52 protein-coding genes, 2 tRNA genes and 2 pseudogenes (2 of these 56 only partly in view) are annotated in these 57,671 nt (G+C 44.1%); 14 read left to right on the top strand and 42 right to left on the bottom strand.

Going from position 1 to position 57,671, the window contains the following annotated elements; genetic code table 11:
• From GKZ87_07025 to GKZ87_06980, 10 genes are all read right to left on the bottom strand, one after another.
• On the bottom strand, window positions 1-30 hold the start of the coding sequence (locus GKZ87_07025; GenBank protein QSI25256.1) for a V-type ATP synthase subunit B. 1,413 nt of this gene lie to the left of the window's left edge; the window shows 30 of its 1,443 coding nt (coding positions 1-30); its start codon is at window positions 28-30; its stop codon lies off the left edge, out of view.
• Window positions 31-42: 12 nt separating this feature from the next.
• On the bottom strand, window positions 43-1,794 hold the full coding sequence (locus tag GKZ87_07020; GenBank protein QSI25255.1) for a V-type ATP synthase subunit A: 1,752 nt from the start codon (window positions 1,792-1,794) through the stop codon (window positions 43-45).
• A gap of 36 nt (window positions 1,795-1,830) precedes the next feature.
• The gene (locus GKZ87_07015; GenBank protein ID QSI25254.1) at window positions 1,831-2,427 is read right to left on the bottom strand and encodes a hypothetical protein; all 597 of its coding nucleotides are present in this window, start codon (window positions 2,425-2,427) and stop codon (window positions 1,831-1,833) included.
• A gap of 10 nt (window positions 2,428-2,437) precedes the next feature.
• On the bottom strand, window positions 2,438-2,746 hold the full coding sequence (locus GKZ87_07010; GenBank protein QSI25253.1) for an ATP synthase subunit F: 309 nt from the start codon (window positions 2,744-2,746) through the stop codon (window positions 2,438-2,440).
• Between the two features lie 18 nt (window positions 2,747-2,764).
• Window positions 2,765-3,208 carry an ATPase gene (locus GKZ87_07005; GenBank protein QSI25252.1) on the bottom strand — a complete coding sequence of 148 codons (444 nt, stop codon included), beginning with the start codon at window positions 3,206-3,208 and terminating at the stop codon, window positions 2,765-2,767.
• 13 nt (window positions 3,209-3,221) lie between these two features.
• A complete protein-coding gene (locus GKZ87_07000) occupies window positions 3,222-5,144 on the bottom strand; it encodes a V-type ATP synthase subunit I (protein ID QSI25251.1) in 1,923 nt (640 codons plus the stop codon).
• A 14-nt stretch (window positions 5,145-5,158) separates the two neighbouring features.
• On the bottom strand, window positions 5,159-6,205 hold the full coding sequence (locus GKZ87_06995; protein ID QSI25250.1) for an aspartyl beta-hydroxylase: 1,047 nt from the start codon (window positions 6,203-6,205) through the stop codon (window positions 5,159-5,161).
• A gap of 39 nt (window positions 6,206-6,244) precedes the next feature.
• Entirely contained in the window at window positions 6,245-6,556 is a 312-nt protein-coding gene (locus GKZ87_06990) for a stress protein (GenBank protein QSI25249.1), read from the bottom strand.
• Between the two features lie 989 nt (window positions 6,557-7,545).
• On the bottom strand, window positions 7,546-8,802 hold the full coding sequence (locus tag GKZ87_06985) for a cation:proton antiporter (protein ID QSI25248.1): 1,257 nt from the start codon (window positions 8,800-8,802) through the stop codon (window positions 7,546-7,548).
• A 140-nt stretch (window positions 8,803-8,942) separates the two neighbouring features.
• Window positions 8,943-9,914: an RluA family pseudouridine synthase gene (locus tag GKZ87_06980; GenBank protein ID QSI25247.1), complete on the bottom strand. Its 972-nt coding sequence runs from the start codon at window positions 9,912-9,914 to the stop codon at window positions 8,943-8,945.
• A 106-nt stretch (window positions 9,915-10,020) separates the two neighbouring features.
• Here GKZ87_06980 and GKZ87_06975 point away from each other — a divergent pair, with 106 nt between their 5' ends.
• A complete protein-coding gene (locus GKZ87_06975) occupies window positions 10,021-12,360 on the top strand; it encodes an ATP-dependent DNA helicase (protein QSI25246.1) in 2,340 nt (779 codons plus the stop codon).
• Window positions 12,361-12,385: 25 nt separating this feature from the next.
• Here GKZ87_06975 and GKZ87_06970 read toward each other — a convergent pair whose 3' ends face one another.
• From GKZ87_06970 to deoD, 3 genes are all read right to left on the bottom strand, one after another.
• Window positions 12,386-12,925: a hypothetical protein gene (locus GKZ87_06970; GenBank protein ID QSI25245.1), complete on the bottom strand. Its 540-nt coding sequence runs from the start codon at window positions 12,923-12,925 to the stop codon at window positions 12,386-12,388.
• Between the two features lie 121 nt (window positions 12,926-13,046).
• Window positions 13,047-14,237 (bottom strand): phosphopentomutase, encoded by a 1,191-nt coding sequence (locus GKZ87_06965; protein ID QSI25244.1) that lies wholly within the window; start codon window positions 14,235-14,237, stop codon window positions 13,047-13,049.
• Between the two features lie 51 nt (window positions 14,238-14,288).
• On the bottom strand, window positions 14,289-15,005 hold the full coding sequence (gene deoD / locus GKZ87_06960; protein QSI25243.1) for a purine-nucleoside phosphorylase: 717 nt from the start codon (window positions 15,003-15,005) through the stop codon (window positions 14,289-14,291).
• Window positions 15,006-15,147: 142 nt separating this feature from the next.
• Between deoD and GKZ87_06955 the strand changes: the two genes are divergently transcribed.
• A complete protein-coding gene (locus GKZ87_06955) occupies window positions 15,148-15,849 on the top strand; it encodes a Crp/Fnr family transcriptional regulator (protein ID QSI25242.1) in 702 nt (233 codons plus the stop codon).
• Here GKZ87_06955 and GKZ87_06950 read toward each other — a convergent pair whose 3' ends face one another.
• The 5 genes from GKZ87_06950 to GKZ87_06930 all read right to left on the bottom strand — a co-directional run bounded on the left by GKZ87_06950 (window position 15,850) and on the right by GKZ87_06930 (window position 19,929).
• Window positions 15,850-16,494 (bottom strand): HAD hydrolase-like protein, encoded by a 645-nt coding sequence (locus tag GKZ87_06950; protein QSI25241.1) that lies wholly within the window; start codon window positions 16,492-16,494, stop codon window positions 15,850-15,852.
• Between the two features lie 346 nt (window positions 16,495-16,840).
• Complete coding sequence (locus GKZ87_06945) at window positions 16,841-17,008, bottom strand: hypothetical protein (protein ID QSI25240.1); 168 nt, start codon at window positions 17,006-17,008, stop codon at window positions 16,841-16,843.
• A gap of 131 nt (window positions 17,009-17,139) precedes the next feature.
• Window positions 17,140-17,643, bottom strand: coding sequence for a hypothetical protein (locus GKZ87_06940; protein QSI25239.1), 504 nt, complete (start codon window positions 17,641-17,643; stop codon window positions 17,140-17,142).
• A 113-nt stretch (window positions 17,644-17,756) separates the two neighbouring features.
• A complete protein-coding gene (locus GKZ87_06935) occupies window positions 17,757-18,551 on the bottom strand; it encodes a polysaccharide deacetylase family protein (GenBank protein ID QSI25238.1) in 795 nt (264 codons plus the stop codon).
• 7 nt (window positions 18,552-18,558) lie between these two features.
• Window positions 18,559-19,929, bottom strand: coding sequence for an aldehyde dehydrogenase family protein (locus GKZ87_06930; protein QSI25237.1), 1,371 nt, complete (start codon window positions 19,927-19,929; stop codon window positions 18,559-18,561).
• A 601-nt stretch (window positions 19,930-20,530) separates the two neighbouring features.
• On the opposite strand from GKZ87_06930, the gene GKZ87_06925 reads away from it, so the two are divergent.
• Window positions 20,531-22,045, top strand: coding sequence for a 4Fe-4S dicluster domain-containing protein (locus GKZ87_06925; protein QSI25236.1), 1,515 nt, complete (start codon window positions 20,531-20,533; stop codon window positions 22,043-22,045).
• Between the two features lie 541 nt (window positions 22,046-22,586).
• Here the strand turns inward: GKZ87_06925 and GKZ87_06920 are convergent.
• Window positions 22,587-23,513: pseudogene (locus GKZ87_06920) on the bottom strand (cation transporter).
• A gap of 248 nt (window positions 23,514-23,761) precedes the next feature.
• On the opposite strand from GKZ87_06920, the gene GKZ87_06915 reads away from it, so the two are divergent.
• The gene (locus GKZ87_06915) at window positions 23,762-25,693 is read left to right on the top strand and encodes an NAD(+) synthase (protein ID QSI25235.1); all 1,932 of its coding nucleotides are present in this window, start codon (window positions 23,762-23,764) and stop codon (window positions 25,691-25,693) included.
• 242 nt (window positions 25,694-25,935) lie between these two features.
• On the opposite strand, the gene GKZ87_06910 is transcribed toward GKZ87_06915, so the two are convergent.
• The 4 genes from GKZ87_06910 to GKZ87_06895 all read right to left on the bottom strand — a co-directional run bounded on the left by GKZ87_06910 (window position 25,936) and on the right by GKZ87_06895 (window position 31,702).
• Window positions 25,936-28,158, bottom strand: a complete 2,223-nt coding sequence (locus GKZ87_06910; protein ID QSI25234.1) for an EAL domain-containing protein — start codon at window positions 28,156-28,158, stop codon at window positions 25,936-25,938.
• A gap of 460 nt (window positions 28,159-28,618) precedes the next feature.
• The gene (locus GKZ87_06905; protein QSI25233.1) at window positions 28,619-30,355 is read right to left on the bottom strand and encodes a carbohydrate-binding domain-containing protein; all 1,737 of its coding nucleotides are present in this window, start codon (window positions 30,353-30,355) and stop codon (window positions 28,619-28,621) included.
• On the bottom strand, window positions 30,345-31,016 hold the full coding sequence (locus tag GKZ87_06900; protein ID QSI25232.1) for a DUF4956 domain-containing protein: 672 nt from the start codon (window positions 31,014-31,016) through the stop codon (window positions 30,345-30,347). The genes GKZ87_06905 and GKZ87_06900 overlap by 11 nt, the downstream gene beginning before the upstream one ends.
• The gene (locus tag GKZ87_06895) at window positions 30,998-31,702 is read right to left on the bottom strand and encodes a VTC domain-containing protein (GenBank protein ID QSI25231.1); all 705 of its coding nucleotides are present in this window, start codon (window positions 31,700-31,702) and stop codon (window positions 30,998-31,000) included. The genes GKZ87_06900 and GKZ87_06895 overlap by 19 nt, the downstream gene beginning before the upstream one ends.
• 137 nt (window positions 31,703-31,839) lie before the next feature.
• On the opposite strand from GKZ87_06895, the gene GKZ87_06890 reads away from it, so the two are divergent.
• Together GKZ87_06890 and GKZ87_06885 are read left to right on the top strand one after the other, a co-directional pair.
• Complete coding sequence (locus GKZ87_06890) at window positions 31,840-32,952, top strand: iron-containing alcohol dehydrogenase (protein QSI25230.1); 1,113 nt, start codon at window positions 31,840-31,842, stop codon at window positions 32,950-32,952.
• 542 nt (window positions 32,953-33,494) lie between these two features.
• A complete protein-coding gene (locus GKZ87_06885) occupies window positions 33,495-34,211 on the top strand; it encodes a DUF134 domain-containing protein (protein ID QSI25229.1) in 717 nt (238 codons plus the stop codon).
• A 185-nt stretch (window positions 34,212-34,396) separates the two neighbouring features.
• Here the strand turns inward: GKZ87_06885 and GKZ87_06880 are convergent, their stop codons facing one another.
• The 3 genes from GKZ87_06880 to GKZ87_06870 all read right to left on the bottom strand — a co-directional run bounded on the left by GKZ87_06880 (window position 34,397) and on the right by GKZ87_06870 (window position 36,695).
• Window positions 34,397-35,041 (bottom strand): DJ-1/PfpI family protein, encoded by a 645-nt coding sequence (locus tag GKZ87_06880; protein ID QSI27908.1) that lies wholly within the window; start codon window positions 35,039-35,041, stop codon window positions 34,397-34,399.
• Between the two features lie 274 nt (window positions 35,042-35,315).
• The gene (locus tag GKZ87_06875; GenBank protein QSI25228.1) at window positions 35,316-35,528 is read right to left on the bottom strand and encodes a copper ion binding protein; all 213 of its coding nucleotides are present in this window, start codon (window positions 35,526-35,528) and stop codon (window positions 35,316-35,318) included.
• Between the two features lie 399 nt (window positions 35,529-35,927).
• A complete protein-coding gene (locus GKZ87_06870) occupies window positions 35,928-36,695 on the bottom strand; it encodes a 4Fe-4S dicluster domain-containing protein (GenBank protein QSI25227.1) in 768 nt (255 codons plus the stop codon).
• A gap of 527 nt (window positions 36,696-37,222) precedes the next feature.
• On the opposite strand from GKZ87_06870, the gene trxA reads away from it, so the two are divergent.
• Together trxA and GKZ87_06860 are read left to right on the top strand one after the other, a co-directional pair.
• Window positions 37,223-37,531 carry a thioredoxin gene (gene trxA / locus GKZ87_06865; protein QSI25226.1) on the top strand — a complete coding sequence of 103 codons (309 nt, stop codon included), beginning with the start codon at window positions 37,223-37,225 and terminating at the stop codon, window positions 37,529-37,531.
• A gap of 4 nt (window positions 37,532-37,535) precedes the next feature.
• Entirely contained in the window at window positions 37,536-37,868 is a 333-nt protein-coding gene (locus GKZ87_06860; protein ID QSI25225.1) for a rhodanese-like domain-containing protein, read from the top strand.
• A 237-nt stretch (window positions 37,869-38,105) separates the two neighbouring features.
• On the opposite strand, the gene GKZ87_06855 is transcribed toward GKZ87_06860, so the two are convergent.
• The 11 genes and pseudogenes from GKZ87_06855 to GKZ87_06805 all read right to left on the bottom strand — a co-directional run bounded on the left by GKZ87_06855 (window position 38,106) and on the right by GKZ87_06805 (window position 45,820).
• Complete coding sequence (locus GKZ87_06855) at window positions 38,106-38,357, bottom strand: hypothetical protein (protein QSI25224.1); 252 nt, start codon at window positions 38,355-38,357, stop codon at window positions 38,106-38,108.
• A 1-nt stretch (window position 38,358) separates the two neighbouring features.
• The gene (locus GKZ87_06850; protein ID QSI25223.1) at window positions 38,359-39,150 is read right to left on the bottom strand and encodes a histidinol phosphate phosphatase; all 792 of its coding nucleotides are present in this window, start codon (window positions 39,148-39,150) and stop codon (window positions 38,359-38,361) included.
• A gap of 333 nt (window positions 39,151-39,483) precedes the next feature.
• Window positions 39,484-39,780, bottom strand: coding sequence for a hypothetical protein (locus GKZ87_06845; GenBank protein ID QSI25222.1), 297 nt, complete (start codon window positions 39,778-39,780; stop codon window positions 39,484-39,486).
• A 73-nt stretch (window positions 39,781-39,853) separates the two neighbouring features.
• A complete protein-coding gene (locus GKZ87_06840) occupies window positions 39,854-40,027 on the bottom strand; it encodes a hypothetical protein (GenBank protein ID QSI25221.1) in 174 nt (57 codons plus the stop codon).
• Between the two features lie 11 nt (window positions 40,028-40,038).
• A pseudogene (locus GKZ87_06835) lies at window positions 40,039-40,674 on the bottom strand (AAA family ATPase).
• A complete protein-coding gene (locus GKZ87_06830; protein QSI25220.1) occupies window positions 40,671-41,042 on the bottom strand; it encodes an AAA family ATPase in 372 nt (123 codons plus the stop codon). The pseudogene GKZ87_06835 and the gene GKZ87_06830 overlap by 4 nt, the downstream one beginning before the upstream one ends.
• 46 nt (window positions 41,043-41,088) lie before the next feature.
• Entirely contained in the window at window positions 41,089-41,280 is a 192-nt protein-coding gene (locus GKZ87_06825) for an AAA family ATPase (GenBank protein ID QSI27907.1), read from the bottom strand.
• Between the two features lie 242 nt (window positions 41,281-41,522).
• Window positions 41,523-42,431: an NTP transferase domain-containing protein gene (locus GKZ87_06820; GenBank protein ID QSI25219.1), complete on the bottom strand. Its 909-nt coding sequence runs from the start codon at window positions 42,429-42,431 to the stop codon at window positions 41,523-41,525.
• A 62-nt stretch (window positions 42,432-42,493) separates the two neighbouring features.
• Entirely contained in the window at window positions 42,494-44,080 is a 1,587-nt protein-coding gene (locus GKZ87_06815; GenBank protein QSI25218.1) for an ABC transporter permease subunit, read from the bottom strand.
• Window positions 44,070-44,855 carry an ATP-binding cassette domain-containing protein gene (locus GKZ87_06810; GenBank protein QSI25217.1) on the bottom strand — a complete coding sequence of 262 codons (786 nt, stop codon included), beginning with the start codon at window positions 44,853-44,855 and terminating at the stop codon, window positions 44,070-44,072. The genes GKZ87_06815 and GKZ87_06810 overlap by 11 nt, the downstream gene beginning before the upstream one ends.
• A complete protein-coding gene (locus tag GKZ87_06805) occupies window positions 44,843-45,820 on the bottom strand; it encodes an extracellular solute-binding protein (GenBank protein ID QSI25216.1) in 978 nt (325 codons plus the stop codon). The genes GKZ87_06810 and GKZ87_06805 overlap by 13 nt, the downstream gene beginning before the upstream one ends.
• A 186-nt stretch (window positions 45,821-46,006) precedes the next feature.
• Here GKZ87_06805 and GKZ87_06800 point away from each other — a divergent pair, with 186 nt between their 5' ends.
• Window positions 46,007-46,606, top strand: a complete 600-nt coding sequence (locus GKZ87_06800) for a hypothetical protein (GenBank protein ID QSI25215.1) — start codon at window positions 46,007-46,009, stop codon at window positions 46,604-46,606.
• A 192-nt stretch (window positions 46,607-46,798) separates the two neighbouring features.
• Here GKZ87_06800 and GKZ87_06795 read toward each other — a convergent pair whose 3' ends face one another.
• Together GKZ87_06795 and GKZ87_06790 are read right to left on the bottom strand one after the other, a co-directional pair.
• Window positions 46,799-47,590 (bottom strand): NTP transferase domain-containing protein, encoded by a 792-nt coding sequence (locus GKZ87_06795; protein QSI25214.1) that lies wholly within the window; start codon window positions 47,588-47,590, stop codon window positions 46,799-46,801.
• Complete coding sequence (locus tag GKZ87_06790; GenBank protein ID QSI25213.1) at window positions 47,587-48,642, bottom strand: aminotransferase class V-fold PLP-dependent enzyme; 1,056 nt, start codon at window positions 48,640-48,642, stop codon at window positions 47,587-47,589. Before GKZ87_06790 ends, GKZ87_06795 begins: the two co-directional genes overlap by 4 nt.
• An 828-nt stretch (window positions 48,643-49,470) precedes the next feature.
• Here GKZ87_06790 and GKZ87_06785 point away from each other — a divergent pair.
• From GKZ87_06785 to GKZ87_06775, 3 genes are all read left to right on the top strand, one after another.
• A tRNA-Cys gene (locus GKZ87_06785) sits at window positions 49,471-49,544 on the top strand.
• 7 nt (window positions 49,545-49,551) lie between these two features.
• A tRNA-Leu gene (locus GKZ87_06780) sits at window positions 49,552-49,639 on the top strand.
• A gap of 212 nt (window positions 49,640-49,851) precedes the next feature.
• Window positions 49,852-50,955 carry a DUF2974 domain-containing protein gene (locus tag GKZ87_06775; protein ID QSI25212.1) on the top strand — a complete coding sequence of 368 codons (1,104 nt, stop codon included), beginning with the start codon at window positions 49,852-49,854 and terminating at the stop codon, window positions 50,953-50,955.
• A gap of 117 nt (window positions 50,956-51,072) precedes the next feature.
• Here the strand turns inward: GKZ87_06775 and GKZ87_06770 are convergent, their stop codons facing one another.
• Complete coding sequence (locus GKZ87_06770) at window positions 51,073-52,152, bottom strand: hypothetical protein (GenBank protein ID QSI25211.1); 1,080 nt, start codon at window positions 52,150-52,152, stop codon at window positions 51,073-51,075.
• A gap of 235 nt (window positions 52,153-52,387) precedes the next feature.
• Here GKZ87_06770 and GKZ87_06765 point away from each other — a divergent pair, with 235 nt between their 5' ends.
• Together GKZ87_06765 and GKZ87_06760 are read left to right on the top strand one after the other, a co-directional pair.
• Entirely contained in the window at window positions 52,388-53,524 is a 1,137-nt protein-coding gene (locus GKZ87_06765) for an anaerobic ribonucleoside-triphosphate reductase activating protein (GenBank protein QSI25210.1), read from the top strand.
• A gap of 19 nt (window positions 53,525-53,543) precedes the next feature.
• The gene (locus tag GKZ87_06760; GenBank protein QSI25209.1) at window positions 53,544-55,922 is read left to right on the top strand and encodes a ribonucleoside triphosphate reductase; all 2,379 of its coding nucleotides are present in this window, start codon (window positions 53,544-53,546) and stop codon (window positions 55,920-55,922) included.
• Window positions 55,923-56,803: 881 nt separating this feature from the next.
• Here GKZ87_06760 and GKZ87_06755 read toward each other — a convergent pair.
• A complete protein-coding gene (locus GKZ87_06755) occupies window positions 56,804-57,487 on the bottom strand; it encodes a sporulation protein YunB (protein ID QSI25208.1) in 684 nt (227 codons plus the stop codon).
• A gap of 126 nt (window positions 57,488-57,613) precedes the next feature.
• On the bottom strand, window positions 57,614-57,671 hold the final stretch of the coding sequence (locus GKZ87_06750; protein QSI25207.1) for a TrkA family potassium uptake protein. Its footprint extends 620 nt past the window's final position; only the last 58 of its 678 coding nucleotides appear in the window; the start codon falls outside the window, past its right edge; it ends in the stop codon at window positions 57,614-57,616.

Raw genomic sequence — 57,671 nt, 5'->3', positions numbered from 1 at the left:
TTCACTCAATCCTACATATTGAAGACTCATGCACTTTCCTCCTTACGCAACCTGTGAGACAGCCGCATCGATCTGTTGAAAATAGGTGTCCAGCAGTTCAATATGGTCATTCGGCACATCGTATTTCATTTTGGTTACCTTGTCGAAAATCCCAGAAGCCACCACCTGGCTCATCGGTTTTCCCTGTGCAACCAAATCCTTACAGCGTTTGTATAGATACAAAATAACATCCATCATTTTCAGCTGCTTTTCCAGCGGTACATACGTATCATCCTTATGGAACGCATTCTGCTGCAGATATCCGACACGGATAACCTTGCAGATTTCAATGACCAGCTTCTGATCCTCCGGCAGTACATCACTACCGATCAGCTTTACAATTTCCATCAGCTTCGCTTCCTCTGCCAGCAGACTCATGATCTCCTGACGGTTGCGAAGGAAACGCATATCCACATTCTTATTGTACCATTTTGTTAAATCCGTCACATATTCAGAATAGCTTTCCGTCCAGTTAATGGCGAAATAGTGACGTGCATAGGCAAGCTGCTTGTCCAGCGCCCAGAAGCAGCGTACAAACCGCTTGGTGTTCTGGGTAACCGGCTCGGAGAAGTCAGATCCCTGCGGAGATACGGCACCGATGATAGATACGGACCCTACCTGATCATTCAGTGTCTTCATATAGCCGGCACGCTCATAGAACTGTGAGATACGACTTGGCAGATATGCCGGGAAGCCTTCCTCAGCCGGCATTTCCTCCAGACGTCCACTGATTTCACGAAGCGCTTCTGCCCAGCGTGATGTGGAATCCGCCATGATGGCAACATGATAGCCCATATCACGATAATACTCTGCCAGTGTCAGACCGGTATAAATACTCGCCTCACGTGCCGCAACCGGCATGTTGGACGTATTGGCAATCAGCACGGTACGATCGGTCAGCGGACGATTGGATTTCGGATCGATCAGCTCGGAGAATTCCTCCAAAACCTGCGTCATCTCGTTTCCACGCTCTCCGCAGCCGACATAGACGATGATATCCGCATCACACCATTTTGCCAGCTGATGCTGGGTCATGGTCTTTCCGGTACCAAAGCCGCCTGGAATCGCTGCCGTACCACCCTTGGCAATCGGGAACAGGGTATCAAAAATACGCTGTCCGGTAATCAGCGGTACACTGATTGGAAGACGCTCTGCCACAGGTCGTGCCGTTTTAATCGGCCATTTCTGTACCAGGGTCAGCTCATGAACCTTATCCTTATCATCCTTTACCTTCAGGATGCACTGATTGATGCTGTATTTTCCGTTTTCTGCAGCTTCCACAACCGTTCCATACAGGGTTGGCGGAATCATGCAGCGGTGCTCGATCAAATCCGTTTCCGGAAGTGTCGCAAAGATCTGTCCGGGAACAACCTCATCCCCTACAGAAGCCTTTACCGTTACATCCCATAAAGCATCTTCATCCAGCGGTGCCACATCGCTACCGGTCGCAATAAAGGCACCGGATTCCTTTGCAATCTCCTTCAGCGGACGTTCGATTCCGTCAAAGATATTACGCAGGATACCAGGCCCCAGTGTTACAGAAATCGGACTGCCCGTAGGCTCGACGGGTTCTCCCGGCTTTAATCCTGTTGTGGATTCATACACCTGAATCGTCGTTGCCTCCTTACTGATGGAAATAACCTCTCCCATCAGACGTTTATGACCGACATATACCTTCTCCAGCATGGAGAAGTCGACTGCATTTTGGACCTTTACGACTGGACCGTTGATGGAATATATAACATTTTCACTCACATTATCACCTCAATCATACGGTTTCGTATGCAATTTTTATTTTATAAACAATCCGGAGTTCGTATAGAACCAGTCTTTCTGTTCATCGATGCCGGTGTCAAAGGTTTCATCTACAACAATACCTTTTTCCTCACATTCCATGCGAAATCCTCCAAGCAGAATATCTGCATCGCATTTCCCCTCACAGGGCTTTCCATATGCTTCACAAATATCCTTCAAAACAGCCTGATCTCTCTGTGCGACATAAAATACAACATGCGCATAGTCCAGCTGTGCAAGGTCGGCAGCTTTTTTCTTCAGAAGCTCTGCATAATCCTTACGGCTGGCAAATTCCTGCAGCTGCTGCTTTGCGGCCTTGAATACCGCATCGGTAAGCTCACGGCGCTTCTTCATAAGTCTGCGGTTTGTTTCCTCATGTGCCTTGCTTAGACGAATGGCGTGCTCGCTGGCCATTTCCTTCAGCTCCTGTTCTCTGGTAAGTCCAGCCTCACGCTGTGCTTCCAGCTCCAGGCCCTCCATGGATTTTTTACGGATTTCATCAATTTCCTGTTCAATACCGGCAATCTCGATGTCGCTAACTCGTTTTATCTCTTCCTCAAAGTACTGCTCCAATTTAATTTTGTCATCTAGCATAGCAAACACCTCATAGTTTCACACCGATTGCCTCGGATACGTAGCGGTCAATGGTTTCTCCAATCTTGGCGGAGCCATGACGGTCTGGTATCTCGACAATCAGCGGTTTCTTTTGTTTCAGTTTTAATTCAGAAATAACCTCGGGGCAGGTTTCAATCAGCTTTGTCGTCATCAAAACGATGGCAACATCCTCCATATGCATCACACGCTCCAGCTCTTTTAGAACCTCATGACGCTCATGGACGACCACCCCTTCGATCCCTGCCAGACGCATCCCCATCTGGGTATCGATGTTATCACTGAGCAGGTAGAATTTCACGAAGGATCACCACCCGTATTACAGCTTCATGAAGATAATGAAGATAGAGATCAAAAGACCGTAGATAGCAACACCTTCACCCAGGGCAACGAAGATCATGGATTTACCGAAGTTTTTCTCGTTTTCAGAGAAGGCTCCGATTGCGGCTGGAGCAGCAGCAGCTACGGCGATACCTGCACCAAGTGCGGAAAGTCCGGTCGCAAGTGCAGCGGCGATGAAGCCAAGACCCTGACCGATGGAGCCTGCCATTTTCATTGTGACATCATCCGCACCAGCAGCATAAGCCTTTGTTGCGCTGAAGAACACTGTTCCCAGCACAATAGCGAAGAAGAAGCAAACGTGCGTAATCATACGGCGCTTTGCTACAGATACACTTTTCTTTCCTCTAAATACGTTTACCAGCGGTAAAGAGATCAATGCGATCAGAATAAGCGGCAATAAAAGTTCAAACATGTTTAACATGATAGTTCCTCCTTTAATCATTCAGTGATTTAAACACGATTCCGTTCCCCGTGAAATAACGGGAGAACATTTCATAGAATTCCAGACGAAGCACCTGGATTCCAACAATCATACCCTCCAGACACATGACGAAGATATTTCCCAGGATCAGCACGATCCATCCAGCACCTCCAGCCATGTCCATAATCAGCATGACAGCCATCATCATCCCCGCATGGGATAAGACGAAGCCGCCGACACGCAGATAGGAGATGGTATTGGTGATAAATGAAAGGCAGATTTCAAATAGCTCGAAGAAGCTTTCCACAAAGAAGCCTCCAAAGCCATCCGGGAACATCTCCCTGTTGTCCATTTTTCTCTCCAGCGCTTCTTTCAGGAAAATCAGTACCAGCGGTACAAGCAGAAAGATAACGGCAAAGATTGGATTGGTGATAACGCTTGTTCCGCTCATGAGCTGATAAGCGCCACCACCGATGAGAGATATATAAAATACAAGGCCGGCAACCCCGTTCTGTGAAAAGAACAGCTCACCATAATTTTTATTTTTAATCTGCAGATACAGATTGATGCCAATACTGATTACGATCAGAATCGCTCCCAGCCCCACTGCCATGACAAGCAGTACAGGGATGAAGTTGCTGGTCATAACCTCAACCGGCTTTTCGGAAAGACCAAACACCGTTTTATACAACGGGTTCAGCAGCTCCTCGTTACCGAACACGGATCCGTATACAACACCAAAGATACTGGAGAAGATACCGATGCGCATGCCGATTTCCCCAAGGCGCATGCCTTTCCATTTATAAAATAGATAGCCGACCAGGATCAGGACGATTCCCTGTCCCAGATCGCCAAACATAATACCGAACAGAAGTGAATACGTAAACGCTACAAAGGGCGTTGGATCGATTCCCTCATATTCGGGGGTGCCATACATTTCTACAAACATCGAGAAGGGCCTGGCAAACCACCCATTCTTTAATTTGGTCGGAGGCGAAAGTCGCTTGTCGCTATGGGCAGGCCTGACTTCGATTTCCACCTCCTTCAAATTTGAGAATGTTTCCTTCAATTTTGGCACATCTTCTTCAACCACAAAACCTGTAATGGAGAATCTCTCACCGAGACCCAGTACATATTTTCTGGCTTCAAAGGTGTGGTTTATAAACTCCAGCTCCGCCTTGATGTCAGCGAAATTGTCCATGCATTCAGCCTTTAAGGCATCTATGACCTCATTCACATGCTGCAGCTGCTTGAGATCGTTGTCGATTTCCTCCTGCAGTGTTTCCTTGGCCTGTTTCGGATTTCCGTGTACAAACTCCGGAATTCGGATACGTTCAAAGTATAAAGAGGAAAAGATATTGTCCACATCTCCCTCGTATTTTGCTGTTGTGAAATACACACACCAGCTATACGTATCATCGGTACTGAACGATTTGAATACAAACGGGCGGTTGCGGTAATACTGCAGCTTTTCAACACTGTCGATCGGCAGTCTTCCAAACCGGATTTTAATATATTTGCATTCAAACAAATCATCCAGATTCAGGTCGATGCTTTCGATATTCTGTACCTGTGTTAGTGCATCGCGGTTTTCCTGGATCACGGTTTCCAGCTCGCGGCGTATCGCTGCACCGTTTTCAAAGCGCCCGTGGATTCCGTCTATATAGGAACGGATGCCTTCCAGATCATATTCCCCGTTTTTCACATCCTTTACAGGAAGTGTCATATCCATGTCCTGCAGCACCTCATGGAAATGCGTCAGCACATCGGTAATCGGATTTTCATCACTCAGCGTGGTAAGTCCGTGTACACTGTCCACAAACTTGCTGGCCGGTTCCGGATGAAAGTAATCCAGTTCCACGAATTTCAAAAGTACATCGTTGAGATATTCATTATCCGCAAGGATGTTGACCAGTTTCATTTTTGAAATTGCCATGAACATTCTCCTTTCTAGTAGATCAGCATGCGCTGCATATCCTCAATGGATACGTGGTAACGCACACCTTCGATAATATTGATGATATTTTCCAGCTCACGCTCTGCGGTATACAGATAGCTGGTAAATACCAGTGGGGCATCCAGAGAATAGTAAATATTCTTTTTTGCCTTTTCATACAGGAAGGAATCCGTATACTGTTCGATATATACGTAATCCTTTTCCATATCCTCGATTCCCAAACGGTACGTGCTGCTCTGCAGCAGCTTGATAAATGCGCGTGCATTGGGCTGTGCGATCAGCTCCTCCACAAAGGCAGCGGACAGATGCTCATGCACCGGTACCAGGGATTCGCGGATAATGTCTTCACGGGCGTTAAAGTATTTTTTGTAACGGTAGATTTTCTCGATATTGCTGAGTTCGATCTGCATTGCAAAAAACTCCTTGACCGCTTTTCTGCTTTTTCCCTTCAGCGTCTTGTCAATCACCTGAAAGGTATGGGTGTAATGCTGCACCTGCAGCTGCGTTTCCATTTTTGTATAATCAATATCATTTTCCTGCCCTTTTTTTACACGGAAAGGAAGAAGTATTGCATAATACATGGTATTCTTTAAAACATCCAGCAGTTCATCAAAGCTGTGAACATTTCCAAGCCGCAGCAGGTCAAAGCTGGTATACGGCTTCAGGAAAATAGGAAATTCCGCAATGGCTGCTTCATACTCCTGAGAAATCAAAACCCGGATACGGGACAGGATCAGATCAATTTCGATCTGCTGCATATGCAGCTTATAATACGGCTTCAAGGCCGCATCCGCATAACGGTACAGCTTCATCGTTTTTTTAAAAATCTCCTGACGCAGAATGCTTTCCAGCTGACCGCGGTGAATATTGTTTTCCCGCACATCCTTTAGGGCTGCCGCATAGGAGGTTTCATGCTTCAGGTAACCGGCGATTTCCGCCACGCTTTTCTTATGCAGCAGCTCCTGATACATTTCTTCATCCAGCGCTTCTCCGTGCATGCTTCTGGCTTTCGCCACAATAACACCTTCTGCCATACTCATATACACATCACCTCCCAACGTGTACAGGCTACCATTCAGCTACATTGCCAGTGTTCGTTCCACAATCTGTGAAACCCATTCATCCTTATGCTCGTCAAATTTCTTTTGCAGAGCCTGCAATGCCTCCTCATAGACGGTTTCTTCCTGCTGCATAGCCTTTGACAGATCCGCGTCCATCTCTTCGCGTTTCTCTGTTATACAGCGTTCTGTTTCTTTTCGATACTTTTCTCTTATTTCCATACTCTGGTCCTGTATCAGATTCTGGATGTTGTGGCGTTCCTTCTGCTTCTGCTCGACACGCGCTCTTGCCTGCTTGTCGGCATCAACGATTTTACGAATGATTTCTTCCAAAAAACGACACCTCCTTTATCCTTATTATACCACCGAATCGTTTGGCCGTTCACCAAACTTCTAGAAGTATACACCTTTTTATTTTGGTGTGCAAGCGAAGAATTCACTCCTTTTTTTCATGAAATCGGTTCCGGAAATCCCCTGTAAAAATTGCGGTTTTCTATCCTTTTTCCATGTATTTTTTACCTTATGAAAATTTTGTAAACAAAGCATTTGTGAAACCCCTTTTTCTGTACACAAGGCCTGCTGTATGTTTCTGATTTAAAAAGTGTCGGATTTTCTGCATCATTTGCAGGAATTGTTTCTTTCAGGAGAAGAAAATCAGGAATGTAAAATATAAACAAAACATAAATTCTCACAATTTAAAAAATGGTGAGGCAGCTTAGCGATGAACAAAGATGTATCCTCAGGATACAGCAGGCAAAAATGCTTTCCATACAGGACAGCTTAGAAGCCATGTGTACAAAACGCCTTGTTTCTGATTTTGTTGCCGTAAGAGTGAGATTGCTTCCATATCCGAAACGTATAGGAATTGCGTTCATATAGACTCGATTAGATTAAGTAAAGCAGTCCACAAAAATCAACAGTTTCCCCTATACTATCATTTACTGAGCAGAATCTGCACATATACGATCCTATATACGCAGCAGTGATACCGATTCCTATTTGATCCAGGTTTTGCGTTTCTGAGCGTTTTTCGTATAGAAGTATTAAAGCACAGGCATCATATACGCATAGGATACAACGATTATTTCTCATACAGCATCAACAACAGCCTCATGCAGCATAAAAAAAGCGGGCTATGCATTTCACAACACCTGCTTCTCTATTTTACATATATTTTCCGATATATATTCCTTTACATACATTTCTACATATATATATTTTTACTTATATACCCTTTTACCATGCACTCTTTCACTGTAAATTCTTACACGATATACTCTTATATATGTGTTCCTACACGCTTTCCATGACTTAAATCAAAATCAGCTCTGTTCCAGCACCTTCTGCGCCAGCTTTTCGTTCTGCTCGATTTTTTCATAATCCTCAATCAGCTCTGAAGATGCATAAACATCCGGATCATTTTCACGGCTTCTGAACACTATTTTCAACAAGATCGGTGTAACAACCGTTGTCAGTACGACCATAATGATGATCGGGCCGAAAAATGCATCATTCATCAAGCCAACCTTCATCCCCTTACTGGCAACAATCAGCGCAACCTCTCCACGGGATACCATTCCGATTCCGATACGCAGACTCTGTATTGTTTCATACTTGCACAGCTTAGCCCCAAGTCCGCAGCCGACAATCTTCGTCAGAATCGCCAGCACCAGAAGCAGCACAGAGAAAATCATAATGCTGGTGCTCATTTCAGGCAGAACAACCTTTAAACCGATGCTCGCAAAAAAGACCGGGGAAATCAAGAGATACGATAAGGTTTCAATACGCATCTGCACATAATTGCAGCGGCTTGTACCGCTGATAATCAATCCGGCGATAAATGCCCCGGTAATATCCGCTACACCGAAGAAGGCTTCCGCAACATAGGCAAACAGCAGACAGAAGGCAAAGCTCAGAATGGAAAACCGGCGATGTACCTTCTGATAGCGGTCAAAGAATTTCTCAATCCCCTTGCGGGCAAAGATTCCAACAATTACTGCGAGAACAAAGAAGGCAACGATTTTCAGCATGACCTCTCCCAGCTGCACTGAGGTGTCTGCCATACCGGTAATGATGGTCAATGCAACGATTCCAAGAATATCATCAATCAAAGCAGCCCCCAGAATCGCATTTCCACTCGGGGTGGAGAGCTTTCCCATCTCCTTGAGCGTTTCAACGGAGATACTCACAGAGGTTGCCGTCAGGATAACACCGATAAACATATTCTGCAGGAATGCATCCGGCTCTGTATTAAAAAAGGATGCCAGAACATAACCTGCAAGCAGCGGTACCAGAACACCGATTAGTGCAATGACAAAGCTGTTTTTCCCGCTTTTCTTCAGCTCTGTGATATCTGTTTCCAGACCTGCAGAGAACATCAGTACGATAACACCGATTTCTGCAATATGATCCAGGAATTCCGATTCCTGTACGATATTAAAAAATGCCGGCCCCAGCAGCAAGCCTGCTACAAGCGCCCCAACGACCTGCGGCATTTCTATTCTTCTGGTAAGCAGTCCGAATACCTTCGTGCTGAGAAGAATCAGCGCCACGTCCAGCAGGTAACGATAAGATTCCATAAACTCTCTCCTTTTATTTTCAACTTAACTGATTATACACCTCTTTTTCATAAAAGCAAGCGATTGCATGTAATTTTTATATGGCAGTTCCTTCCAGCTTGATGCTTTTAAAGCTGCCTGTATCCGGCTGTTGTAAATATTTAACGGTGCTGTCTTCTTTTGCTATTTGAAATAGCAGAAAACCGGCGTTCCACATCTGTATCCGATAACTGAAATGTCTTCCCATTCAGATACTGCAGACAGCAATCCCCGTCATGAAAATGGAAAGCCACATAATAGGCACACAGCGCCTGATACTGCTTCTGTGCTGTTTTATCCGCCCCATACTTTACATCCCCAAGCAACGGATGTCGCAGCCAGCTCATAAGCGCGCGGATCTGATGACTTTTACCGCTGTGCAGTTCAACCTCAACAAGGGAATAGCTGCCTTTATCCTGTAAAACGCGATAGCTGGTTTCCATGCGGGCATAGCCTTCCTGTTCATGCTCGATGACCTCTGCAATGTTATCCTGCTCCTTTTTACGATGATACAGGACGATATGATCCTGCTGTTTGCGCAGACTTCCCTGTATGATGCACAGATATTTCTTTTCCACTTCCCTGGCAGCGATTTTCTCATTCATGCAGCGAAGGGCTGCCGCTGTTTTTGCGGCAATCACCAGTCCCTGCGTATTGCGGTCAATGCGGTGACACAGAGCCGGGGTAAAGCTTTGTTCATGAGCCGGATCATATTCCTGCGACTCATACAGATAATGCAGCAGGCGGTCAGCCAGATTATCCTGGACCTCACTGGTATCACTGTGGGCCCGCAAGCCCTTCGGCTTATTGATCAACAGGATGTGTTCATCCTCATACACGATATCAAGGGTAGAGGGCACCTGCAGAAACTGCCGCATGCTTTGTGTTTCATAAAATTCCTCCGCTATGTAGCACTGCATGGTATCACCGAGTGCCAGCCGCTGCGATATTTCACAGCGTTTTCGATTCACCTTGATTTTCTTATTCCTTATATATTTATACATCAGGCTTTTGGGCATGGTTTTCATCGTCTTCTGGATGAATTTATCCACACGCTGATCTGCATCATTTTCTCCTATATAAAATTCTTTCATAGACATTCCTCACTTTTTACCAGTATATTATACCGTACTTGCATTGCATAATCCTACAAAAACGACTAAAATTACTATACAGAAGCTTTATAAAGGAGGGATCCATGTGTTTCACTGCAAAATGTCAGTACGTGCCTTGGTGGAATCGGTATGGATTGGCGGAGATTTGGTAACAGCAGCACCATCCATAGAGCGGGCTAATCTTGGCAGCCGGATCCACCGTATGCTGCAGAGTGCAGCGCAGGGAGATTATGAGAGTGAGGTATTTTTGAAGCTGTCCAGTGAGCTGGATGATATCGTGTTTGAAATTGAAGGGCGTGCAGACGGTATCCGCAGGGAGGACGGTCATGTTACGATTGAGGAAATCAAGACAACGGCAATTCCGTTTTCCGAATTACAGGAGCCTGTCTTCGTACATGCAGCACAGGCCTATTGCTATGGACATATGTATCTGCAGGAGCATGATGCAGCCTCACTCTGTATTCAGATGACCTATTATCAGATTGATACTGAGGAAATCAAGCAGTTTGAGGAAGAAAAAACGCGGGAGGAGCTGGCAGCGTTTTATATGGATACCCTGCAGCGCTATGTAAAATGGGCGGCTTTGAGCAGAGATTTGAAAATCCGTGCATCCAGAACCTTAAAGGAGCTGAAGTTTCCATTTGCACAATACCGCAGCGGACAGCGTGATTTTGCTGTTGCTGTATATAAGTCCATACTCGATCGGGAAAAGCTGTTCGCCTGTGCACCGACCGGTATCGGAAAAACGATTTCCACCTTATTTCCTGCATTAAAGGCTATCGGTGAAGGAAAAGCGGAAAAGGTGTTTTATCTATGTGCGAAAAATGTTACAGCCGCGGTTGCTTATGATACACTGCATCTGCTGTACAAACAGGAGGTAGCCTTTAAGAGCGTGGCTATCACTGCCAAGGATAAAATCTGTTTTCAGGAGGTTCGCAACTGTGATCCCGAGGTCTGTCCCTATGCAAAGGGGTATTACGACCGCTGTCAGGATGCGCTGTATGAGCTGCTGCAGGAAACACAGTTCATTGACCGTAAGGCCGTTGAGAAAAAAGCACAGGAGCATGGCATCTGTCCCTTTGAGCTGAGTCTGGATGCCAGCCTGTATGGGGATGTCATCGTCTGTGATTATAATTATGTTTTTGATCCCCGGGTCTATTTGAAGCGTTTTTTCATGGAAAAGGGGGAGTATGTATTTCTAGTGGATGAAGCGCATAACCTGGTGGACCGCGCCCGCAGTATGTACAGCACAGAGCTGCATAAGGCTGCTTTTCTACAGGCAGCCCGCTGGATTCCCAAGCACCGAAAGCCCCTGCATGCCGCTCTGCGTGCGATCAATCGCGAATTTCTACAGCTGAAAAAGCAGTGTGAGGAGAAGGGGCAGGACTTTCTATATCAAAAGGAGCCGCTTCTTTCTATCAAGCAGCGCCTGGCTGAGGTCATCGAACAAATGGACATCTATCTGCAGAGTGAGCATGAGGATACGCAGGATGAGGAGCTGCGCGATTTGTATTTTACATGCATCAATCACAACCGGATTGCGGAGTTTTATGATGAGAATTTCATAACCTGGTACGAGAAGCAGGGTACAGATATCGTGCTGAAGCAGCTTTGTCTGAATCCAGCCCATCCGTTAAGGGAAACCTGCGCTCTAGGACGCAGTACGATATTTTTCTCCGCCACTCTTTCCCCTGTCGATTATTATCAGGATTTGCTTGGAGCCACAAGAAAAACAAGAAGGCTGTTTCTTCCCTCTCCTTTTTCTGCGCAAAACCGCTGCATTATAGTGTGCGATGCCATTTCTACCAGATATCGTAACCGCAGCTTTAGCCTTACCGCGATTGCCGCCATGATCCATGGGGCAGTGCGTGCCAAAAAAGGCAATTATATCGTATTTCTTCCCAGCTATACGTATATGAAGCAGGTCGCAGAGGTCTTTATGGAGCAATTCACGGATATTCATGTCAGCATCCAGGAAAGTGGGATGAAGGAGGAGGAAAAGCAGTCATTTCTCGATCATTTCAATACGACAAAGGATCTGCATGTCCTGTTCTGCGTACTGGGCGGTATGTTTTCCGAGGGGATCGATTTGAAAGGGGAAAAGCTGATTGGCACAATTATCATCGGTGTTGGACTGCCCCAGGTGAATCCCCAGCAGGATTTGCTGCGGGATCATTTTGAGGAAGAGAACGCAATGGGATATGCCTATGCTTATCAAATTCCCGGTATGAACAAGGTATTGCAGGCAGCAGGCAGAGTCATTCGTTCCCATGCGGATAAAGGCATTGTATTATTGATTGACGAGCGTTTTACAACACCGTTTTATCAGCGGCTTCTGCCGGCGCATATGCGGTCGTTTCAGGTCATCAATGATCCCGAGCGGCTGCATGAGACTGTAAAACAATTCTGGCAGCAAAATAGCTGATGTATCGTAACCTACACTTACTTTTTTAGGACTCCCGCTGTTTTAAATATGTTCTTATATGCCTCCTCATTTTCAATGGGACATAATAGATATAAACACTTTCTGTACAATGAAATGCATCCTCCACCTTCATAACGAATTCTAATTCAATAAAATAACTGGTACCTCTTGCGCTTTTCGGCAGTGCATAATGTACCTTCATCCGGTTTATCTTATCCCAGCTTAAAAACAGCCGTGGAGTATAGATACCATCCTTATTCAGGATTGCGACAAGCTTATTTCCTCTTATTTTTTTGTATATATAGTTCCCTGTTTTTGAGATAAGCAGGCTACATAAAGACAAGATCATTGTAGCTACAAAAAAAGAGGAAAAAGTAAACAATCTGCCTCTTACAACAGAGCATATCAGTATCATGACGATGACAAATATAACAGGATACCATACAACATCAAATGGTCGCCGCAGATACCTTGCTCCTTCGATATCTGCTATATCACTTTTATAGTTTTTTTCATTCGTTGCCGGACAATAATAGGGACAAAAGCCAGAATGAAAACCTGCCATAATCCTAAAGGCAGCCGTCTCTTTGGACAATATATAATAAAAAAGGCTCTGCCGTAAGAACCTCGTATTCACTTCTACGATTCCTTCTGTGCAGATGCCTTTTAAGTGTTTCATCAGTACCTTATTTTAATTGATTTAAACAGCTTGTTCCTATCGTATTTTCCGGCATAGCCACCTTGAAATTATCCGCAATGGTAGCTCCGATCATTGCAAATGTATCACTTACCGGCAGCAGTCCGTGTCCTTCCATACGCGGGCTGTATGCCAGAAACGGAACCATTTCCTTAGTATGATCGCTTCCCTTATACGTAGGATCGTTTCCATGATCTGCGGTGATGATGAGCAGATCGTCCTCCTGCAGCTTATCCAGAACAACGCCCAGCAGCTTGTCAAAGCGTTCCAGCTCCTCACCATAACCGATTGGGTTTCTGCGGTGTCCCCACAGTGCATCGAAATCCACCAGATTTACAAAGCATAACCCGTGGAAATCCTGATCCATAACCTCAATCGTCTGTTCCATACCATGGACGCTGCTCTTGGATTTTAATGCCTGCGTGATACCCTCGCCATCGAAAATATCCTTGATTTTTCCGATGCTGATAACATCCAAACCGGCATCCTTCAGCGCATCCAGAGCAGTTTTTCCATAAGGCTTCAAGGCATAGTCATGACGGTTGCTCGTACGTTTAAATTCACCCTTTTTACTTCCGGTATACGGACGGGCAATGACTCTGCCTACCATCCATTCCGGCCGCATGGTAAGCTCACGCGCAATTTCACAGTAATGATACAGGGTTTCCACTCCCATGGTTTCTTCATTTCCACAAATCTGCAGTACGGAATCCGCGGATGTGTAAACAATCAAATCACCGTTATTGATTTCCTGCTCTGCCAGCTCATCCAGAATCTCTGTTCCGCTGGCTGATTTATTTCCAATGATATGACGGCCTGTTTGGCGTTCCAGCTCATCGATCAGATCCTGTGGAAAGCCCGTTTCAGTAAAGGTCTTAAACGGTGTAGTAATATGGAGTCCCATCATTTCCCAGTGTCCGGTCATCGTATCCTTTCCAACACTTGCCTCCAGCAGCTTCGTATAGTATCCCTTTGGCTCGGATACCGGGGCAACATGCTTGAGCGGATGCAGATTCGCCAGTCCCAGCTTTGCCAGATTTGGTATGTTAAAGTCCGGCATATGAGCATCGATATGTCCCAGGGTGTCACAACCTACATCATCGTATTCTGCGGCATTGGGCATCGCACCGACTCCGAGAGAATCGATGACGATGGTAAAAATTCTCTTATATGGTTTCATACGTAAAGCCTCCTTTATCTGTCTTATCCTGCCGGGTATCCCCGGGGATGCTTATAGTGCTGCAGCTGTCTCCAGGGCAACCAGCATCATATCGTTAAAGGATGTCTGGCGTTCCTCTGCCGTTGTTTCGGCATGTGTTACTAAAGAGTCGGAAATGGTCAGAATGCACGCAGCACGCTTGTTCAGTACTCTGGCATTGTGAAACAGGGCAAAGCTTTCCATTTCCACACAGACACAGCCATGCTTTTCAAAAAATTCCTTATGTCCGTCTACGTTATCTTCGTGATAGAATACATCACTGGAATGGATTCTTGCCTTAGTCAGCGGTTTGTTCACTCTGGCTGCGGCAGCTTCAATTTCTGCATTCAGCTCAGCGCTCGGCTTTTGAATATCACCGTCTACATCTGCCTGTGCCTTGGCAAATGTGGATTCACTCCATGCACTGTCTGCCAGTACCAGGTCAAACAGCTTTAAGGTATCCGTATAGGCACCGGCACTTCCAATACGAATGATATTTTCAACATCGTAAAATTTATAAAGCTCATAGGAATAAATTCCGATGCTCGGCATTCCCATACCGCTTCCCATGACGGAAATCTTTTTTCCCTTATAGGTTCCTGTATATCCGAACATGTTGCGGACGGTGTTGAACTGTACCGGATTTTCCAGATAGGTCTCAGCGATGTACTTCGCACGCAGCGGATCTCCCGGCATTAAAACGGTTTTGGCGATATCGCCCTTTGCGGCAGCGTTATGTGGTGTTGACATAAGTAAATTCCTCCTTCAGTTAGGGTTTACGAGAATTGCCTTCTCATACATCCTGCTTGCTTTTTCTACAATATTATCATACTATAGGTGCAGGTGATAAAAAAGGACATTTGTCCTCTTTTTGTAAAGAAGGTGAACTTTTATGACAACCCTGAAGGAACTACTGGAGGAAACACAGGAATGCCATCATGACATGCTGAAGCAGCTGTTCGCAAACTGTCCCGCAAAAATTATGCAGCAGATGCAGCTGATTCGTATGCGGAAGAATCGGAATCTAATTTCCACCTATCAATCCAGCAGTGCCGTTTTTCTGCTGCTTAGTGGAAGGCTTCAGGCAATCGAGGAGCGCGTTGTGGATATCCCCTACAGCTTCACAGAGCTGCAGCCGGTGGATATTGTCGGTGATTTTGAGCTGTTTACCGGTATAGAGGGACATTATGTAACGCTGAAAACAATGGAAGCCTCCGTATGTGTAAAAATCAGTGCCACTGCCTATCTGCAATGGATGAAGCAGGACGCAAATGCCCTCTTTCTTCGGACACAAATGCTTATGCAGGAGCTGTCTGTTCAGACACAGCTTCAGCGCCAGTATCTATTTATGGATAACCGTACTCGGCTGCTGCTCTTTCTGACACGCTCCATTTCACAAAAGGGAGGCCGGCTGAATGCAACAAGAGAGCGGATTGCCGCTTCCATCGGCTGCAGTGTCCGTACCTGCAATCGCATCATTCTCACCCTGTCACAGGAGGGACTTGTGGATTGTATGCACGGAAAGCTGCAAATCAGTGAACAACAGATCACAGCCATAAAAAAAGAACTGGAGTCCTCCAGCTTCTCTCAGTAATTATGCCATAAGGGAACTGCAGTCACGAATGCTGTCAACAACCACACAGCCGGTTTGCTCCAGCTTCCCCTTATCCTCATGACCATTGGCAATCAGGATACAGTGACAGCCCGCACCATGGGCAACCTCACTGTCATGGACACTGTCTCCGATAAAAACGACCTCCTGCGGATTCAGCCTGCTTTCCTGTACAAAACGCTTTGCCAGCTCTGCCTTACTTGCCGCATGGATATTATCCAGACCGCGCACCTGTTCAAAATATTGTTTAATATCATAATTGTCCAGCTGTTCATGCAGAAAATGTAAATCACTGGCACTCAGCAGATACTGATGCAGTCCCTTCTGCTTCAGCTGAGCCAGCATTTCGGTAACTCCCTCATGCAGGGAGCAGTCCATACTGTGCGGCTGATAATAACGCATATATTCCTTTGCTAATATAGGAAACGGCGTTTTATCAAAATCAAAGCCAACCTTCTTATAATATTCGATTACCGGAAACTGAAAATATTTCCGATATTCTGCCTTATCCAGTACCAGAGGCAGCTTTTCTTTTTTCAAAATCGTATTTAATGCATCCATACTGACATCAATATCATCCAGCAGAGTACCGTTCCAGTCCCAGACAACATGCTTTATAGTATCCATAGGAAACCTCCTTCGTATTATTGTATTAGATTGTTCCCTATTATATACAATAAAATATGGCAGTGCAACCTATTTACCATAAACATCGGCTGCTATTTTCAGTTTGCTGGTGCGCATTATAAAATAAAATACAAAATATCATGATTTAGAACGCAATATACTTTCATAAGAAAACACAGAGGAAGCTGGTTTATATTATATCTATCTATATCTATGTATATCTATGTATATCTATGTATATCATCTATGTTTATCCAAATAGCTTTTAACTCAGCTTTTACATAACACTTTAAAGCGCTGATAATAGGCGCGATTTTCTTGTTTAATCATGCATAAACCTTCATCATTACACACATATGTAATAAGGATGCTGGCATTGTCTTTTTTTCTTTATCCATACCGTTAATAAACGCTTTTCTCTATTTGTCTGCATCAAATTTCCCACAAATAAGCACATTGATTCCCCAGTTAAACAGCTAACCAACCAGCTCAGTACCTCATTGTATGGATACATACATCACCTGTTTCTGCTGTATAGCATTAGTCGTATCATATGCTAGTACATCACTGTTACAAAAAAAGACCCCTGCACATTTGCACAGAGGTCTGCTTGATATATGAATCGCCTGAAAAAGGAATCAGTCTTTAATCGTTGTAATCCTCAAATTCCCCGTAGTTTCTATCCGTTTCCTCATAGTCGAATGCTTCCGCATAATCCTCACGCAGATCATCATCACGCAGTCGGCAGTTTCTCATGCAGCGGCGATACTGCTCACGGCAGCGATCCTCACAGCTTGGGCGTGGAGGACACGGTCTTGGTGGGCATGGTCTTGGCGGACACGGTTTTGGTGGACACGGACGTGGCGGGCACGGTCTTGGCGGACATGGTCTTGGTGGACATGGACGGTGATTTCCGCAGCCGCAGCCCTGAGAATTACCACTGCTTCCGCAACCGCAGTCATTGTGATGATTGCAGCCGCAGCTGTTGTGATTTCCTCCGCATCCCGGACGATAGGTGTTGACACAGGAGCAGCGGGAACGGCATTCCGTATTGCAGCCTGACTGGTTTACCATAATTCTCTCTCCATTGCGTGCGCAGCTTGATCTGTGTCCGCTGTTGGAAGAACAATTACATCTTGAGTTATACATATAAGATTTCCTCCTTTATATGAGATTTCATCCATCTCAATCCACTATATGCAAATGTCCGATGCCCAACATAGGCGTATCACAATGGTGGAGGAAAAATCTGTGTTTTTTTCTTACCTGCTCTCGATCATCGCCCAAAATACATCCAATCTGGTATAGGCGTTGACATTGAAGCGCGGCAGTGCATAGGAATCATCACTGCGCTTTGCCTTCCGGTTTTCATTATATCCAAAAGCCAGCCGTGTTCCCTGCTCCTGTAATATCTTCTGTATTCGTTTGTTATACTTTCCATACGGATAGGCGTAATAAGCAATCGATCCCTGTTCAGCGGCCTGTTCGGTATCTTTACGCAGCTGCTTATTGCTTAATTGGTTGATACGGAATCCATTTTTATCCTTATGATGCAGATTATAGGAATGGGAATAATACTGCAGGACCTGCTCATCCTTCATATCTGCGTGAGATGCATGCTGGCGTATGGAAGGCTTATAGGGGCCGTGGTGTTCATCGATAGCCGAGCCGATGACAAACACGGAGCCTGTAAAGCCATAGCGCTTCAATACTGGCTGCGCAAATTTCGTTGTGGAATAAAAGCCATCATCAAAGGTGATAACAACACTTTTCGCATCCAGCTTTTTCTTGCCCTGCTTCCACGCATACACATCATCCAGTGTAATGCTGTGATAGCCCTTTTCCTGTAGCAGCTTCATCTGCTGTTCAAAATCAGAAAGTGAAACCACCCACATATTGGTCGCAAAATATGCTTTTTTATCGGCATCTGGAACGATGTGATGGTAACCGATGATGGGAATGCTGTCCTCTGTTTCAAATGCATTGACTACTGCATTTCCCGCATACAATACCAAAAGCACGCAGAAAAGAAGGAGCCCTTGTTTTCTCTGTCGCATATACGGCCTACTTCAGAAACATGCGGACAAGACGGTCTTTGCATTTTGTATATGGATGATAGCGAAACGGAAGATCGATCCAGTTCGCTTTTTTCACAATGCTCTTATTATGAGAAAAGGTTTTGAAGCTTTCCCGGCCGTGATAACTTCCCATACCGCTTTGTCCAACACCGCCAAAGCCCATTGCACTCGTTGCCAAATGGATAATAGTATCATTGATACAGCCGCCGCCAAAGCTCAGTGTTGACAGCACCTTATGCTCTGCCTTTTTATTTTTTGTGAACAGATACAGCGCCAGCGGCTTTTCCTTATCCAGCAAGGTTTGTATGACCTCGTCCAGACTGGTAAAGGTCAGCACGGGAAGAAGCGGCCCAAAAATTTCCTCCTGCATGATTGGATGCTGCCAGGTGATATCCTCAAGTACCGTCGGTTCGATTTGCAGAGTTTCCTCACAGATTCTCCCCCCTATACAAACAGAGCCGTCCTGCAGCAGGGCGCTGAGCCGCTTGAAATGCTTTTCATTCACAATACTTGGATAGCTGTCGCTGTACAGTGCCTCTCCCTGAAAAAATGTATACAGACTATCCTGCAGATAGGCCAGAAATTCATGCTTTACACACTCCTCCACATATACATAATCCGGTGCGACACAGGTCTGTCCGGCATTCAGAAATTTTCCAAAAGCAATGCGTCGTGCTGCCAGCTTCAGATCTGCTGTTTTATCGATGATACACGGACTCTTTCCTCCTAGCTCCAGCGTTACCGGCGTTAAATAGCGACTAGCCTTGGACATGACCAGACGGCCTACTTCAACACCACCGGTAAAGAAGATATAGTCAAAGCGCTGCTCCAGCAGCTCTGTATTCTCTTTGCGTCCTCCCTCTACAACAGCCACATATTCCTTGGAAAAGCAGTGCTGTATGAGCTTCGCAATGACAGCAGAGGTTGCCGGAGCATAGGCGCTCGGCTTAATAATGACCGTATTCCCTGCCGCGATTGCCCCAATAACCGGTTCAAGTGCGAGCTGGAAGGGATAATTCCATGGAGCCATCACAAGCACAACGCCATATGGCTCACTCTGTGTCCAGCTTTTAGCGGAAAACTGTGCAAGCGGCGTACGAACCCGCTTCGGCCTTGCCCACTGCTCCATATGACGCAGCTGATAGGTCAGCTCACTCAGCACCATACCGGTCTCACTCATATAGGCTTCCATATCGGACTTATTGAGATCTTTACGCAGTGCTTCATGAATTTCCGCTTCCATTTCCCGCAGCGCTGCTTTCAGTCTTTTTAACGCCTGTCGGCGTGTATTTATATCCTTTGTCGCCTGTGTACGAAAATAGTTCCGCTGTTTTGTTACCAATGCTTTGATTTCCATAGTATCACCTGATTCCTTTGCTTCTGAAATTATAGCAGAATTAAGCAGCCTTGTGTACCGTGTAAGTGCAAATGTCATCCTCCTTTCTGCAATGTACTTTATTAGTACACCTCACACAGCAAGCCGTCATGATCATAAGGGATAAAGCTATAGCATTCATTTTAAATAGAGCTTTTCAAATAGAGCCTTTTATACAGAGCTTTTTATATAGAGTTTTTTATATAGAGTTTTTTAAACAGAGTTTTTTAAACAGAGCTTTTTAAACAGAGCTCACAAATAGAGTCCTTCCTTTTCTATATCGCTTAACAGCCGTTCCTATAATAAGCATGTCCCTGCTACAACAGAGCCTGTTCGCTATGCCGTTACGGATGCAAGTGGTACCTGCGATATGAGACTTCTTTGAAATACCGTCAATTTCGCTTATACAGCCCTGCTTGCTTCTTGAACAGCTAATGCTCTATGCGATTGAAATACCAAAGGCAGCCACGTATTCGGTTGGAATTTTCTCTGTATATTCAGGTAAAAGAAAAAATTCACAAATTTTCATTTCCTGCTTACAAATGAACATAAATACAGTATAATGGAATCGAGGTGAAACGTTATGAGAGGAATCTACAATTCAGTAACTGATATAAGAAGAAAGGTTTTTACAGAAATTGCCCGTCTTGCTTATGAAGGTGGAGATTATGCAGGTAATATCGAAAAGCTGCCATTTAAAATCATACCGGGAGAACGTGCAACATACCGCGACTCCATCTTCCTGGAGCGTGCCATTGTCGGTGAGCGTCTGCGCCTTGGAATCGGTCTGCCGCTGCGAAAAATGGATGAGCATTCTTCTTTAAGCGATGGAATCGAGGAAAGTGCCATTGCGGAAAAATATTATGATGACCCGCTGGTAAATGTTATCAAGTTTGCCTGCAACGCTTGCCCAGAGAAAACGGTTGTAGTAACCGATACGTGTCAGGGCTGTCTGGCACATCCGTGTAAAGAGGTTTGTCCAAAGGATGCTATTTCCATGGTGAATGGAAAATCCTATATCGATCAGGAGAAATGTATCAAATGCGGACGCTGTATGGATGTTTGTCCATATGGTGCCATCAATAAGCTGGAGCGTCCGTGTGCGCGCAGCTGTGGGATGGATGCGATTACCTCCGATGAGCTGGGACGTGCGGAGATTGATTATGATAAGTGTGTATCCTGCGGCATGTGCCTTGTCAACTGCCCGTTTGGTGCGATTGTTGATAAGGGACAGATTTTCCAGACCATTCATGCAATGAAATCCGGAAAGGAAGTCATTGCGGCGATTGCCCCTGCCTTTGTAGGCCAGTTCGGCCCTACGGTCACTCCGGAAAAGGTAAAGGGTGCTTTAAAGGAGCTGGGCTTTGCAGATGTTGTCGAGGTAGCGATCGGTGCGGATTTATGTACCGTGGAGGAGGCTGAGGATTTCCTGAGCAAGGTACCGGAGCAGCAGCCGTTTATGGCAACCTCCTGTTGTCCTGCCTGGTCAGTGATGGCGAAGAAGCTGTTCCCGGATTTCAAGCCGTATATTTCCATGGCTTTGACGCCGATGGTTTTAACCGGTCGTCTGATCAAAAAGCAGAAGCCGGATGCAAAGGTTGTCTTTATCGGGCCTTGCGCTGCCAAAAAGCTGGAAGCAAGCCGCAAGAGTGTGCGCAGTGATGTGGATTTTGTCTTAACCTTTGAGGAGGTTATGGGAATGTTTGAAGCAAAGGGCATTGATCTGCCACAGGTGGAAGCAGATGCACCGTTTGCGGAAGGTACAGCCAACGGTCGTGGCTTTGCGGTCAGCGGTGGAGTTGCGAACGCTGTTAAGCAGTGTATCCAGAAAGAGCATCCTGAAAAGGAGGTTCTGATTGATTCTGCGGAAGGACTGAAAAACTGCCGTACGATGCTGATGATGGCAAAGGCGGGCAAGCGAAACGGCTATCTGCTGGAGGGAATGGCATGTCCGGGAGGCTGTGTTGCCGGTGCCGGGACCTTACAGCCGGTAATCAAATCCAGCGCCCTTGTTAAGAAATATACAAGTGATGCAGATAAAAAGCTCGCATTTGAAAGTGATTATCTAGAAAACCTGGATCTGCTCACCAAAGAATAAGCAGCACGCATAGGAATTATCGGATAAGAAGTATAAGCTAGAAAGGACGCAGCATTTCCTGAAACAGGTAAACGCTGCGTTTTATTGCGTTCGCTGCTTAACAGCTATGAAGAACAGGGCTATTACAGGGCTATTTTTCAATCCTGACCATTTGTATGAAATATGCTGTAACGCTTGTTAAGGCTACAAAGCTGCTCAAAATACGTTTATTCCTTCTGATCAGCCTCTTTCTAGGACAAATTTGCATATCATAAAAGCTGTAAATGATCCTATACCATTCAAATAGCCAGATGAAACAGTCTGGAGACTCCGCTTTTAAGCAATAAAAAATATGTCTGCATAAACTGCCATTTCTCGTCTTTGGGTATATGAGAAGCATGAAATCAAAGCTCATCCATCCTTTTGTACCGTATGTTCCTTCTTTGTTAAAGTCAGTAACCTAATGTGCATGGTAAGTACTTTCCATATAAAAGGATGCAAAGCCTCTTCCCTGAGACCCTGCATCCTGCCGGTGTCTATTCCTATAAATCATAAGCCCGCATCAGCGGCTTTTTTCATTTGGTGTAGCCATATCCGGAATATCCGGTGTAATTTCTACATATACATCGTCATAGCTATCCTGCAAAGCCTCATGTAACTGCTTCTGTATGACTGCAAGCTGTGTTACATTGATCATATTCGTATCGTTTTGAATATAAATTTCCACCCAGAGCCTGCGCCCGGTTTGAATGATATTGTAGAAGGTCGGTATATAGGAATACCGTTCAAATTCCTGATCCGCAAGCCCTCGGATATGCTGGGTTACCTCATCCTTTGGAGCAAACAAAATCAGACTGCGAAACGCATCCTTCATCATGCGGCAGGGCTGTGGCAGCATAATCATTGTAATCAAAATAGCGATGATCTGATCAACATAGGCAGACAGCCACGCAAAGGAGCTTTCCTTTAACAAATTGGCACATAAAAAGGCAATGGCGACTCCGATACTGCTGCAGACATCAATTTTCCATCCCAGCAATTCCGCCTTAATCAACGGGGAATCCACTTTGCGGTTCATAAGCATAAGCACGATAAGTATCGCTGCCGACAATACCGCAAGAAATAATTCAAACCAGCCAATCAATCCCTGATCTACATGGTTTCCGCCATTGACGATCATTTGTATGTTACCAACGATCAAGCCGATGGTAACGGCCGCAAGAAAACCGCCCTTTGCCAGCAGAAAGAACGATTCCAGTTGAGCATATCCTTAGGGCTTGCGCTCTGAACAGGGACGATAGAATAATGGTACGAAGAATACCATCAGTGCGAGGACAACTGCCTCCGCTCCGTCATAGATACTGTCCATCAGCACCGCCTGTGAATTTGTATAGATTGCCATCATGACCTCAATTACGGAAAACAAAATTCCCGCCGCTACGGTCAGATGCAACAGACGCTGTTCATAATTCATTTTTTCTTTGTTCATTTTTTCAGCCTCACATTTCCTGTATTGTATGCAATCAACTACCTTACAGGGCCCGGCTGAATATATTGTTTGGATGTACGCTTTTTTCTTTTGTCCGAGTGGACAAGCATAGTTTCACAATCCCTTCCTGACTTCATTGTAGCTCTTTTTCAAGGGAAAGACAAGCTGACAACAGCTGCCAGTGCATGAAATTGTTGTAATTTGCCGGCTTTTTGCTTATACTAAACACGAAAGTGAGGTCAACCCTTATGAAAAATTACGGATATTTGAAGGCTGCCTGTATCACTCCGGTTGTTTCCATCGCTGATGTGGACGCCAATCGCAAAGCCATACAGAGACTGCTTCAAGCATTGGATAAGGATGTACGGCTTGCAGTATTTCCTGAGCTGTCACTATGTGGCTATACCTGTCAGGATCTGCTATATCAGTCTGTTCTGCTGGATGAATGTCTTGCGGCTTTGAAAACGCTGCGGGATGAGAATGAAAGTGAAGCCATAATCGCAATCGGTCTGCCAGTCCGTCAGGGCAATCATTTATTTAACTGTGCAGCCTTTCTATATAAGCACAAGCTTCTCGGCATCGTTCCAAAAACCTATGTACCCAATTATAATGAATTTTATGAAAAGCGCTGGTTTTCCAGCAGCACGCAGCGTCTAGGAGACACCATTTCCCTGTTTGGCGAAACGATTCCCTTTACGGAGAATTTACTGATTCATGATGTGACAAGTGAAGCAATCATAGCTGGTGAGCTATGTGAGGATCTCTGGGTGCCTGTGCCACCCTCAACAAGGCATGTCTGTCATGGAGCGAATGTGATTGTTAATCTGTCCGCCAGCAATGAAATCATCGGAAAAAGTGACTACCGCAAGACCCTGATCACTACACACAGCGCAAAGACCATGTGCGGTTATGTGTATACCAGTGCCGGTGTCAGTGAAAGCACCAGTGATCTGGTATTCAGCGGACATGATATCATTGCGGATAACGGTACCATAATATCAGAATCAGAAATTCTAAAGGAGGAGCATATCCTGTATGGTGAGATTGATCTGGAAAAGTGCCGCAGTGAACGTATGAAATTCCAGACAGCATTAGAGCTGCAGGATTCACAGCCTTATACAGAGGTATGCATTCAGACGGCTCCTATCACCTCCCCGCTTCAGCTAGCACGCTCCATATCCCCTTATCCCTTCGTCCCATCCAACCCCACCCTGCGCAGCAGCCGCTGTATGCAGATTCTGAACATGCAGGCCGCAGGACTTTCTCAGCGGCTGAAAAAAATACACTGTGAGCATCTGCTGATCGGTATCTCCGGCGGTCTGGATTCCACCTTGGCCCTTATAGTCGCAAGCATGGCTTTTGAGCGAATCAAGCTCCCCAGCAAAAACATCATCGCTGTTACGATGCCCGGCTTCGGTACGACGAAGCGCACACAGGGCAATTCACATAAGCTCATGGAAGCACTGCATACCACCAGCAGGGAAATCTTTATCCATGACGCATGCCAGCAGCATTTCCAGGATATCGGACATGATGCAAGCCTGCAGGATATCACCTATGAAAACACGCAGGCGAGAGAGCGCACACAGATTCTGATGGATCTTGCCAATGCATATAACGGCATCGTACTGGGTACCGGAGACCTGAGTGAGCTTGCCCTTGGCTGGTGCACCTACAACGGGGATCACATGTCTATGTATGCGGTCAATGCATCCATCCCCAAAACACTTGTCCGCTATCTCGTGGAAACCTATGCAGAAGCTATGCAGGAACAGGGACGATCAGATATCGCTGCTGTATTAAGGGATATCTGTGCTACCCCTGTTTCACCGGAGCTGCTGCCGCCAAAGGATAATGGAGAAATTGCACAGATAACGGAGGATTCCATCGGCTCCTATGACTATCATGATTTCTTTCTCTATCATATGCTGCGAAACGGTTATGCTCCTGCAAAAATTCTGGAGCTTGCCTGCATCGCCTTTGGGACAGAAAAACGAGAGGCTATCATAAACACCATGCAAACGTTTTACCGTCGTTTCTTTAGCCAGCAATTTAAGCGGAATTGCCTTCCGGATGGTGTAAAAATCGGTTCCATCTGCCTGTCCCCGCGTGGTGACTGGAGAATGCCAAGCGATGCCAGTGCTGCCCTTTGGCTGAGGCAGGTAGCTGCATTGAAATAAGCGGTAAACCAGAAATACGGTCACAGCCATGGTTGAAAGCTGTCCTATATACATAATAAAAGCGTACAGCATGATGAATGCAGGACCAATGCATTTTATAGCACATCTACAAGCAATGAAAAAGAAGAAGGAACTTTCCTGAGCTAGGAGCTTTCCTTCTTCTTTTACTATACAGCATTTCCCATTTATACATAAGAACCACAGTACTACATTGCATCTCTTATGCTATGAATACTCACACATTATTCCTGGTGATTTCGTTCATGAATATACGCTTCAAAGTCCTTTACGCATAATGGCCTGGAATAATAATATCCCTGTATTTCATCACAGCCATGCGCCTTTAAAAAGGCAACCTCATCCTCCTGCTCGATTCCCTCCGCAACACTGTGGATACCAAGCGTTTTCGCAAGACTCAGAACACCGCCGACAATATCCCTGGCACGCTGTGTATTGCCATGATTCGTCTGGAAGAACACCTGATCCAGCTTAATCGTATCAATTGGTATGTCCTTAAGCATATTCAAAGAGGAATAACCGCTGCCAAAATCATCCATAGAAATACGGAAGCCATAGGAACGCAGCTCCTGAATGATGGCAAACAGCTCCGTACTGCGATCAAATATAACACTTTCTGTAATCTCAATTTCCAGCTGCTGCGCTGAGACTGCATTGCGCTCCACAATATCCAGCACACGCTTTGCAAAGCCCGGACGGAAAATATACATTCTGGAGACATTGATGGAAATACGCAGAGAAGGATATGTGTCCTGCCAGCCTTTCAGCAGCTTGCAGACCTCATCCATCATATACATATCGAGCTGTTCCAGAAAGCCGTTGCGTTCAAATAACGGTATGAACTGATACGGCGGCAGCATTCCAAACATCGAGGAATCCCAGCGTACCAGCGCCTCCGCACTATGAACAATTCCATCACACAGGGTAACCTTTGGCTGCAGATATACCTTGAACTCCTTGTTCTTGAGCGCCTGCTCCATCTGACCCTCCAGACGCTTCTGATGCAGCATCGTCGCATACATCTCCTCACTGAAGAAGGTACAATGCTGTTTCTTTTCTGATTTTCCCAACGTTTTCGCATGCACACAGCGATCATGGCATGGAGAAAATTCCCGGTCAGCTTCCTGCAGCAGATACACTCCTGCATAGAAATCTGCCTTAAACTGCTCTCTTTGCTTACGCATATGCTCCTGTATCTTGAACATGAGCATATCATAGCGCTCCGCTATGCTTTCTCGGTTACGCATTTTCCATAATACAATGAAACGATCAGCCGATATTCTCGCACACCGCTCATCATGCGTGCAGTTTTCCTCACATAGCCGCATGGTAGTAATCAACAGCTGATCTCCGCCCTGATAACCATACAGCTCATTCAATAGCTTAAAATCACTGACATCGAATTCAATCAGTGCATAATCCTTACCCAGACCTTTATCCAGCAGTAGCTGCACATCCATACGAAATTTGTTGTAATTATAGTGTGAGGTAAGATCATCATAGAATACCACCTTATCAATTTTCTTTTCATTTCGCATTCTTGACATATATAAATAAAAGATGATAGCACTTAGAACCAGCGCAACCAGAAACCAGGTCGCCGCCGCAATCAGAATCACATTATTGATCTGGCTGGTAACCACATTAACCGGAACGACGGAAAATACATACCAATTATTATAGCCCAGTGGCTCATAGGCAAGATAGCGGTCCTCACCATTTACAGACCTGAATTTTACAATACCACTTTTCTGCTGCCGTAGCCGTTCCGTACTGAACGCATCGTAAAATGTGAGCTGATTCAGATTATGCATCTGCTGGCTGGCATTGGGACTATTGGAATTCAGAACGATATTTCCATCATTATCTCCAATCGCACTAAATCCTTTACCATCATACAAATCCATCAGCAGTTTATCTGCCAGATCCTTTGTTTTACTCGAAGCAAACAGAACATTTTTTATACTGCCGTCATCGCCTCGAACCGGAACAGCAAATACATTCAGATCATAGCCGCCGATTTTATCATGCAAGGTATCAGAAAAGGATGCATTCCCTTTTAATGCCTGTTTAAAATAATCACGGTCTCCTACATAAAACTGCACGCCATCCGTGGTCAGGCAGTTTCCTTTTTCGTCCGTGATTCCATATCGCATAAATTCACTGTTTTCACTGGCCGTCATGAGCGCATGAAGCAGCTGCTTGGTATCTGTGGTATGCTCATTTTGAAGCATATAGGAGATATTTTCCAGGGTTGACATATGATCGTGAATCCGTATTTCCACCGCCGTTGTAGTAGAAGCTGCTATTTCCTGAACATTGTTTTTTAAATCGGTTATCAGGCTATCCCGTATCCGATTGATATAAAACCCCGCGATGCAGGCAAGAAACAGGAGACTGACGACAGCTATTGCAATCGCCTGTTTGATGGATCCATGCTTTTTCATATTCCGGCTGCCTCCCTTCTTCTACTACATTTATGTTTAATTTTATTTTATGGAAAGGATAAACTCCCCTTTTTTTGTTACATCCCTATTATAAGGTCATTTTAACGCATATACAACTGAAATTTGTCCAACCCTCTCTAGAAAATCATTTTATGAAAGGGATTGTGCAGTTTTTTATTTACTGAACAGATCAAACCTGTCTGGTGTAATAAATTTATCCGGTGAAATAGCGGACAGATTAAAACCATTAGATAGATCCATATGTTTGTATAAGCTAGCTTATCCGATTAAATGAAATTGTCAGAAGGAATAAAATCGCCAGATAGTATAAATTTGTATGGATGAAATGAAACTGCCAGACAGGATAATACTGCCGAATAGGATCAAATTACCAGATAATATAAAACCACAATATAAAACTGCAGATTGTACTATATAAACAATCTGCAGTCTGCCTTTCTTACGGGTGCATTCCACCTCCCTGTCCACCCCCTCGCATACCGCCACTTCCATAAAGGGTGATCGTATCATTGACTGTAAGGGATGTCAGTTTAGTGCCGCCATCAGCTTTCGTAACAACACCGTTTTGTACTTTAGCCGGCGTACCTCCCACATAAACCTCATATGTGCTGCCCTTGCTCAGCGCAGAAGAACTAAGGACTACATTCTGCCAGCTTTTTGCAGGAGAAACTCCCAATATCAGATTACCATCCGTGTCCTGTATATACAAAATAGTATTCGCTGACTGTACTGTATCCGCATTGATCATTAAAGAAACCTGTTTACTGGATGAGGAAGGCGCCATTGCCATATCACTGCTTCCAGCAGCAAGCAGAGTACCGCCGTTCATAGTAAAGCTGCCATCATAATCCAAAGCACCGTCTCCTCCACCGGTGGGTCCCATAACAACCAGCGTTCCATCATTCATAACGATATCCTGATTGCTATCCACTCCATCTCCATTGGCATCGACATAGATCGTTCCACCGTCAATCGTAAGCAGCGGATTTCCAAGCTCACCAGCCGCATTGATACCGTCATCACTTGCCTGGATGGATATATTCCCGCCTTGAAGTGTGATTGTATTTCCCTCCAGACCTTCATAGGATTGTTTCACCTCTATACTTCCTTTATAAACAGTAAGCGTATCATCCGCATGAATGCCGTCATCATCACTGGACAGCGTATAGGTGCCATCCCGGATTTCCACATCGCCATTGGCATGCAAAGCATCATCATGTGCACTGATTGTATAGCTTCCCTGATACAGTATGAGATTTTCCCCAGCTTTGATTCCCTTCTGACTCTTTTCAGAAGTTTCATCATGATCAGTGAATGCTCCCCATGGCTGCTGTGCAGATGAGGAACTCACCTTGTTCACACTGCCGCCTCCGCTGGTTATCGTAAAGCTGCCATCATAGATCAGCAAGTCCGCAGCACTCTGTATCCCGTCCTGCTGTGCCTTTATGGTAAAGATCCCCTGTTCGATGCTCAGATTTCCTTTTTTCTCCTCATTGGTAGTAACAATGCCATCCCCCTGTGCTGTAACATGATAGCTGCCCTTATAAATCAGCAGCTCATCCTTCGCCTTGATTCCATCATTTTCAGCAGTAATCTGCAGATTGGCATTCACCAGCTTCAGAGTATCCTTGCACTGTATCCCGTTCTTATAGGAGGCATCTATTTGTAACAGTCCCTCCCCGTTAATCGTCAGATCAGCCTTGGAAAACAGAGCAGCGCTTGGTTCCTCCTTCGCATCCACTGTATACGAAGCTGAATCCTTCAGCGTGCTAACAGTCCCTTTCGAAAGGGAGATAATCACCTTCTCTGCCTGCTTTACATACACAGGTGCACTATCCTTACTTTGTATATTTGCATTATCCAAAACGATACGGACAACGGCATCCTTTGCGTCCACGATGACAGAACCATTTTGCAGTGTACCACTAAGCTGATACGTACCGGCCTTCGTTATCTTCACGTCACCGCTTTGCTCATTTAGCTGTATCTGCTGTGCATCGCTGATATTTGTATAATAATCATCAGTATCCAGAGAAAGCTTACTGCTGGATTCTGTTGTAGAAGCCTTTGTTGTCTGTGCAGATGTTGTCTGTGTTTCCTGAACATTCTGACACCCTGCAAGAAGCAGTGTCCCTGCCAGCAATGCGGCTATCCATGCTGCTTTATTATAACTCATGCTGCATCGCCTGCCTTTTTGCCACAATAATATTCAGATTGCCATTGCGGCAGCGAATATCATCCACCATTTTCTTCTCCTGCTTAACTTCCTTCAATTCCGCATGATAGGTCAGCTCCAGCATGGCGCCAAGCTGAATCGTTTTTACACGTACAAGCTCTGCCTGTTTACAATAACACGCAAAGATATCGTCAAATATTTCTGTGTAATCCAAATCCTCCGGAATTACGATTTTCAATTCCTTATACAGTAACAAATCCCGAGGCTGCAGCACAGCAAACAGCAGCCAGGCACTGATACTGACAACAATGGTCATGAAGGCCGCAAAGCTGACATAGCCCATACCGATTGCCAGGCCAATTGCCATGGAAAAGAAAATGAATAGAATTTCCTTACTGCTGCCGGGTAAGGAGCGAAAGCGGACAAGCGAGAATGCTCCAACGACCGCGATTCCGGTACCGAGATTACCATTGACCATCATAATGACAAATTGGACAAGAGATGGCAGCAGAGCCAGTGTAACGGTAAAGCTGTGAGAGGAATACCCCAGCCTTCGGTAAAACCAGGCGATGACAATTCCCATAGCAAGCGCACTGCTGCAGCAGATTACTCCATCTAAGATTGTCAGTCCCTGTTCCAGATTCAGGATGCTCGTAAACATAATAATTCTCCTTTTTCTTTTTTATAAAATACCTGTCCTACCTTGGAAAAGGAGGTAGGATACAGCTTTTCATCTGATAAAGCTCTGCTCAGCCAGAGCGGATAGCAGCGAACGGCCTTGATTTCCAAGAGAAGCATATCCGTAGGAAATAAGCTTTCATTATACGCATTGTCCGCAAGGCATAGCTGCTCAAAGCGGCTGCGAATATGTGCATCAATCGTGATGCGAAGCTGAGGCTCCTGTATACCAACATAGGAAATACGATCATATGCCAAAAAAATTCTAGGCTGCACCTGATATTGCCGCAGTGTATAGGACAGCTCCTTTTCAATTTGTCCGGTTTTCAGACTTGGCTTGTTTAAAAACGCCATGCAGTCCTTATAACGCAGCTGCATTCTGCGCTTGCAGACCGTTGCCGCATATTTTCGTTTGATTTCCAAGAAGACAGAAGCCTCATCAGAAAGGATAGGCTCATAGCTGCGGATGCGCAGTTTTTCCTTAAAGGGCGGCTTTTCCATAGAACGATGAATCAGATCGAAGCGTTCCGTATCCAGATACAGATTATAAATGGAGCTGGCCGGATAGATATCCTCTGAGATATAGGAACGGATGCGGTTCAGTAAACTTGTACACTGCTTTGCATCCAGCAGATATTTCTTTTCAATTCTCTGTATGACCTGTGTCATATTTATCACCTCGGCTATAGCTTACATAAGGTGAACGGATTTCTCATGACGGAAATATGAATTTTTTGTGAAATGAACGATAAATTCTATTAGAAACCTGCTACAATGGTTACAGATTACAGAAAAAGGAGAAGATTATGGACGTATTTCAACAAAAAACAAAAATTGTGCAGTATGCAACGGTGAAGGAATTCCTGCAGGCGTTTTCCTTTCAAAGAGATGATTACATACTCGCAAGTCGCAGTATCTATGAGACCTTTTTTCAGGATGCCGATAGTCAGGCACATGTCGTATACCACAGTGATTACGGCAGAGGCGAGCCGGATGATCAAATGCTGGATGCCATGCTGAAGGATATGCGAAGGGTACAGCCCAAACGCATTATTGCCATCGGAGGAGGCAGTGTCATAGATTGTGCCAAGCTGTTTGTATTTAAGGGTGCTGCCAGTGCACAGGATATGTTTTTGCAGAACTGTGCATTGGATAAATGCAGGGAGCTGATAGCCATTCCAACTACCTGCGGCTCCGGCTCGGAAGTCAGCCGTATTTCCATCTGTGAGCTGACAGCGCTGCAGACGAAGCTTGGATTAGCTGTCGATGCTTTGTATCCCGACCAGGCTGTTTTAATTCCCGAGCTGTTATCCAGGCTGCCGTTTTTCTACTTTGTGACAAGCGGCATTGATGCATTGATTCATGCGAGTGAATCCTACGTATCACCAAAATCCAACGCCTATACACAGTTGTTCAGTAAGGAGGCAATTCGTCTGCTGCTGCACGGCTTTCAGATTATCGCCAAGGAGGGGAAAGAGGCACGTCTGGCACTTTTGGATGACTTTATGCGGGCAAGCAATTTTGCAGGGATTGCATTCGGCAATACCGGTACCGGTGCGATCCATGCACTAAGCTATCCGCTCTCCGGTATTTATCACGTAACACACGGAGAAGCGAATTATCAATTCTTCACAGCGGTTTTTCAAAAATATGAAAATCTGAAGCAGGATAGTGTAAGAGCTGTAAAGGAGCTGTTCTGTGATGCGCTTTCCTGTACGAGTGAGGAAGTATTTCCACAAATGGAGGCTTTGTTTTCTTCACTGCTGCCCAAAAGACCGTTACGGGAATATGGCATGCAGGAGGCTGAAATCACAGCCTTCACAGATAGCGTCATTAAAACTCAGCAGCGGCTGCTTACCAACAGTGCAGTCCCACTCTCAAAAGAGGATATTCAGGATATCTATCAGGCTTTGTATTAACCCTGCATAATTCTCTAGTATGTATTTAACCCTGTATATCCTGTATGATATCGGTATAAAATGCTATTGATTTGTTTAATTATCCATCCTGTAAAACTTGTATGAAGCCTATACTTTTATTTATCCTGTCATATCCTGCCTTATGATGAATCTGGTATGTTACAGGGCTAACCCTTTTTTATCTGCTTGTATTGACCTAACACATATACAAAAAAACTCCATCCTTAGCAGTCGCATGCTTACGCTTTTCTCATTATTTCTGTATTTGATACAAATCCCTATATGGAAAGATGCACGAAACAGTTTTTGAGTAAGACCCTGATTGTTATGAAAGGAGTTTTTTATATGAATTACTGACTGTACGCAGAGAATTGTTATGGCAACAAGTCTGTTGAGCTATCCTTACGTTTGCTACTTAGCCACTTTCTGTTAACCAATCTAAATCTGCATCTAGGGTGCAGCTATATACAAAAGAAGTTATATAATTCTATTATTGACATATGCAAATAACAGGCGTATGATAGATGCGAGGAGCTGATAAGATGCCAAGACCATGTAAAAAGAAATGTGTATCTTCCCTTCCTGCCTATTCTGCTTTTATTCCAACAGAAGGAAAGATTCCTGCCAGTCATATCAATATGAGCATTGAGGAATACGAAACCCTGCGGCTTATTGACTATGTAGGGTTGAATCAGGCAGAATGTGCGCAGCGTATGATGACCAGCAGAGGCAGTGTACAGCTGCTATATGATGAGGCAAGATGCAAGCTGGCACGCTTTCTTGTGGAGGGCAGTGCTATTACAATTACCGGGGGTAATTATCAGCTTGACCTTACAAATAAACCTACAGGAGATGATACGATGAAAATAGCAGTTACGTATGAAAACGGACAGGTGTTTCAGCATTTTGGACACACACAGATGTTTAAGCTTTATGAGATAAAGGATCATGAAATTACAGCAACAGAGCTGCTTGATACCAAGGGAAGCGGACACAGCGCTCTGGTTACCTTATTGAAAGCAAACCAGGTGGATACACTGATTTGCGGCGGTATTGGAGGCGGTGCCAAGAATGCCCTGGCAGAAGCCGGTATTCAACTGTATGGCGGTGCCTGCGGAGCTGCTGATGCACAGGTGGCATCCTTTCTAAACGGCAGTCTGCAATACAACCCGGATGTGCACTGCTCTCACCATGGAGAGGGACATACCTGCAAAACCCATGAGGGACATGGACATTCCTGCGGATCCACGCATCTATAAGAGTGGATTCATTAGAAAACAAATAAAAAAGACTGTCATCCGTTGTGATTTTCTATTTGTTATAGAATACCAATCGCTATCAGAACAGTCTTTTTTTATTGCGTAAAATATCAGCAGTCGAAAGTATTCATCCTTAAAGACGATATTTTGAAGGAAGCTAGTACATACTTTTTATAAGCTCATATTTATTTTTTGAGTAAATCATGAAAATTGTTTTGAAATTCCTGGTTGTCTTCCTGCGAAAGATGATGCATATAATCCTCTTGTTTCCAATCATCCATATAACCGGATAAAATATGGTCCGGACATTCATATCCGAGCTTCCGTGCAATATGAACAGCGAAATCGTTGAAGGCACTGCCTCCTGCAGTGATGATATTTTCAGACTCTACGACAGGTGCAGCGATGAAATTCTGCTCCTCTATAAATGGAAATTGCTCTCTCATTTCAACAAACAGGGAATCCGTATAGCGTTTTCCCTGTAGCAAGCCTGCCTGTGCCAGAAATACCGGCCCTGAACAAATCGCTCCAATCAGGAAATCAGTATTATCACGAAAGGATTCTAAAAACATCTTCAGCTTTTGATTATGGATAGCATCACGAATATCACTGCACCCTGGAAGTATCAGACATTTATAGTCTTCTGCATGAAATTCAGAGCAAGTTTTATCCGGCAATACACTTACACCCTCCTCACTTTGAACAGGTTCTTTATCCGTGTATACAATGTCAGTCATGATTTCATAATTCCAGCGAAATAAATACATCAGGTTTGTAACCTCCTGCAAACTAAACTGTGGATACACCAGTACTGCAATCCTTTTTTCCATCATTTTTCCTCCCTTTTGCTATTTTCTTTACTATACCATAAAGAAGACAGCTTTCATAGATACTGCATATGAATCCCTTAGCACTGCAGACTGCGCTCACCACAAACTGTCATGATACTAGGAGAGCTTTTTCAGCCTTTATACAGTATTATTCTAATCATTTGCTATTTCAAATAAATTGAAAAACGCCTTATATAAAAGGCGCTGTTTTCTATATCCTTTTTCGATGGAAGGGCGAATAGCTGAAGGCTGCATAAAGCTGCCCGATTCCTTGCTAGACCTCCCCTTTTACATCATATCCGGTATCTTCGATTGCCTGGGAAATAGCGGCAGCATTTGTCTGCTGCTCATCAAATTCCACCTCTGCAATTCCTGAATCAGCACTTGCCCTACAGGCTGTCACACCAGCGATATTCATAACTGCCTTATTGACGCGCTGTTCACAGTGCTGACACATCATACCCTCTACCTGAAACGTTTTTTTCATATGATCACTCCTATCTTTTTATCATCATAGCATACTTTTAACAGAATTTCCTGTTATTTACTCTGCATACCGTCTGTATGACAGCCATCTAAGACAGTATGCACAGCCAGTCCATAGCTTATACAACAGCATGATAACAGCTTTCAAACAATATACGAAACCCCAGCAAACCATAAAGGCATAAGCGGTATACAATATGCAAGCTCTGTTTGATTTATACTCTCTGTGGAATGGGTAAGAGTCCAGAACGATATAAGAAAGTAATCCAATGCCCTTCTACTGCATAGCTCAGGAGGGCATAACAGCATACAGATGAATGAAATGATAGCTGATTTCCTGAAATGCTCACCTGAAATTATTCTGTGATTGTAAAAGTGCTGTTGTATTTACAAGGCTTGTTCACAGAAACAAATCGTTGTTTTTTCTCGTTTCACAGGCCTTTTTCAGCTTTTTGACAGAAGCAGCCAGCAACAGCTTATGCAGACTGCGGGCATGCATGGGACAGATTGCAATGCAGCGCATACACGAAATACAGGTATCTGTATCCGTTTTATTCGGATGCTCCCTGGAAATAGCCTGCACTGGACATTTTGCGGCACACAGACCACAGGAGGTACAACGCTTATCCGTGAGCGGCTTCAATGGTACACCGCCATAGCTTTTATACGGATGATTGCCTGGTACGAAAAGCTGTGTTCCGGAATCAATTTCGTTTTTCAGGTGTTCCTTTACTGCACAGCCAAAGGCTGCAAGCTCCTTTTGATCCTGTGCATCCGGACGTGCAGTACCATATACATGCATGATGGAATGCTCTGCAACAGCGGCAACCGCTGCCCTGCATACAAATCCACAGGCCTGCGCACTTTCCTTCATTTCCAGAAGGGTATCCTCATAAGCACGGTTACCATAGCTGCAGATCAGAATGGCCGCAGCATGATTTCCCTGAATTGCCTGCAGACGCTGCAATGCCGCCTCTGGTGCTCTCCCCCCATAGGATGGCATCGCAATGATGCAGATATCCTTCTCACATAACGGCGTATTTTTTCCTGTGCAATCAGGATTACTGAGATCGATTTCGATAACCTCCTCTTTCCACTCCTTACAAAAAGCATGAACGATATGCTCTGTACCACCACAGGGACTAAATATCATAGCATAACAGGACATATAATGTCTCCTTTCTTTTGCCGGGATACAGACTCATCATGGCTTCTGTCAGCCTCCACAAATGTGCAATAGTTGGAAAGCTCTGCTGTTTGAATCAGGATGTTTGCGCTCCCTTGCGTATGGCGATGATACCTGTCTTCTTCATCAGCAACACCATACCATGAGGCGGCTACGGCTGTTCTTGAAATACCTGTGTATTTTATCCTATCCGCACGCCACCTTCACCATGTAATCAGCATGAAAATCATCAGCCGTCTTATTCATTACCAACAGCAGCCATTATTGCCCGCAGAAACTCAAAAGCGTTCCATAGCAGATACACCCTATCCTTGAGAACCTTAGAATTCCCTTTTTTCTTTTGTCAATATCCATTGTCCATTATACGGCAACACGATGAAAGAAACAATATACGTTAAGTAATTCTGGTGTTATGCCTTATCTATGCGTTATGTGATAAAGTCACGGAACTTTCTGTTCGCGAATTGTATGCTTATTGCGTAAGATAAAGCAAGAAGGAGGTCATTCATATGACAATACATGTAACAAGTAACAATTACGAAAATGAAGTTATGAACAGCAAGGAGCCGGTTCTGATTGATTTCTATGCAGACTGGTGCGGACCCTGCCAGATGCTGAAGCCGGTAATCGAACAGCTGAGTGATGAGGCTGCACATACCAAGGTCGTAAAAATCAATATTGATGAGGAACCACAGCTAGCCGGTATGTTTCAGGTTATGAGCATCCCAACCCTTGTCTATATGCAGGACGGATCCATTCAGGGAAGCATCAGCGGCTACCACTCCCTGGGTCAGCTCAAATCCTGGATTGGGGAATAAAGCAATGCTGTTTTTCAAACAACGGCAGGAAATCCCTACCCTTTCCATGTCGGAAGGTGTCGCATTAAAGAGAAATCATCCGGATATCTGTCTGATGGATGTAAGAACACCAAGAGAATTTGCGCAGGGACATCTGCAGGGAAGTATCAATGTGCCGCTGCAGCAGCTGCATGAGGTAAAAAACAAAATGCCTGATCTGCAGACAAGCATCCTGGTCTACTGCCATAGCGGTTCCAGAAGCCGCAGGGCAGCCATGACGTTACAAAAATACGGCTATGCCTCAGTGAAAGACCTTGGCGGTATCATGCACTGGAATGGAAAACAGGTAAAGAGCTGATTATAATACAGCAGACACAGTGAAATGTACATGCTTATGCGTCTGAAACAGTACAAGGATATCCCTCTGGCTGAACCAGGATATATAAACTATTAAGGAAGCTTTCATTTTCTTCAATGATGCTATTAAAACAATAGTAAAGCATTTGATAATCTGTATGATGCTTCCTTGTAGGACTGTCTCTTTCCTGTCACAAAAAAAGACCTGCGTATCCCTTATGATATGCAGGTTTTCCTATTACTGTAGGGATGATGCTTTTTGAAATTGAGATGTGTAAAAGTAACCGATATACGTATATCCCTGTTCCATCAGCCTTTGTAAAGCTGCTTTATCCGTATTCCATTGTTCAAAGGTGTCGTATGCTTCTTGTCTGATGTTATAAAAAAATATTTTACTGCCTCTTAACATCGTACACACATATTGTCCATCCAGCAATCCGATTCCAATAGAACCGCAATGCGCTGTTTCCCTATACTTCTGCCAGTTCATTTTATAGTTCCTGATCCAAGGAAATGCTATAAGGCCTTCCTCCCTGGAATACGGTCAATGCGGATATACCATGATGTCGCAGAAACTCTCTGCCTTTATCAAATTGAAAAGCATATGCCTCTGTTTTGTGTGCATCTGAGCTCATGGTGAATAAGCTGCCTCCCATGTCCATATACAGCTTCACAACGGCTTCATATAAGGGTAGCTGGTGATACTGAAACATACTGCGGGTATTCAGCTCCAACGCCATATTCCTCTGCATCATCACGGGAAAGATTTTTTTCAGATAAGGAATCGCAACCGTAAGGAACTGCTCTGCTTCCATTCCCTGTATCCGGTTCACATAGTCAAAATGACTGAGGACATTAGCAGGAATATCGCTTTGTACCCCTTCCAGCATCTGTTGAAAATAACCGTGCAGCAGCTCTGCTGCATCGTGCTGCTTCGCCTCCTCATCCATATAATCAAAGACCCCGTTTTGGTGGATGCTGAGCAGGATGATGTCAAACTGTTTATCCTGCAGCCAGTGTTTAAGCCGCTCATGATGTGCAGGAAGCCAGCCGATTTCCACACCCTTTAGCAGCTGGATATCCGTTTTTTCCTGCAGCTGCTGAAGATATGCACAATATGCCTTATAATCCATCCAGCTGTCCCTGAAATCATTTGCAGAGTTTTCCAAATCTACATGCTCACAAGTCACAAATGTATCATTCGCATACGGCAAATAGTCCGCAAGCTCTGTCCTGGAATCAAAAGAAAAGCTGGAATGTACATGCTGATCATAATACTTCATAATATCCTCCCTCTAAAACGTATCCCTTGTATCAGAAATATCACAGGTTACTTTCATTGCCTTTGTATGTGCATTCTAACAGAATTTTATTGGAAATACAATTCCCATCCAAAATAAGGACAAAATATTACGTAACCTCTCTGCTTGCGCACTTCTCTGGACATTTTATGAAATTCAATACCGTATATTTTTCATACCGTCCAGCTTACACAACTGTATGAAATTCAGATACATTTTGATTCACAGACAATCAGCATTATCTGTATCATTTATAACCGTATTTGTATGGAAATTTCATAGGATTCCGATATCGTGTGTATCAAAAATGGGAATTCAGATTTCTTTCCATACCATTTCCACATCCTTACCGCTGTGTGCCAGTGCGATATAGATCACATTCCCGCTAATCGCAATATCATATTGATTCGCTTCTATCTGTTCAACAGCCTCTTTGCATTTCTCCTGTAATAGCTCCGGTCGCTTTTCATATTCCTCTTTCTTCAGATATTTCAGCTCTATGATATACGATGGATATTTGTTCGTTTTACATTGCAGGATGATATCATATCTTCCTTTTCCCGCCTCCTGATTGCTTTTTACCTCATAATCTGCGTAAAGACATGCACACATCCCCAATAACAGGGTGTGATAGCTGTTCTCATTGATCAGGTCATGATAGCTTGTGGTTTTTAAGAGAAACTTTCTATTTTTCCAAAAACATTTGCGGATTCTTGCGTGTCAGTCCCCGCATCATTTTTGTGAACCCGTCTGGATCCTTTTTCATATAGTCAAGGGTCAGCGTTTTAAATGCCTCCATCACTTCCTCATTTGGTACAACCAAGGAGTATAAGCCATCATCCACACCTGTAATCGTCAAGTATCCGGCATTCAGGCATTGCCCGCCTTTGGTGCAAAAAGCCCCCACAGGCTGGCATTGCTGGAATACTCATAAAAGGATGTCTGCAGGTCGACGACCGCTTCTAAATTCCTTGTCTTGATCAATGTCTCATATTGTGCATGAAATTCCGCATCCGCTTCCTCCATCGCCTTTTTTATCATTCCCGATGAGCTGACATTCACCCAATAGGGAGCCAGTTGTTTCTCACTTACATAGTTAATAACTGACCATGGATTAAAGATATCCTCATCACCGATATGATAACCGTCACGCCATGGGTGGGCACCGCCTACATCGCCTTTACTGCATCGCTATAAGGTAAGCCATAGTATTCCAGCATTGCTTTTACTTCTTCTTCCACAAAGCCAAAATAGCTAGCGTAATTACTACTGGCTACCGTATGCACTTTCAGATTATTTAATCCCGAAAAAAGGCTAAAGCCCGCCTGTGGTGTGTTCTCTTTTGCAACACGCTGAATCCCTGTCAGCATCGCATACTGTAGGAATGGATTATCTTTTAATGCTCTGCTCAGCATTCCGGCTAAGGATCCGTGTACCTGATCATAACATTCATTTACATGAGCCTCGATAAAGGGTGTATCACACCAAGGGCGGGCTTTAGCCTATTCATCGATAAGTAAAATAACTGGTTTCCCGTAAACCTTATATAATAGCTCGCACATGAGTACAATACTGAACTGAATACGCGTAAAATCTGTTTCTCCTGCCAAGGCTCTGTATATCATTTGATAACGTTCCTTTAAATCACCATCGACATTTTCATTATCCAACAAATTCAGATATTCTGCCATTTTTGTACGTAACAAATAAAAGATACTAATTTTAATATCATCATTTCTGCCTTTACAATCCGCAAAGCTTAAAAAAATTGTAGGGTACTGGTTTCGTGCTGATGCATATTCTGTATTCATGATAGCTGTATCCTTAAATAAAGTCTTTGCATCCTTTGTGCAATCAAAAAATTCAGACAGCACACCAGGGGCGGACAACGTCTACTCATATTCAGCGTTTTACCCGCTACTAGCGCGCCTCTTGTCGGATACCAAAGGTATCGACACTATTTCGGTGAAAACGGCGTGGACGCGTAATCAGAGTAACAACACATGCACTATCCAAAAATTCTTTTATTAGCATTGATTTATCCACTACATAATAATTTACTATTTTCAGTCTTCTATAATTAGATAATCCTACCGGAATTTTCTTCTTCATAAGCTGCACATTTGCATATTCCTTATCATCCAAATTCATGATGTCCTCCTTTATGATTACGTTTTGTATATTCGCCAAATTTCAATTGATACTACATACCATATATAACATCATTATTATACCACACTTTCCAATACAATCCTGTGTATAATAAAGGCGCAAATACAAAAAAAAGGAACCCACTGTAAAACAGCAGAATTCCTGTATACCATCTATATTCCATTTCAATACGCAGTACAGACTCAAACATTATAAATCGGATCGATCTGCTTTAGTTCCTTGAATGTATCAATTTCTACAATGTCCTCCTGCCGGACAGGCTTTACGATTACCTGATGATTTGACAGCTTCTCACGCAACGCCACTTCATCCCAGTATTTCTCCTTACCACCTGGCATTTTGAATACATCTTCAATATCCTTCGCCATTTTTTCTCCATCCTCTTTGTTCCAGTAGGAGATTCCAACCATCTGATGACAGTCCTTGCCACCAACCGCCAGCTTACTGATATACCCCTTGCGCGTATAAAAGCACCAGTCATCGGTAACATTCATTTTGATACCGCAGTAATTGGTTGTATATTCATATTTACGAATGATTTCCGGATTATAGAGCAGCAGATCACTTTCCAGAACATATGCATTACACATCATATCCTTAATCAGATAGGCACTGGAAATATTATTTGTCTCATTGAACAGCGGATTTTCAATAAATTTGATTTTCGGATATTTATGCAGCAGGACATCAAACTGTTCTCCCAGATAACCGCGCACAATCGTGATATCCTCAATACCGGCTTCCACTACAGCATCTAACAGGGTTTCGATGATCCGCTTCCCATGGACAAGCACCAACGGCTTGGGCGTATTCAGTGTAATGGGAACCATACGGGAACCAAAGCCTGCCGCAAGAAATATTGCCTTCTTCACACGATAGGGCTCCAATACCTCATAGCCCTTCAGCGTAACATCATACATAGAGCTTCCTCTTGTTTTAATAACCTCGCTGTCCTGCAGCTCTGTCAGCGTTTTATTGATAACACCCAGTGAGAGATCCAGCTGCTTTGCCAGTCTCCTCTGCGTGCATTTGTCGTTTTGGTGGCGTTCGATATACACCAGGGCTTCAAATTGATTCAATGTGAGGTTCATATGCGTATCTCCTTTACAGCGCTTTAAACATTATAGCAGAGTCCTGCATTTTTGCAAACCTTCTATGCCTCCTCATCCTGAAGCAGCTTCTTTTTCACAACATACACCAGCAGCTTCACAAGCAGATTGACAAGCAGGATCACTACCGATATAAAGGCAGTTGCCTCGATCAGTGACTGGGAATCAAATTGCGGAATCAAAAGGGATAACGGCATATTACGGAAGTTTGCCAGAAAGGATACTGCGGATATCGTAACCATGGAATTGACGAATAGGTAGCTGAACATCTCAATAATCGTACCTCTCGTACAGGGAATATATACATCCTTCAGCATCCGGAAGCGGGATATTCCAAGCGCTGAGGAAATATCCTCCAGATTGCTGTGAAACTGCTGCAGGGAATTGTATGCCATCAGATAGGGATTGGCAAAGAAATGCGTGATATTGACAAGCACCAGAATAGCGATACCGCCATACAGAAAGCTTCCCTTATAAAACAGCACATAGCTAAGACCGAGAACGACACCGGGGATTGCCAGTGAAATCATGGATACCAGATGCAGTACGCGGCTGGATAGCTGCTTTTCATTGCGGGCAGTCATAAAGGCTGTCAGATAGGTCAGACAAACGCCGATCATCGACGTCAGCATTGCAATGGCCAGAGAATTTTTCAGATACATGCGGACGCCAAGCTCCATGGCCTGTATAATATTATCCAGCGTCAGTGTCAGATCCGTCGGATAATGGCGGACAAAGGTCAATACCGCAAAGGTGATCAGCGGCAAGGACAGAAAAACCACGGTGGCAATGCATACGATATGCGCAATACGGTCACGCTTTGGATTGGTCTGAATGAGATAGGAACGGGTAACGGTGGAGCTACTGGCTTTGTTATCGTTCTTTAAATCCAGCACAAAGGCTATGACAGCCGGAATTAACAGCAGGATACCGATGATGGCTCCCTTGGAAAAGTCAAGAAGCCCAATCACCTCCCGATACATATAAACAGGAAGGGTAATGGATTTCCCACCAACGACAAGAGGAACACCGTAATCTGTAAATATCATCGTGAATACAGAGAAAACCACACTGATCAAAGGCCCCTTGATATTGGGAAGCGTGATGGTGAAAAACTGCTGACGTTTGGATAAGCCAAGAACACTGGCAGCCTCATAGGTCGTGTAATCCTCATATTGAAAGGTGTCATTCAGCATCAGAAAGGCAACCGGGAAGGAATACAAGATAGACCCTAGAATAATGCCCACATAGCCGTATAAAAAGAATTTCATATGCAGAAGATTGGATATAATCCCGTTATCACCAAATAAAAGCACCAGTCCCATCCCGTGGGATATGGATGGAATCAGCATCGGCAGCGTAAACAGCATGGTGAATACAGAACGGTGAGTGATGTTGGAGCGGTTCATAAACCACGCAAGTGCAAAGGCCAGAGATACTGACAGCAGCGTTGCCAGAATGGTCGTGCATAAGGAATTAACTACCATTGGCTGAAACTGCGGAGATGTGATTACCTTCTGTATATCCTGTACATCAATGTTCACCAGTAGAGCAATCAGCGGACAGACGACAAAGAAAAACAGAAACAGGGCCACAAGAATACGGGAGGCCTGATAGCGTTTATTTCCCATAGACCTGTTTCCCCGTACATTTACACAGACTTTCCAGCTTTCCATCCAGATGAGCGTTGACAAAATCGCGGATATACTGGTTTGCCGGATGATGGTAGATATTCTGCGGCGTATCGATCTGCTCGATATTTCCCTCGCTCATGACCATAATGCGGTCAGAGAGATAAAACGCCTCCTCCTGCTCATGGGTAATGAAAATCATGGTGGAATTAAAGCGCTTCTGAATATCCTTTAATTCCTTTTTCATCACCTCACGCATACTGACATCCAGTGCGCTGATTGGCTCATCCAGCAGGATGATTTTCGGATTCAACGCCAATGTTCTGGCAATGGCAACACGCTGCTGCTGTCCACCGGATAGCTGAGAGGGACGCTTTTTGATCTGGTCATGCATACCGATGGCTTCCAAAGTCTGCAGGGCAATTTCCCTGCTCTTTTCCTTTTTATCCGCCCGCAGCTTCAAAGCATATTCCACATTTTCAAGCACACTCATATTTGGGAACAATGCATAATTTTGAAAAATGATGCCCATTCCGCGCTCATTTGGCTTCAGATGGGAAATATCCTCACCATCCATGAAGATGGTACCGCTGGTCTGCTGTTCCAGACCGATCAGAATCCGCAGCAGTGTCGTCTTTCCACAACCGCTCGGGCCTAAAACGCTTAAAAATTCCCCTTCCTGTACCGTAAAGGATATCGTTTTTAATACGTCCTTTCCGTCAAAGTTTTTATACAGATCACGAACGATCAGTTTTTCTTTTCCTAATACTTCCATAAGTCCAGCAGCCTTTCTTTTTCATGTATGTCCTCAATACCGCGCATATCGGCATAGGGTATCTGTGTCGGATAATTTTTTATCGTGTTCTTCTGATCCTTTAAGATCGCTTCCGGAGAGAAGTGCGCTTTATCATATAACAGAAAATCATTGATGATGAAATCAAAGACCCTCTGCACATCCGGATCCTTCGCATTTCGTTTCATCAGACCCGTTCCTGTCAGGGAGTACGGAGAACCCTCCTTTGGATATATAATTTTAAACGGAGAGCCTTCATTGATCTGATTTACTGCCTGAAAGGTAAGTCCCAGTCCGATACCAACCTCTCCCTGAATGAGCAGCTTGATCGGGCCGCTTCCGGATTCGGTAAACTGCTTAACGTTGAATTCCAGCTTATCGATATAGGCCAGCGCCTTCTCTTCCCCCATGGTGTTTACCAGATTCTTATAAAAGAAATAACCGGTACCGCTGGATTTTGGATCCGGCATGGCAATCAGATTATAATATTTGCGATCCAGCAGATCCTCATAGGTTTTCGGCTCTGGCAGGTTATGCTTTTTCAGTACCTCGGTATTGATGATAAACGCTCCCGCCTGCCGTTCCCATGTGACATAGGCATTGTTATGATCTGCAGGTGTTAAGCCATCCAGATAGGATAAATGACTCATCCCCCGAATATCAGCCAGCTGATTTTTTATTTTCTCCATATAGGAGGTTTCCAGCCCGACGACGATATCGGCATCACTTTGATCCTGCTCCACGGATATTTTTGCCGCAGCCTTTGCGGTGGATACATACATTACCATAACATGCAAATCCGGAAATTTCTCATTAAGCTGCTTCTGCAGCTCCTCCCCGCGAAATTGTTCCATGGAGGAGTAGACGATGATCGTATTTTGTTCATTGGAAATACTTACGAGTAAAGCCATGATGATTACAACCATGGCAAGAATCAGCTTTTTCATACACCTCAACCCTATTCTTGTTCATGTAGTACCCATTTTATCACATTAAGAAAACATTTCAATCTTATTTTTTGATTTCATCATTACAATTTTGCAACATTTTATATGATTTTTGAACATACTGCAAGTTTCGTATAACCCCTTCCCTGCAACATATACTAGAAAAGGAAAGAAAGAAGGTATGCTATGAAACATAAATGTTCGCTGATACTGGTCATGTGTATGCTTCTGCAGATTGGGAGTGTGCATGCCGCAGAGCAGGAGGAGCGGCTTTTACTGATGAGCGATGATCTGGCGTGGCTGATGGATGTGCGGATCAAAGCGGATGACAGCCTGCAAATCGGATTCCTGCCAAACACCCTGCTGCTTCCTATAGCCTGTGCGGATGGCTATGCAGCACCACTTAAAAATGTAAGAATGGAAACCAACCAGACCTGTATTACGGAAAGTGTCGGTAATTTTCTGCATGTGAAATATGACCACAGCATTTATCTGCATATGAAAGCCTTCGGTGATGATGTCGGTGTGAAGCTGCCTCCGGATGGTTTAAAAACAAGCGGCAGTCTGGTGGATTATATGCACAAGGCAAGTGATGAGCTGGAGATGTCCATGCTGTTTCATTACAAAAAGTATATCACCAGTGATCTGTCTCTCATGGATTATATCCGCTATTACCGCAGGCTCCATGGAAAAAAGCTGCAAATCACCTATGCCTATATGAACTATATGGATATGGAGGGGACAGCCATTCCAATGGACAATCTGCTGCATAGCATAAAAAAATAAGATATCGCTCAAGCAGGACGATATCTTTCTTTTTGTGTGTATTCTGTTTTCATGATGAGAAGCGGTATTGCTTTATGTGTTCTTTTATAGATGCTTTGCCTGCTATGTTCCTTTATCTTTTTGTCTCTGTTTCCTAGCGTCCTTTTTTAGCTTGCTGTATAAATTGCACTATTCTGCACCTCGTTATGCGTCTTAGAGAGCTTTGTGATCGTACAGCTTCAGCTGTTTTGCTTCGCTGCCAGCTTCTTGAAGCACAGCACTAGATTCTGTGTGTAGTAAGCAGGGATGCGTGCAGACATACTGCAGGATATTCTCATAGTCCTGCAGCACATCTATTTCCGACCAGTAATATCCGGCGATATCCTGTACCGGAATTTGTTTATATCCAATCATGGAATACAGTGTGTTTTCCCACCAGAGCTGATAGTCACCCTCTGAAATAAGCCGCTCCATCTGCTTACGGAAGCAGGTAATTTCACCCTTGCGTATTTTGGCGATGCCGACATATTCACTTGTGCGCAAAGCAGAGGGCATATCTTTTCCATAATCCTTTAACAGCCCGTTTTCACAATGAAAGAAATAATCACCGCTCAGCCTGCGGGAGCTGTCTGCCAGCAAGACGATATCCTGTGGGTTTGCAAGAAGAAGATCAAGAATATCCTGCTGCCAGAAAACATCGGCATTGGCAAGCAGAAGATCCTCACTGCCTGTTAGCTGTTCTCTGGAAAACCAGAGAGACGCAATGCTGTTGGTTACCTTATAAAACGGATTTTCATAAAAGGTAACCGGATAAGCTCGCAAGGCCTCACGAATCAAATCCCCTTTAAAGCCCAATGCAATGCATACCTCGATATGATTCTGTAAAAGCAGCTCAACCGTATGCCTAATCAATGGACCATTTCCGATATCCAGCAGACACTTTGGTTCATTCGTTTTCGTAGCAATGCGGGTTCCCATACCAGCAGCCATTAAAATTGCTTTCATATCCCATACTCCTTCAGCCCGGCACACAGGGCGTCATAATCCTTCAGCGTCAGATTTCCCAAGTGACCAACCCGTAGCAGGCGATCCCTTAAAGCACCTCCGCTTGGTGTAAGCGTTATATCGCAGTTCTTTTTCAAATATTGATAGAGCTGTTGTGCTCCTTCCTGAAACAGAAGCGGTGTCAGTGCATTGCTAAGAGGATAAACAGGCAGCTGTATCCCCATTTGCCTCACCTTCCTGCGGAAATAATCAGCCCGCATCTTTATAACCGTTTGTTCCTGTGCAAGGCCTGTTCCCTGCAATGTAAGCAGCCGCTGATGAAGCTCCAGCAATATTCCGACGGCAGGTGTATTCGGTGTTTGTCCGCGCTCCATATTGCGGGCATGCTCCTTTAAACTCAGATACAGGCAAATATCCTCTTTCGGTTCAACAACCGTTTGATAATAGGCTTCCCTGAGTATGACCATGGAAAGACCGGGTGATAAGGCAAGGGCTTTCTGAGAGGAAAGTATCAATGCATCAATTCCCATGCGATCCATATCCAGCGGATCCGCAAGAAAGCTGCTGATGGCATCCACAATCAGATACATCCCCTTGGATTTTGCAAACTCGGAAAGCATTTGAATATCGTAAAGCTGTCCGGTGCTTGTTTCATGCAAATTAACAAGCAGTGCTTGGTATTGCCTGTCTGCGAAGGCCTCCATATGCTCCTTTCGCAATGGTTCCAGCTCCTGCAGCACCACTTCATCATATGGAATGCCATAGATGGTACAAAGTCGGACAAAGCGTTCACCGAAGCTCCCTCCGCGAATAATCAGAACACGATCCGTTTTGCGAAAGCTACTAGCGATAACGGCCTCCATTGCGGCGCTTCCGCTTCCCGTGAGAAAAAGTGCCCTTCCTGCAGAACAGCCGCACAGCTGTAACAGATATCTCTCATTCTCTTTCATAAGGGCTGAAAATTCATCATTGCGGAAATATGGAAGCTGGGTTCCCGATATGCGTAATGTTTCAGGATACATCTCTACCGGCCCTACAGTGAACAATTTCATAGTATCAACTCCGTTTATTTGTTCATATTTTAGATTATATGACGTAAAAACGAATTTTACAACCTATTTTTTTATTTTGTGATGTTCATTATATTGAGAAGAATATCAAATTTATAACAAAACAGGTGATATGCGTGATCTGTGGTATACGGTTTTGTGTGACTGATGTTGCCTTACTGCACACTTATATGCGTAAGGCAGGCAGTCGGAGAAATTAGGAAGCAGGATAGCCCTGACGATTCATGCAGGCTGTCGTATTGTTTCTAAATAAAAAGGATACTTCTTTGTATACTGCCTCCTTCAGTAAACGATAAAAGATGAAAACAGACAAATTCACTGAACTGCACGGCAATGGCATACCTTAAACAATTACAGATTTGCCTTTCTTTCCCTACGATAGAGATAAAACAGGAAAATTCAATATTCCCTTATGTCACTTACGAACTGTCACTTACGATTTTTTAAACGTTTCTATACTGATAAAAAAAGCAGTATAGAGCTATGATAGAAATTGAAGCAATGTATTGACCGTAGGCTTGTGTATTCAGACCTTGATGTTCTATTACCCCAAGCATAGTACTATAAAATTTTACAGGTCCCATAGACGCTATACGATTGTAAAAGCGTAAAGGAATATGCTGTATGTTTCATAATTGAGCACTCCACAATTCCCCCCTGATTCCGCATATTTGCGGGTTATTCCTTTTAATTTCCTTATAAATCATAACAAGGATTCCATTTTTTAAAAAAATGATGAAAAAGCCTATTGCATTTTCTAAAAATTATTGTATAATGTTAAAGCAACATGTTTCAAAAAGACAATGAAATGGTTCCGTAGCCAAGTGGTAAGGCAATAGACTGCAACTCTGTGATCATCGGTTCAAATCCGATCGGAACCTCCATTTTGTTGGGATCGTGGCGAAATAGGCAGACGCAACGGACTTAAAATCCGTTGGGAGTTAATCCCGTGTGGGTTCAAGTCCCACCGTTCCCACCATTTGAAAACAAAGTCCTTGGAAAAGGACTTTTTTCTTATATAACCTATAGGAATAGAAGGCTTTATAAAAGGAACGGTGGACGTAGCTGTTGTGTACGCCTATGGTCTTTCGGAAGCATTTATAAGTATGCATGGTAATGGATCATTGTTATTATGAGCTTACATACATCCATATAAATATATAGATTCGTATGTAACAGGAAGGGGAACCTATGAGTAATGTATTTGATTATCTGACATGGAGAAATGATTTGCTGTTTTCAGTAAACCCTGTCAATGCGGTAGACAGCCTTATTTTCAGTTGTCTGTCCTATCTGCGCCTGCAGCCGGCTATTCAAAAGCAATCGGAAATCAGTATCCGTGATGCTTCTGCATTTTTCAAACAAGCAAAGCCAGAAGAAATCCAATATCGTGTACAAGAGGATATGGAGCTTTTGCATAAGATGGCAGAAGGCAGCCGCTTTCAGGATGTACTGCTTTGCGGCTATATCGACCACCTGGATGCGTCCATGGAGAAGCAATTTTCTGCAATCACCTGCCTACTAGACGATCAGCTGATGCTGATTGCCTTTCGCGGTACCGATAACACGCTTGTTGGCTGGAAGGAAGATTTCAATATGACATTTATGGATACGATCCCCTCCCAGCTGGAGGCAGTGCGATATGTGGAAATGATGGCTACAGCCTATCCGAACCACCGCATTGTCTTATGCGGACATTCCAAAGGCGGTAACCTTGCAGTATATGCAGGAGCCTGTTGTTCTTCATCCATACAAAGTCGGATACAAACGGTATACAATCACGACGGCCCTGGATTCAGTACAGCGGTATTACAAAGAGAAGGCTACCGCCAAATTGCAGGACGCATAGAAACCTTTGTACCGCAATCCAGTGTAGTTGGAATGCTGCTGGAGCATGAGGAGCATTATACCGTGATTTCCAGCAATCAGATATCCCTGTGGCAGCATGATCCCTACTCCTGGGAGGTTTTAGGAGCTGATTTTATCCGATTGGATCGTGTTGATAAGCAAAGCGTTATCCTCGATGCGGCTATCAAGCAATGGATCAGTGATCTTGACCGCTCCCAAAGAGAAGCCTTTATAGATGCAGTCTTTCAAATTCTAAGCAATACAAATGCCGCATCCTTTAAGGAAATGAATGAGAATCGAATGCGCAGTACAGCGCTGATTTTAAAAGCACTCAACAGCACGGATAAGCAGACAAGAAAAATGCTTTCTGATATTACAATTAAGCTGATGGCCAGCGCGAAAAGTGCTATTGAAGGAAATCTGTCAAAGGATAAATCAGCAAAGTAATTCCGGATAGGAATATATTAGGATAGGGAATAAAAGAGAAGAATTTCCATCATCGAAGCTATCGCTGAAATGATTTTAATTCCTCTCTTTTTCATATTTACACAAAAGCAGCCTTGTCTATTGTGTCTTTGGTATAAGCGTTATCAGCAGCACCTCATTTTGTGATGCAACCCGCATAGGAATTCCCCAGGTTCCGGCCCCCGATGATACCAGCAGGCTGTAAGGGTCTTTAAAATCACCATATGCTTTGGGATAGGGAATTCTTGTCAGGATATTATTTGGAAAGACCTGTCCGTTATGCGTATGACCGGATAGCTGTAGAAAAATCTGATCGGTATGCTCCTTCACTGTTATCGGGCGATGCTCCAATAATAGAACCGGCTCTTTATCCCTGCACTTTGCCATGAGTGCAGATAACGCTGCACGGTTTTCCCCTTTGTCTTTTCTGCCGATGAACTGAAGACCGTTCACAGCTACTACCTGATCCTTTAAAATATGAACACCCGCTTTTTTCAGCATTTTCTCATATTCCCCACGCTTCCTTTGCAATATTTCATGATTGCCGGGCGCATAGTACAGCTTTGTGTCTATACTGGAAAGCAGGCTACACAGCTCTTTCATATCATTTACCGAGGTCGCTTCATCAAACAGATCACCACCTAGTAACACCATATCACTGTCTGCGGCCAGCTGCTTAATTTTTTCATAGGGCGTTCGCAATGCTGTTCCAGCATGCAAATCACTGAGATACAAAATCGTCTGTTTCTGGACTGTTTTTTCAACCTCGATTTGAACATGACGAAGTTGTAAAGCAGACGCCTGCCGTAAGCCATACGATGAAAAAAACAGAAGTGACACCGCTATTACTGCATATACGTACAGCAGCTTTACTTTGTTTATCTTTCTTCTGCGCAACAGCCTTTGCAGCAGCGCCAGCACACAAATCCCTGCCAGCTGTGGAATATAGATGCTGATAAGTATCAAAATCCCCTTTCCCTTCCATGGCAGGATATCCTTGTATAATGCAAACAGCGGTGTAAAGCGGTATATTAGAATACAGCAGTTTATGAGTGACACAAACAGCACAACAGTGCGTGCCCGCTTGCTGATTTGCAGTTGCCCGCTTACATGATATATCAAACATTGAACCGCCGTCAAAACCAGCAGACATAGAATTAAAAATAATAACATTCCCATAAGCTTCACCTTCCCTATCATCTTAGCACAGCTTTTCATAAAGCTCCAAGCTTTACAATTAAAAGTATGGAATCAAACACCGACTTCTATTAAAACTCATGCATGCAGCTTATACTTTTATAAATTTTTCTTATGATTTTTCTTTTCATAATTTACATTCTTTTCAAAGGTTGAATGTTCAACTATTGTGTGCTATCATTCTTATAGTTGAAAGCTCAACCATTGGAGGGAAGACATGGATAACAGCAGATATCTCAACTTGAACACATCTATTCTGTACCGCTGCGGACAGAAATATTATGATAAAAAATTAAGCGGTCATGACATCAACGCTTCACAGATTCTCTTTCTGATTCTGATCTATGAGCAAGAGGGGCTGAATATGCAGCAGCTGGCTCAAAAAGGCTGCTTCGATAAAGGAACTGTGACAAAGAGTATCTCCCGGTTAGAAGAACTTGGCTATGTTGCCACGCAGAGCAGCCCGGAGGATAAACGTATTCGTCTTTTATTCACGACAGACAAAACGAAGGATATCATACGGGACATCTATATGATTCGCCAGCAATGGTGGGAGCTGCTGTCAAGGGATATCGACGCAGACGAGCTGCACCAGTTTGAGCTAACACTGAGCAAGCTGAGTGAAAATGCACGACAGTATGAACAGCAGGAGGAAGCAGGAATCAAGCTATTTGGTATTCAAAAGCTGACTCTGCTTGATTATCCCCAGAAAATGGCCAGTACGATATTCACAGGAGGCTGTAATTTCCGCTGTCCCTTCTGCCAGAATAGTGATCTTGTCTTTCTGCCAGAAAATATGCCGGAGCTGCAGGAGGAGGATGTTCTGCGGTTTCTGGAAAAGCGCAAAGGTATTCTAGACGGCGTATGCATCAGCGGCGGGGAACCACTCTTAAACCCAGAGCTTGCAGGCTTTTTAAGGAAAATCAAAGCACTTGGCTATGCAGTCAAGCTGGACACAAACGGCAGCAGTCCGGAAAAGCTGAAGCAGCTTGTTGAAGAGGGTTTGCTTGACTATGTGGCAATGGATATTAAAAACTCTATAAGGAAATATGCAGAAACCGCAGGGATACGCAACCTCGATCTACAGGGTATTCAGGACAGCATCGCCTACCTGAAGGAGGGCCACATTCCATATGAATTCCGCACAACGATTGTGAAGGAATTTCATAGTGCGCAGGATATACGGGATATGACAGACTGGCTGGAAGGCGCAGCTGCCTGGTATCTGCAAAATTTTGAAGACAGTGACCATGTGATTCAGAGAGGATTGCATGCATGGGATAAGGAAACCATGAAGGCTTATCTGGAAATAGCAAGGACGAAGATTCCAAACACGGAGCTTCGCGGCATATAGGAAGGGAAGGAAATTCAATATGTATCAGGTTATCAAACGAGATGGAAAGATTTCAGAATTCGACATTGCTAAAATCAGCAATGCCATCACAAAGGCTTTTGAGGCAGTAGAGCGTCAGTATCACCCAAGTATTATTGATATGCTTGCTTTGCGCGTCACCTCTGATTTTGAGCCAAAAATCAAGAATGACCGTATTCAGGTAGAGGATATCCAGGACAGTGTAGAGTCTATTTTAATTCAGTCCGGATATGGGGATGTGGCTAAATGTTACATTCTTTACCGGAAGCAGCGAGAGAAAATCAGAAATATGAAATCCACGATTCTGGACTATAAGGAGCTGGTGGACAGCTATGTAAAGGCGACTGACTGGCGGGTAAAGGAAAACTCCACTGTCACCTATTCCGTTGGAGGGCTTATTTTAAACAACTCCGGCGCAATCACTGCGAACTACTGGCTGAGTGAGATATATGATGAGGAAATCGGAAATGCACACAAATCCGGAGATATGCATATCCATGATTTAAGCATGCTGACAGGCTACTGTGCAGGCTGGAGTCTGAAGCAGCTAATACAGGAAGGCTTAGGCGGTGTAGGTGGAAAAATCACCTCCAAACCGGCAAGTCATCTCGCTACCCTCTGTAACCAGATGGTTAATTTTCTTGGTATCATGCAAAATGAATGGGCAGGTGCACAGGCTTTTTCTTCCTTTGATACGTATCTGGCACCGTTCGTTAAGGCCGACAATCTGGACTATGATCAGGTAAAGAAGTGTGTGGAATCTTTTATTTACGGTGTCAACACTCCAAGCCGCTGGGGAACACAGGCTCCTTTCTCCAATATAACACTGGATTGGACAGTTCCTGCAGATCTTGCAGAGCTGAATTGCATTATCGGAGGCAAGGAAGTAGATTTCAAGTATAAGGATTGCAAAAAGGAAATGGATATGGTGAATAAGGCATTTATTGAAATCATGCTTGAGGGGGATGCCAATGGGCGCGGATTCCAGTATCCGATACCAACCTATTCCATTACCCGTGATTTTGACTGGTCAGAAACGGAGAATAACAAACTGCTGTTTGAAATGACCGCAAAGTATGGAACACCATATTTTTCTAATTATGTAAATTCCGATATGGAGCCAAGCGATGTACGAAGCATGTGCTGCCGTCTGCGTCTGGATTTAAGAGAATTACGGAAAAAGAGCGGAGGTTATTTCGGAAGTGGTGAAAGTACAGGCTCTGTTGGTGTTGTAACGATCAATATGCCAAGAATCGCTTATCTGTCAACGGATAAGGAGGATTTCTATAAACGGCTTGATCATTTAATGGATATTGCTGCACGCTCTTTAAAGGTAAAGCGTACTGTCATTTCCAAGCTGCTGGAGGAAGGACTGTATCCGTATACCAAGCGTTATCTGGGAACCTTTGCCAACCATTTCTCTACCTTGGGACTCATTGGTATGAATGAGGTGACATTAAATGCGACGTGGTTGGGCATGGATCTGACACAGAAAGAGGCACAGTCTTTCACTAAGGAAGTGCTGAATCACATGCGGGAGCGTCTGGTAATCTATCAGGAGGAATATGGAGATCTATATAATCTGGAGGCAACTCCGGCGGAATCCACAACCTACCGTCTTGCTAAACACGATAAGGAGCGTTATCCGGATATCATTACAGCTACTGAGGAAGGAAATACCCCTTATTATACAAACAGCTCTCACCTGCCTGTAGGATATACCGAAGATATTTTTGAAGCATTGGATATACAGGACGACTTGCAGACTCTCTATACCTCAGGCACCGTATTTCATGCCTTTTTAGGAGAAAAGCTGCCAGATTGGAAAGCTGCTGCTGCCCTGGTACAAAAAATAGCCGAGAACTATCGTCTGCCTTACTACACACTGTCACCAACCTATTCCATATGCCGCAATCACGGCTATATAAACGGCGAGCATTATACATGTCCTGAATGTGGTGGGGCAACCGAGGTGTGGAGCCGTATTACCGGATATTATCGCCCGGTACAGAATTGGAATGAAGGAAAAAGTCAGGAATTCAAGGAGCGCAAGGTTTATGATATTGGACATTCTGTATTGAAAGGGAAGGATGCACTTCCTCATGTAAATAAAGAAGCAAAAGCACCTACTGCTGTCGACGAAAACGGAATTTTCTTATTCACAACAAAAACCTGTCCGAATTGTAAGATAGCAGATACATGGTTGAAAAGTGCGGGTATTTCCTATGAGAAGATTGATGCGGAGGAGCAGGCTGAGCTCACACAGAAATTTTCTATTATGCAGGCACCGACTTTGGTTGTATGCAAGAATGGAGCTTGCGAAACATTTAGCAATGCGTCAAATATACGCAAATATATAGATAGAGTACAAAAAGCGTAAAAACGAGGGGTACATATTATAAGTATGTACTTCTTTTCTATGCCATGACTCATTATTTCTGTTATAATTGTGTTAGAGATACCATGTTCAGCTAAATGGCGCGAACCCTAAGCTCCCATGAAAACCCCGGGAGGTTCGCGCTTCATTTTGTTCAATAAAACACATATGTAACAATTTTCATGCTTTAAATCTATAAATGCAATATATTTTTATGTAAAATTGTTTCATTCTTGGCTATTCATGGGAATTTTCATGGTCTAGCCTCCCAGAGGCTAGTGGATCTAAATAGAGCATCACAGATTTTATCAATCGTTTCGAGTGTCTAGCCTCCCAGAGGCTAGTGAATCTAAATCCTGTAGTTGTATCAATAGCCATGAGCGTTCCTCGGTCTAGCCTCCCAGAGGCTAGTGGATCTAAATTCTTTGATAGCGTCTTGAATGATAAACACTATCGTGTCTAGCCTCCCAGAGGCTAGTGGATCTAAATCTGTATATCCACTGCTGATACCTTACCTATTCGGGTCTAGCCTCCCAGAGGCTAGTGGATCTAAATGCATATCTCCTTATTGAGATATGGATAGAGGAGGAGTCTAGCCTCCTTGAGGCTAGTGGATCTAAATTGTGCTTGAAACGATGGACTTTGAGGCGAATGCGTGTCTAGCCTCCTTGAGGCTAGTGGATCTAAATCTTGCAAAGCTACAGGGTGTAAAACCTTTTGAAGTGTCTAGCCTCCTTGAGGCTAGTGGATCTAAATCTTTGTGGAATGGAAATGGAACAGTTAAGGTCGTGCCTAGCCTCCCAGAGGCTAGTGGATCTAAATTTTTTTGCGCTTATTGTTGTACTTTTTACAAAAGTCTAGCTTTCTCAATCTGTATCTAATCATCACTTTCCTGAAGAACTACTATATGGTGTGAAATCTGGAACCTGTCCATTAACAACCTGTACCACTAATGGTATTTCAGTCTTTGTCTCTAACTCCGATGTACTTAGAAACGTTATAACCTGTGCATTCACTCTTACCACAAGTGAAATTTTAATCATAGTATTATTGATTCCATACGGCTTTGACTCAGTCTTAATCTCTCCGGTAACATCATTCAACATTCGCATACGAACCCTTATCTTTGGTCCCTTATCGTACAAAAAGAAAATATGACTCAAATAACCCGCCGGAACCTCATATAAAACACCATCCTCATAGAAAACATCCTTTGTAGTAGGATCCTTTTTGCCGTCCTGTGCTGCCAGCAACGACTTATCTATCGTATTCAATGCTGAATAAAGCAACTGATTTAATTTATACGAATCATATTCAATGCTGCTGATATCTCCACCTGTTGTACGGTTAATCTTGAACAAAGCATTCGTATCATATTCGATATCCGCCAGGACTTCCTTTACGATATTATTTATAGCAAACCCGGTATGCTGCTTGGCGATTGCCTGCAGCTGCGGCTCCATATACGTATTAAAAGAACGGATGATGCAGCCAAACCCCAAAACGATTGCGACCAGCAGAAGGATCAGCTTCTGTTTTTTATACTTCCTGCTTTTTACTTTTCTCATGAGCATCTTATCTGTTGCGAAAGCAAAGACATCCTCCTGTATAACAGTATATGAATCCCCTGTATAAAACATGATAAATCATACATATCGAAGCAGCCATAAAAAAAGATGCGATTTTCTCACATCTTATAGCTGATCCAGCACATCGAAGCGATCCAGTGTCTTGCAATCCGCAATCACGACA

Source organism: Erysipelotrichaceae bacterium 66202529, assembly GCA_017161075.1.
Classification (GTDB): domain Bacteria; phylum Bacillota_I; class Bacilli_A; order Erysipelotrichales; family Erysipelotrichaceae; genus Clostridium_AQ.
This window is presented reverse-complemented; position numbering and strand designations above follow the sequence as displayed.

Excerpts from the sequence above, each read along its gene's own strand:
- GKZ87_07015 (QSI25254.1), bottom strand. The coding sequence starts at position 2,427 with ATGCTAGATGACAAAATTAAATTGGAGCAGTACTTTGAGGAAGAGATA.
- GKZ87_07005 (QSI25252.1), bottom strand. The coding sequence starts at position 3,208 with ATGTTAAACATGTTTGAACTTTTATTGCCGCTTATTCTGATCGCATTG.
- GKZ87_07000 (QSI25251.1), bottom strand. The coding sequence starts at position 5,144 with ATGGCAATTTCAAAAATGAAACTGGTCAACATCCTTGCGGATAATGAA.
- GKZ87_06995 (QSI25250.1), bottom strand. The coding sequence starts at position 6,205 with ATGAGTATGGCAGAAGGTGTTATTGTGGCGAAAGCCAGAAGCATGCAC.
- GKZ87_06985 (QSI25248.1), bottom strand. The coding sequence starts at position 8,802 with ATGGAATCTTATCGTTACCTGCTGGACGTGGCGCTGATTCTTCTCAGC.
- GKZ87_06980 (QSI25247.1), bottom strand. The coding sequence starts at position 9,914 with ATGAAAGAATTTTATATAGGAGAAAATGATGCAGATCAGCGTGTGGAT.
- GKZ87_06970 (QSI25245.1), bottom strand. The coding sequence starts at position 12,925 with ATGGCAGGTTTTCATTCTGGCTTTTGTCCCTATTATTGTCCGGCAACG.
- GKZ87_06965 (QSI25244.1), bottom strand. The coding sequence starts at position 14,237 with ATGAAACCATATAAGAGAATTTTTACCATCGTCATCGATTCTCTCGGA.
- deoD (QSI25243.1), bottom strand. The coding sequence starts at position 15,005 with ATGTCAACACCACATAACGCTGCCGCAAAGGGCGATATCGCCAAAACC.
- GKZ87_06955 (QSI25242.1), top strand. The coding sequence starts at position 15,148 with ATGACAACCCTGAAGGAACTACTGGAGGAAACACAGGAATGCCATCAT.
- GKZ87_06950 (QSI25241.1), bottom strand. The coding sequence starts at position 16,494 with ATGGATACTATAAAGCATGTTGTCTGGGACTGGAACGGTACTCTGCTG.
- GKZ87_06945 (QSI25240.1), bottom strand. The coding sequence starts at position 17,008 with ATGTATCCATACAATGAGGTACTGAGCTGGTTGGTTAGCTGTTTAACT.
- GKZ87_06940 (QSI25239.1), bottom strand. The coding sequence starts at position 17,643 with ATGTATAACTCAAGATGTAATTGTTCTTCCAACAGCGGACACAGATCA.
- GKZ87_06935 (QSI25238.1), bottom strand. The coding sequence starts at position 18,551 with ATGCGACAGAGAAAACAAGGGCTCCTTCTTTTCTGCGTGCTTTTGGTA.
- GKZ87_06930 (QSI25237.1), bottom strand. The coding sequence starts at position 19,929 with ATGGAAATCAAAGCATTGGTAACAAAACAGCGGAACTATTTTCGTACA.
- GKZ87_06925 (QSI25236.1), top strand. The coding sequence starts at position 20,531 with ATGAGAGGAATCTACAATTCAGTAACTGATATAAGAAGAAAGGTTTTT.
- GKZ87_06915 (QSI25235.1), top strand. The coding sequence starts at position 23,762 with ATGAAAAATTACGGATATTTGAAGGCTGCCTGTATCACTCCGGTTGTT.
- GKZ87_06910 (QSI25234.1), bottom strand. The coding sequence starts at position 28,158 with ATGAAAAAGCATGGATCCATCAAACAGGCGATTGCAATAGCTGTCGTC.
- GKZ87_06905 (QSI25233.1), bottom strand. The coding sequence starts at position 30,355 with ATGAGTTATAATAAAGCAGCATGGATAGCCGCATTGCTGGCAGGGACA.
- GKZ87_06900 (QSI25232.1), bottom strand. The coding sequence starts at position 31,016 with ATGTTTACGAGCATCCTGAATCTGGAACAGGGACTGACAATCTTAGAT.
- GKZ87_06895 (QSI25231.1), bottom strand. The coding sequence starts at position 31,702 with ATGACACAGGTCATACAGAGAATTGAAAAGAAATATCTGCTGGATGCA.
- GKZ87_06890 (QSI25230.1), top strand. The coding sequence starts at position 31,840 with ATGGACGTATTTCAACAAAAAACAAAAATTGTGCAGTATGCAACGGTG.
- GKZ87_06885 (QSI25229.1), top strand. The coding sequence starts at position 33,495 with ATGCCAAGACCATGTAAAAAGAAATGTGTATCTTCCCTTCCTGCCTAT.
- GKZ87_06880 (QSI27908.1), bottom strand. The coding sequence starts at position 35,041 with ATGGAAAAAAGGATTGCAGTACTGGTGTATCCACAGTTTAGTTTGCAG.
- GKZ87_06875 (QSI25228.1), bottom strand. The coding sequence starts at position 35,528 with ATGAAAAAAACGTTTCAGGTAGAGGGTATGATGTGTCAGCACTGTGAA.
- GKZ87_06870 (QSI25227.1), bottom strand. The coding sequence starts at position 36,695 with ATGTCCTGTTATGCTATGATATTTAGTCCCTGTGGTGGTACAGAGCAT.
- trxA (QSI25226.1), top strand. The coding sequence starts at position 37,223 with ATGACAATACATGTAACAAGTAACAATTACGAAAATGAAGTTATGAAC.
- GKZ87_06860 (QSI25225.1), top strand. The coding sequence starts at position 37,536 with ATGCTGTTTTTCAAACAACGGCAGGAAATCCCTACCCTTTCCATGTCG.
- GKZ87_06855 (QSI25224.1), bottom strand. The coding sequence starts at position 38,357 with ATGAACTGGCAGAAGTATAGGGAAACAGCGCATTGCGGTTCTATTGGA.
- GKZ87_06850 (QSI25223.1), bottom strand. The coding sequence starts at position 39,150 with ATGAAGTATTATGATCAGCATGTACATTCCAGCTTTTCTTTTGATTCC.
- GKZ87_06845 (QSI25222.1), bottom strand. The coding sequence starts at position 39,780 with ATGTGTGCATGTCTTTACGCAGATTATGAGGTAAAAAGCAATCAGGAG.
- GKZ87_06825 (QSI27907.1), bottom strand. The coding sequence starts at position 41,280 with ATGAAGAAGAAAATTCCGGTAGGATTATCTAATTATAGAAGACTGAAA.
- GKZ87_06820 (QSI25219.1), bottom strand. The coding sequence starts at position 42,431 with ATGAACCTCACATTGAATCAATTTGAAGCCCTGGTGTATATCGAACGC.
- GKZ87_06815 (QSI25218.1), bottom strand. The coding sequence starts at position 44,080 with ATGGGAAATAAACGCTATCAGGCCTCCCGTATTCTTGTGGCCCTGTTT.
- GKZ87_06810 (QSI25217.1), bottom strand. The coding sequence starts at position 44,855 with ATGGAAGTATTAGGAAAAGAAAAACTGATCGTTCGTGATCTGTATAAA.
- GKZ87_06805 (QSI25216.1), bottom strand. The coding sequence starts at position 45,820 with ATGAAAAAGCTGATTCTTGCCATGGTTGTAATCATCATGGCTTTACTC.
- GKZ87_06800 (QSI25215.1), top strand. The coding sequence starts at position 46,007 with ATGAAACATAAATGTTCGCTGATACTGGTCATGTGTATGCTTCTGCAG.
- GKZ87_06795 (QSI25214.1), bottom strand. The coding sequence starts at position 47,590 with ATGAAAGCAATTTTAATGGCTGCTGGTATGGGAACCCGCATTGCTACG.
- GKZ87_06790 (QSI25213.1), bottom strand. The coding sequence starts at position 48,642 with ATGAAATTGTTCACTGTAGGGCCGGTAGAGATGTATCCTGAAACATTA.
- GKZ87_06775 (QSI25212.1), top strand. The coding sequence starts at position 49,852 with ATGAGTAATGTATTTGATTATCTGACATGGAGAAATGATTTGCTGTTT.
- GKZ87_06770 (QSI25211.1), bottom strand. The coding sequence starts at position 52,152 with ATGGGAATGTTATTATTTTTAATTCTATGTCTGCTGGTTTTGACGGCG.
- GKZ87_06765 (QSI25210.1), top strand. The coding sequence starts at position 52,388 with ATGGATAACAGCAGATATCTCAACTTGAACACATCTATTCTGTACCGC.
- GKZ87_06760 (QSI25209.1), top strand. The coding sequence starts at position 53,544 with ATGTATCAGGTTATCAAACGAGATGGAAAGATTTCAGAATTCGACATT.
- GKZ87_06755 (QSI25208.1), bottom strand. The coding sequence starts at position 57,487 with ATGAGAAAAGTAAAAAGCAGGAAGTATAAAAAACAGAAGCTGATCCTT.